Here is a 57,671-nt window from a genome sequence, read left to right as displayed (position 1 = left end):
GGTTGTATTTTATTACCTCTACTTCGTACGTTTTGGCGAAAAATCTGGTCGAGAGCATGAAAGTAAATGTCGTTGCAGAAAAGAATGATCTTGCCGAAAAACTGAATATCGATTTGCTTCCGTATCGGGACAGTTTAAGATTAAGTTTTGATAAGATTGAACAGAATGATGTTTCCTCTACATGGTATGATTCCTTTGGGAATTACAAATATTCAAAGAATGTGTGGAACTTTTTGGAAGTTCCTACTATGGGTGTATTTAAAGATAAGAAAACAAGAAAAATAAAAAACGAAGAGGCGACACTCGACAAGATTTTCGGTATTGGAGGAAAAAACGGTTGGTATCACGCCAATTATCTGTGGAGTCTCCGCGGAAGTATCGATAAACTTTTTGGCGGCGTAGGTTTGAAAAGAGGGCGCAAAAATTCCAAATCAATCAATGCAGGAGACAGTATTGATTTTTGGAGAGTGCTGTATGCGAGCAGGGACGAAAAACGACTTCTTCTTTTTGCTGAAATGAAAGTTCCGGGTGAAGCGTGGCTGGAATTTAAGATTACTGATGGCAAACTCATTCAGGAAGCAACGTTCCGACCTGTAGGGATTTTTGGCAGACTATACTGGTACGCAGTCCTGCCTTTCCATGGGTATATTTTTAACGGAATGATCAGCAAACTGAGTGAGGATACAAAATAAGTTATTATTCCAAACAAAATTGGCACAGAAATTGAAATTAAAGAAATAACTATTAAAAAAAATACCTGTTAAAGGAACTACAAATATTCCCGGTCTCGGCCGGGAATATTTTTTTGTTTTAAAATAGAATAGTCGGCGGTATCAATTTTGAGTTTATAAATAGATTCGAAACATCAAAAATTTACACTAAAAATTTCATCAGATGGATAATAAAGAAATTATAGAAAAAGCTAATACCGCAGTTTCAGCGGGAGATTATGAAACATTCTTATCTTTCTGTACCGATCATACAAAATGGACTTTTGTGGGCGATAAGGAATTGCATGGAAAAGAGCAAGTGCGTTCTTACATGAAAAACGCATATATTGAACCTCCAAAATTTATGGTTGAGAATATGATCGCAGAAGGAGATTTTGTAACTGCCGTAGGAAAAATAAGCATGAAAATGCAGGACGGACACTGGAAAGAATATTCATACTGTGATATCTGGAGATTCGCAGAAGGCAAAATGTCAGAATTAACGGCCTTTGTAATTGACTAGTTTTTTGATGATGATACTCGTATTTAGTAGTCACAGGGAATAGTATCTTCAGTATCTCTCGCTATCGGCACTCCATCTGGATCAAGAATCATCACTTCCTGAATTTGAGTTTTATGTAGAGTTGCCCCACTGGCAATCATTTTGTAACCGTTTTCGTACTCAGTGAAATAACCGCTAGGATAAGCATAATAGCCATTGGGTAGAAGAACTTTTACCTCGTGTTGAAATCCCCAGGCGATGACTTTCCGATTAAGTATATAGGTTTGAAAAGCTTGGTCGAAGGTTATTGAATTCATTGTATGGATATTTATGTTGATAATATATTCTTAAATTTATTAATTAAGATTTTAATTTCTTTCTTTACTTTTCCCACAGCTTTTATTCTTTCAGGATCAGGACCCGTACATCTGAAATTTTCTTCCAGAGTTTCTTCGTGCTTTTTTTATCAAGTTCTTCATCTAGTTCAAAATCTAACCTGTAAAATGGTCCGTCATTTCTTGAAATCAGCCAAATTGTTCATCTGCAAAAATCTCAATATCAATAATGAAAATTTTTCTATGAAATTACATAAACTGGATCATAGTAGAAATACTCCAAAGGATTATATTGAGCAAACTTGCGAAGATTCAGACTGGTTAGAATTAAGCACAAAAAATCCCCAAACTCCTTCGGGGATAAAAACTAATAACCATGAAAACTCAATTAAACATGAGTACTTTATTGTATCGAAATATTATGCCAAAATCCTGCATTAATCGGCTTTTAACTTTATTTAATACCTGAGTTTTTTTAATTATTTCGAATCCTTTGACGCTTAAATAATTATATTTTGATGTAGAATTATTCTGCATCTTTTTTATTTAAAATATGTTAAGATTTGATATAAATTTTGCTAAACTCTTCTTACAACTCATAATAGAAACAGAATAGCCAGCCTGTCTTCAAGTGACTATTCTGTAAAAAAGTGAGTTAACCAAAACTACATCTGATTTTTTATGCACCTGGCCAGATACCTTCGTACGCAGAATTTCCATAATTGATCTTTTCTGCACTTACTATAAAACTGATTAACATTGAATTTTCATCAACAGCATCAAAATCCACTTCATGCTGAATCACGTATCCGTTCTCCCAGTTCAAAGTAATGAGTGTCCCTTCTTCATGAGATTTGTTAAACGTGATTTCACCAGTCGTAGGTTTGTATTTACCGTTCAGTAAAGATTCAAGGATGTCAGATTTTTCTGTTGCCTCGATCGTCAGTTTGATCAATGCATTAGATGGATCTGAAGCTACTCTACCCGAAACGTCTGTAGATCTTGATACGCTGTAATTAAGCTTTAATAATTTCTGTCCTTCGCTTCCGTTGAATTTTAAGATTCCTCTTGAATTTGCTGCCATGATTTGTAAATTTTAAACAGTTAATATTTTGTAAATAATTGATTTATATATTTCAAAGATAGGAAGTCATTTTATAAGAGATGAAAACAAAACCCATTATTTTAAATTTTGTAGTAGAACTACGATTTTATGTAGTAGTTCTACGACTTTTATCTAAACGTAGAAATTATTTTATTCAAAACAAAAATTAAAATTACAAACCATTGATTTACAAATCAAATCGCAAATTCAGATTAAATTGAATAGAACTTTCTTCTAATAAAAAAAGTTTCGACGGTCGCAATTTATTTTTCCTCTAGTGACTGAAATCATATGCTGATAATTATTTTATTGATAAGTAAAATAGATTAAGGAACATATTTTGAATATAGACCACTATTAATCATATTAATTGCCATGTCACAAATCAACTCGAAGGTCATTGCGCTCATAGGAGGAGGCCCAGCAGCTTTATTTTTTCTTAAACATATCATTCTTAAAAAAATAAAACCCGAAACAATTTATATTTTTGAAAAAAATGAGCGCCTCGGTGTGGGTATGCCCTATGGTAAAGCAGGCTCGGGCTATGAGCATGTTGCCAATGTTTCAGCCAATGAGATTCCGAAACTGTCAGACGATATAGAACTTTTTATTCAGAAACATTCTGCAGATGGTTTTGATGAATATCTGACAGATGGAGCAATTAATCGCGATCAGGTAATTCCGAGGCTCTTGCTGGGAAATTATCTTGAAAATCAGTTTTTAGCATATATAAAGCTTGCGAAAAGTTCCGGAATTAAGGTTGAAACCTATACTAACACAGAAGTTAAAGATATAGTTCATTTTAATGACATTGAAACCTATTCAATCATTGCAGGAAATGAAAAATATCATGCAGATGTTGTGATTCTCTCTACGGGACATCAGTGGCCCAGATCTTATGAAGATACGCAGAAAGGATGGTATGATTCTCCTTATCCGCCATCGAAATTTAACTTTACAACCAATTATCCTGTAGCTGTGAAAGGCGCTTCACTAACGGCTGTAGATGTAATAAGAACTCTTTCTAGACAAAACGGAAACTTTATTAAAGATAAAAACCGTGTAGAATATATTTTAAAGCCAGAATCTGAAAATTTCAGAATCGATCTGTATTCTTTAAGTGGTTTCTTACCAGCTTTGCGGTTTCATTCTGAAGATGAAGCCTATTCTTCTGACTGGAAAATGTCATTAAACGAAATTTTTGAATACAAAAGGAAACACGGCGGATTTGTAGATCTCGATTATGTTTTTAACAAAAATTTCAAAATGCCGCTGCAGAAAAAAGATCCTGAGTTTTATAATGAAATTAAAAATTTAAGCATCGAAGAATTTGTGGAGAAAATGATGAAACTGCGAAAAGAATTAGACAGTTTCGAACTTTTCAAAGCAGAGTATGCAGAGGCAGAGAAATCAATTAAGAGACATCAGTCGATTTCCTGGAAGGAAGCTCTTACCGCATTCAGTTACACAATGAATTATCCGGCAAAACATTTTTCAGCGGAAGATATGATCCGACTCAACAAAGTGCTGATGCCACTGATATCAATTATCATTGCTGCTCTTCCGCAGTCTTCTTACAGAGAAGTGATTGCATTGTATGATGCAGGTATCATCCGTTTAAATAATGTAGATCCGGAAAGTAAGGTAAAGCCACAGGATTCTGAGGGCGCGGTGTATGAATTTAAAGATGATACAGGTAATTCACATGAAATTCCCTATCAAATGTATGTTGATGCAACCGGGCAGAGGGCTATGAATTTTAACGATCTGCCCTTTGATGGATTGAAAAATCAAGGTACAGTGAGCACCGGTTATCTTAGTTTTAAAGATGAAAATGAGGCTGAAAAACAGTTGGAAAACGGAAATAAAATGGTGAAAAGCGGAGCAAACAATAATTTCTACCTGCAGGTAAAAGGACTCAGTATCAATGATTATTTTCAGGCACTGGATTCTTACGGAAATGTGAGGAAAAATCTATACATCATGTCAGTGGCTTATATCGGCGGACTAAATCCTGATTATTCAGGACTGGATTTTTGCGATACTGCCGGTGAAATCATCGTAAATTCTATGGTCGGATAAATCATTAAGAGCTAATTATTTAATTTGAAAATGATTGCACAAGAAAAAAGCATCCCAATTGAGATGACTGAATTCTGTTTATATTAAAAAATTTTACTCAGTAAATATTTTTCATTGGCAATCAACTATTTCAATTAAATAATTGGCTCAAAAACCCGGTCTACATTTCCGGTGTTTGAAAGCAAACCTTTTATTTTTATAATAAGATCATCCATATCAAAAGGCTTAGGAACGAAATCGGTTGCTCCTGCTCCATTCGCTATGCTGCTGCCATCAACACTCGCTGAAAGTACAATCACCGGAAGATTCTCGTACTCTGGTGACGTTCTGAGTGTTTTTAAAACCTGATCGCCAGATAGTACAGGCATCCAAAGGTCAAGCAACAAAAGATCCGGAGAATTGTTATTCATCTCCCTTATAAGATTGGTGCTGTTTATTTCGGTAACTACATCGAAGCCTTCCGACTCCAACAACATTTGTAATACATCAAGAATGCCCTGGTCGTCATCACAGACCATTATTTTTTTATTTTGATTTTTCATTATTTATCAACTTTCATTATTGGTAATGTGAAACTAAAGGTTGATCCTTTACCTATTTCACTCTCTACCCAAAGTGTTCCTTTGTGATTGGCTACAATCTCGTGTGAGATGTATAAACCAATCCCTAATCCAGGGAATTTTTTCTGAATATCTCTGGCTCTGAAGAATCTTTCGAAAATCTTCTTTTTATCCTGTGGGCTTATGCCCATTCCGTAATCAATTACGGAAACTTTCACAAAATCTCCTACCCGGCTTACATGCACATCTACTTTTTCTGCACCGGGAGAATATTTAATTGCGTTTGAAATCAAATTGTTGATCACTTGTGAAATTTGCAATTCATCTCCCAAAATAACCGCCTCGGTAGCTCCAGATAACACGATATTATAATTAGGAGTAGCCAAAGACAGGCTTTCTACGGTATCCCGTATGGTTTTATCTATAGCAAAAGGCTCGTTGTGCACTTCTATATTTCCGGATCTGATTTTTGAAGTATCCAGAAGTTCTGTAATTAAATTATTGAGTCTGTCAACGTAAGTCCCGACCTTATCCAAAGTAGTCAGGTATTTCTCTGATGCCGATTCAGGAGGCATCCTTTGAAGAAGCTGAACCAAACCTTTAATAGTTGTTAAAGGAGTTTTCAGCTCATGACTTGCGATGGATAAAAAATCATCTTTACGTCTGTCAATCTCAGTTTTATCAGTAATATCTTCGATGGCAATCAAGATTCTGTCTTTATACTGACCTTCAAACTCTACACGGTAAGCGTTGAGAAGCATCACCTTTTTTCCTATGTGGGGAAAATCATGCTCAACTTCAAAATCGATTACAGGATTATTGGTTGGTAATATTTTTATAAGAAGTTCTTTCAGTGCCTCTATGTCCCACTGATGATTTCCCAGTTCGAACAGCAAAGTCCCCACTGTATCTTCCTGTGAAACTTTAAATGTATTTAAAAAATGAGTATTGGCACTTATTACAACGTAATTTGCATCCAGCACCAATAAACTTTCTCTCACTGTATGAATAATACTTGAAAGAAATGCCTGATTATCGATAAGCTCCTGCGTGCGGGTCTGAATTTTTTTCTCTACAGAAAGTTTTTCTTCTCTGAGATCATTTTCTGCCCTTTTTCGGTCAGTAATATCATTTTGAACGCCTATGAAATGAGTAACTTCTCCTTTATCATTCTGTACGGGAGAAACATAGAGTTCATTCCAAAAAAGAGTTCCGTTTTTTCTGTAGTTTCTGATTTCAACTCTGCATTCTTTACCTTCTTCGATACACGCTTTAAGAATTGATCTCTCTGGCTGCGATCTGTCCTGTGACTGTAAAAAACGGCAGTTGTGACCTATGATTTCATTATGTTCATATCCAGTAATTGTTTCAAATGCTTTATTACAATAAATGATAGGGTTATCCGGCTGAGTATTGTCAGTGATTATAATTCCTGAATTCGCTGAGTTAAGTGCTTTGAGATAAATGTCTAAATTATTCTCCAATTTGCTGTCAGACCTGTGATAGGCGTCATTTGATGTTTCCAAATCTCATTGGTTTTATTAACATAAGTTTGCAAAAATAGTAGAAAATAAAAACAATCTACTATTTTACAATACAGATATTGGTGTAAACCAAATATTATGCCCAGAATATGAACAAAATCATAATTTTTTAAATATTATTTTTTGAACTATTCTTGATGAGAAAATTTAAATTTTTTAGACGGGCGACAGTTAAACTAAAAACTAATCATTCAAATACTTAGACCATTAAAATAAAAATTTATGCTTCCTGACAAGAATCTTGTTTTGTAGTAACTAATCGTCTACCTTTACAAAAACTGTTTAATACGGTCAGTATGATTGAAAATACATTTGGCATAAATATTCTGCCTGAAAATGAGACTGCGCGTCTCGAAGCTTTACAGCGCTACAGAATCACTGACACTCCTTCAGAAGACAGTTTTGATGGGATCGCCAGACTCGCAACACAGATATTCAATGTTCCCATTTCTCTTCTTTCTCTCGTAGATGCAGAATCTGTTTTCTTTAAAGCCAATATTGGTATGGGTAAAGCAAAAGAGGCAAACCGAGGTAAAAGTCTGTGCGCCTTGGCAGTACTTGACCATGAAGTTACCGTATTTGAAGATGCACTGAAAGAGCCTTGCCTGATGGCTAATCCGAATGTGATTGGTGATTTCGGTTTAAGATTTTACGCAGGTGCACCACTGATAACGCACGATGGATTTCTGATCGGAACACTTTGCATCATCGACCAAAAAACCAGAGATTTCAGTCAGTCAGACAGAAAGATACTAGAAGGTCTTGCAGCCACTGCAATGGAGCAGATAGAACTCAGACGTTCTTCAATTGATACCATAGATGAACTTAAAAAAGCAAATCTTCAGTTATCTCATATTGAACTTGACCTGAAATCTGCCATAGAAGAACTTGCAACCATCAACGAAGAGATGGAAGCAACCAATGAAGAACTGAATGCGGCCAACGAAAATGTAAGCAGATCTTACGACCTTACCGTGACCCTCAATAAAAATCTTCAGAACAGCGAACTCCGTTTAAAATCATTTATCAGTAAAGCACCGATAGCATTTGGTATTTTGACAGGAAAAGACCTGAATATCGAAGTCGCCAATGATATGATTCTTAAAGTTTGGGGTAAGGAAAAAAAAGTAATCGGGAAACCTTTAGCCGAAGCTTTACCTGAATTGATAGGTCAGCCCTACATTCCTATTTTAGAAAATGTCTTCGAAACTGGAGAAACTTATCTGGGAGATACGGCGAATGTAAAAATAGAAACTGACGGTATTTTAAAAGACTGTTATTTTGATTTTATATATGAACCTTTAAAAAGTGAAGAAGGCCGTACTGTTGCCATCATTGTTATTGCCAATGAGGTTACAGACAGAATCTTTAAGAAAAACGAATTAGAGAATTTCAACCAGCAGATGGAAATTGCCTTGCATGCTGGTCAGCTGGGATCATATAATTTAGACCTTACTACTGGGGAGATCAATTCTTCTGCACAGTGTAAAGCAAATTACGGATTGCCCAATGATTTTAAATTTACTTTTGATAAACTCATGCAGATTGTTGTTCCTGAATACCGAGATTCAATTAAGGAAAAAATAAATCAGTCTGTAGAGAATCATTCGGCCTTTCATGCAGAATATTTGGTAAAGTGGCCGGATGAATCTTTACACTGGATCAACGCATCAGGTCTTCCAAGCTTTAATGCTGAAGGTATTGCCACCCATATGATCGGCGTAACCGTTGATATTACTAAAAGAAAAAACTACGAAACCCAGAAAGATGATTTTCTAAGTATTGCAAGTCATGAGCTTAAAACCCCTATTACAAGCCTTAAAGCAAGTATACAGCTTTTAACGCGACTGAAAGACAGGCCCACGCATGAGATGATTCCCAAACTTATTGATCAATCAGCAAAAAGTCTTGAGAAACTGAGCGCACTTGTTGACGAATTATTAAATTTAAACCGACTGAGCGGAGGCCAGTTAGAACTAACTAAAGAAACATTTACCGTTTCAGAGATGCTTGATACGTGTTGTAACGATATCAGAATTGCCGGCAAACATCAGTTAATCCTGAAAGGAGATTTGGAAGCGGCAGTATTTGCAGATATCCAGCGTATTGATCAGGTGGTGGTCAATTTTGTCAACAATGCTGTAAAGTATGCACCCACTTCAGAAGAAATTCATCTGATCGTAGAGAAACTGGATGACAGGATAAAAGTCACCGTCAGAGATTTTGGTGAAGGCATCGATCCAGAAATACAGCCTTTTTTGTTTGACAGATATTACCGCGCCAATCACAACGGGAAAAAATATTCCGGATTAGGACTTGGCCTTTATATCTCATCTGAAATTATTAAAAGACACGAAGGCGAAATAGGTGTTGAAAGTACCGTAGGTGAAGGAAGCAGCTTTTGGTTTTCTCTGCCTTTTCAGGATAAAGCATTGCTTAATTAGGAAAAAACTTGAAGTTAAAACAGGATTTAAAAGATCATACTCAGCATCAACTTTTGTAATTACTCTGTCAATTATGCTGATTTTCAAAACAGTAGCTACAGAAAGAATTGTATTCTCTCTGTAATCGCGTATACCAAATATAAAGCAAAAATTTTCTGCAAATTTGAAAACTTTTCATGACTCTAAAAATGTATATTTGCGAAAATAATTTTCATCACAAGATATAGCGATATCACTATGCAGAACTACGATTTCCCAAAACTGATACCGATGACCAGCTTTGTTATCGATTATTATTCCCACGAGGGATATGCAGATCTGCAGACTTTACAGCTGATGAAAAATTATGCTAACTTTCTCAAGCAGCCTTTATCATTGTGGATGTTTATTCCGATGGATTCTGAAGGTGAACTTCTTAAAGAACCTGAAGACTATGAATTCTGGAAACATGCAAACTCAAAAATAAAGAAAGATCTCAATATTTCTGAAGCCGGAAAAATAATTCAATACAAAGCGTACGAAAAGGCGCGAAAAAAAATCCTTTTTGAAGGTTTTAAGGTTGCATACAACGGCTATTCTGTGGTAAGAATTGTAGCATCTTACGATGATTCTATTGAGCTGTCTTTCAAAAAAGACAATTCAAGTACACTTCCTGATGATGTAGAATCTCTTACCAAATATGATAAGATTTATTTAAGTCCGTTATCTTTAAAATCAATAGGTATCAGTAAATAAATCCTGCCCAAAAATTCCAAACCATTTCTAAAACTGACGTACAGAATTTCCGGAATGTTTCATCGAAGCATTTTGCGCATGGAAATTATAGTACGTATGATACAAATCTGTGAAATATAAATCAGATTCAATTTCGTTCATTTCAGAAGCAGACTGCGCATACTCAATTTTGGATGACTGTGTAACAGAAGTAGATTTTGCAGTTTTTTTATTTTTTTTACAGTGACAATATTGATGGTCATCAGTTTTGTGAACAGATAAATCCATCGTTTTAATTTCAATATCCTGAAACTGCGTTTTCCTTTCAAAAGTTTTATGATCTAAGGTAAACCACGGTTCGCCGTGATAGAAGAAATGATCAATAATATCGGGATGATTTAAGAGTTTTTTATCTGAAGGTGTTGCAGAGCAATACCCTTTACAATTTGTGCAAAAAGCCACATTTATAGAAATCGACAGCATAATTTTTTGTTTTTGGATTGTACCCTTATATATCAGAATTTATGCCATTGAAGTGTTATTATGAGAGAAATTGACAAGATTGTATCTTTTAAATTATCAGTGTTTTTGCTGTTTGCAATTTATAAGAAACCTGATTCAGAACTGGCCTGAATAAATTCTATTCACTATTGTAGCTGGTGGAATAATCTTTGTCTAAATTAGTACAACCCTATATCACAAAAAAATATGAAGATCGCAACCTACAACGTCAACGGAATCAACGGAAGACTGCCGGTTTTACTCCGGTGGTTAGCAGAGGCTCAACCTGACATTGTCTGCCTGCAGGAATTGAAATGTCCTCAGGAAAAATTTCCCATTGAGGAAATCAACGGAGCCGGTTATCAGGCGATTTGGAAAGGTCAAAAAAGCTGGAATGGTGTTGCAATTCTATCTAAAGGATACGAGATTAAAGAAGTTCAGAATTCCTTACCTGGAGATCCTGATGATGTTCAGAGCCGTTATATTGAAGCGATCATAAATCAGACGGTTATTTGCTGTTTATATTTACCCAACGGCAATCCTTATCCCGGTGAAAAGTTCGAATATAAGCTGTCATGGATAAAACGTTTTAAAAGAAGGACCAACCAGCTCATTAAAATGGAACTTCCTGCGATTTTGATTGGTGATTTTAATATTATTCCTACTGAAAAAGATGTGCACAAACCTGAAAAATGGGAAGACGATGCGCTTTTCAGAACAGAAGTGAGAAAAGCATACAAGGATTTAGAGAAGAAAGGCTGGCTCGATTCAATCCGCAAAATATATCCTGATGAAACCGTTTACACTTTTTGGGACTACATGTACAAATCTTATGAGCGTAATGCGGGAATTCGTTTAGATCACATCCTTCTAAGTCCGTACCTTTCGCCGAAACTCAGTAAAGCTGGTGTTGATGAACACGTTCGCGGATGGGAAAAGAGCAGCGATCATGCGCCTGTATGGATTGAGCTTAAGAAATAATGTATAAATGAAGCAGTCTATTAGATTTTCAAACACAAAAAAAGTCATGCATAGCGCATGACTTTTTTTTATGAAGTGATTTGTCGGCAATTATTTTGCTTCGAAATAAACTCTTCTGTTTGCTCTGTTTTTCCATTCAGGACATTTTGTAGCAGGATCACATTCTGGATATTTAAGGTCTTTTTTACCTTTTCCGATTGCATCAAGCTTAGTAGATTCTACACCGTTTTTGATTAAATAATCTTTCACGCTGTTTGCTCTTTTTTCAGATAAATTCTGGTTATAAGTTTCAGAACCTCTAGTATCAGTTGTACCAACTACTGTGTAAGCACCGTTTGAAGAATTGATGTAATTTACAGCATTGTTCAAGATAGGTGTGTTTGAAGGCAAAATTCTGTCAGAATTCAAATCAAATTCAATTCCGTCTAATTTTGTTTCAGCTTCTGTTACTGTACCTGAGTTAGTAGGTGTTGTAGGACATCCGTTATTTTCTACAGGTCCCGGAACAGTTACACATTTATCATAAAGATCAATCACACCGTCCATATCAACGTCTAAAGCTACCCCAGAACCATCAACTCTTGCACCTGCAGGAGTATCAAGCTGTCTGTCCCAGTCGTCACATACACCGTCGTTATCAGCATCTCCGCTTTTACAAACTTCAATATCCTGATTTTTCTCAGCCAATACATCTAATTTATAATAGATTTCCTGCAAAGGATCATGCCACATCAAGTGAGAGTCATGCTTACCTAATTTTAAAGATAAACCTACAGTAGCGTTGAAGAAATTGTCTGAAACCTGATCTTCTCTTCTGTTAATCGCGCTATATGGCTCACCACCACCATCAAACTGGTCGTCTGTAGTTACCACATACATTACTCTACCTTCAAGATCAAGTCTGTTGTTGATCTTATATTTTAAACCTGCACCAGCCTGTCCAAAGAAATTTAATGTTTTAAATGGTTTAATTTCAGTCATTAATCTTTGTCCGGTGTCATCTTTCAGATATGCTCTGTAAGCGATACTACCAATACCTGCGTAACCGTGTAATGCCCATCTGTAAGGAGATTTGTTGTCTACACGTCTCATTAGATTTGAGAAATTAATATCTCCTAAGATTGAGATTGCATCATACTGTGTTCTTGCACCGTATTGTCCGTTAGCTGCTGCATTGGCAGGAGCTGCATCTTTGGTGTTAAACCATCCCTGTCTTGTTTCTCCACGGTCATATTGAAGGTTAATTCCAAAAGCGTGTGTAATTGCTTTATCAACACTTACGTAAGCTGAATAACCAATAAGGTTTTTACCGTTACCGTTTTTGATAGATGTCAAATCTGCAGACTGCAGTAAAGGCACACCGCCCCCGAATGATACTGACCAGTCATTGAATCTTTTAGAAGACTGTGTAAACTTGCTAACATTAGCAGAACCCGAACTGAAAGTATTTGGGTATTCTCCGCTAGACACAACTTGTAAACTGTCTTGAGCGAATGCCGTTGCTGGCAATGATAATGCTAATGAGAAAATTGCTAAACTTAATTTCATGCTAAATTTTTAATAATTATTTATTTGATCGATAATAAATCAATACTCTATGATTTACTTTTTATGCTCTCTCCTGAACCGATGTGTTCAGCGAGCGCCTGCTGCAGGGGATTTTTCGTACGTGCAGTGAGACTCGCAATTTCTGTACCAAAAAAGGAGTTACGCAGATACTTATTATAAATTGTAGATGAGAAAGGGTCAGTTATGTATTACCTAAGAGGCGCATAACTGTCTAACTGTAAGAAACTTTTAATGAGAATAAAGTCATCATTAGAGCTGTATCAGCAGATGAAAATTCTTTGTTAAATAAAATTAATATAGATTGATTTTAAACAAGATTCGCACTATTCTATCACATTCTTGATTTTCATTTTAGCAAAATTGTAAGCATTTTTAGCTTCGTCATGAGTAATCTTAAGCGAAATCTCGAAGCCATTGTTTAGAAAAAAGGTAACGTAACCTTCATTATTGAACGCAAGGAAACATATATTTTCAGAGTCAACAATTACAGGAGCTCCCAAAGCTTTAGCTCCTTCTGCAGTATTTGGTCTACGCATGGACTGCAAAACTGATGGGTGAATAATAATCAGCCCCTCAACCGTTGTTTCGAGTTTAATTTTCATAATAGCTACTTTGATGTAAATCCTGAATAAATTTGATTTACACATGAAATTACTTTGCTAAGGTAAGTTTTTTCATCTATCATAAGTTTTAAAGCATTCCTAAAAATATATAAATTGTATTAAGATTTATGAGAATTCATGTAGGAAGACAATAAAAAGTCATTAATGTTTTTTAATAACAGTAATGAAAGTAAGAAATGATTATATCAAAATAGACATGAAAATTTCTTTCTGACCATTTTAAACAAAAAAAGCTGCTTCTCTCGAAACAGCTTTCTTCAACGATATATATCGATTATGCAAGTCTTACATTAACTGCATTTAATCCTTTTTCGCTTTTTTCTACGTCAAAAACTACTTTATCATTCTCACGAATCATTTTAGTGTTTAAGCCTGAAGAATGTACAAAAATGTCTTGTCCTCCTTCTGCTGGAGAGATAAATCCGAAACCTTTTGTTTCGTTAAAAAATTTTACTGTGCCTTGTTGCATTGTATTGGTATTAAAAATTGTTTTATTATTGATAGGTCTAATTCTAAATTAAACTTTTTTTCTTTTTAGGGTTCATTGGTCATGAGACCGCTGAATAAGCCGTGGTTTTCTTTATTTCTATTCCACTGTCGGATATCTTACTGACGAAATTGCTGACGTCTTTTGATATTACTGAGGTAAAAAATATATTCTGTCTTTTCAGAGGAAGTTTAGCAATAAGCCTTTTAAGGTCGATGGCATTTTTTTCCAATAAAATTTCGATGTCATCCACAATCAAAACTTCTATTTTCGAAAGACTGATATGTCTCTGATCATCCAGCTCAAGTAATTTATCAGGTGTTGCAATCAGCACATCCAGTCTCCTTCTCAACGAAGAAAGTTGTGTTCCGTTTGAAATCCCTTCATATACTGACAGCTGAGACAAAGGCAGATACTTGGTATAGAGTTTAAAGTTCTCTTCTATTTCTAGAGCGGTGTCTTTGGTAGGAGTCAAAACTAAAACCCTGATATCATTGTGATCCGGATTATTCTTTTTAAGCGCCTGTATGATGGGCATTGTGAAAGAAGTCATCCTTTCTGTACCTCGTGCAATCTGACAGAGAATATCTTTGCCGTTCAGGATCTGCGGAATGATTTGTGTCTGCAGTTCTGTTGGCATCGGACATCCTGCTTCTGTAGCAGCGCGAATGATGGGATTGATTAAGTTTAGATTCTTAAAACTCATAGTATTTGTTTGCCGAGTTACGGCTTTCCTCTTCAAAACTGAGTTGGAAACTTGATTAATAATTGTGACCTGGTGAGATCGTTTTTTTATCAGAATTTAATATTCTCTGTTTATTATTTGTTTACCTTTATATAACATCATAATCATCCGAGGGATAATAAAAATAATGTTCTATAGTTTCTTTTGCCGATCCGCAAAGCTTAGACAGCTTATCTAAAGGCTCCTGATGTGCAGAAAAACTGTCTGGAACATCTATCAGAAATTCTGAAAGCACCTCAATATTCATAAAACTCATCATCATAAAATCGTTGAGCGAACTGAGTTTGTAGTTCTCATAGAATGAAGGCTTGTTCAGACTAACCGCATCATTGTATTTAAAAAGGTGAATCGTCTTCATAGCAGCTGTTTCAAAATATACAGTTCAGAACCCGTTCTGAATTTAAATCAAGATGCTGTGATGATAAATATTCTGTTTTTTACACAAATTTAATCTACAATAGCTCCTGTTCATTTGTTCTAGGGAATTATTATTTTGGAACTCAATAAAGAAAAAGGAATTTTCTCAGAAGAATTTTTTTTAAATACTCTCAGGAAGAGATTTAATGCAAACGTATAACTCTTATATTTTAAAATACTCTCTGAAGCGTTCTGTTTTTAAGAACAAGACAGTCTTCAGGTATTTATTTCACATTACAAAGATGAGCAAAAATCAAACGGCGCGTTTACATAAATAAAAATTCAATTTACATAAATCACACATTCTATAAATCTTCAAGATTCTTTTGACGTTTATGTTTGAGCTGTTTATAAAAAGACGGAGCCAAACCTGTAATTTTTTTAAACTGATAAGAAAGATGTCCTACACTGCTATAGTTGAGTTTGTAAGCAATTTCAGTCATATTGAGTTCATTATACAGTAAAAGTTCTTTTACCTTTTCGATTTTATTTAAAATTATAAAATTCTGTATGGTATACCCGTTGACTTCGGAAAAGACATTCGACAGATAAGTATAATCGTATTCTAGTTTTTCGCTTAGGTATTCTGAAAAATTTTCTTTCGGCTGCTCATCAGCATTATGAATCATCTCTGTAATGGTATTTTTAATTTTTTCAATTAAAATACTTTTTTTGTCATCCAATAATTCCAGCCCCAAAATCGTCAATCTCTGCCTGAAAATCTCCAGTTTTTCGTTTGAAACAGCTTCAGGAATATCCACTGTTCCCAACTGAACGACTGCATGAAGGATTCCCAGTTTTTCAATTTCTTCCTGCACCATCATCTTACACCGCAGACTGACCATATATTTAATGTATATTCTCATGCTAACTTTTGTAGAGGCAATCTGAATTTTTTTTAAAATAAATAACGACGGCCAATATGAAAAGTAAGATACATATAATATATTAAATGTGTAAAAAATATTGTTCAGGATTGAAATCTCTTTCTATGTTCCAGGCGCGAGCTTAAGATTCATTTCACTCTAATCGTAATAAAATCAAATATTTACAAATAACTTCTCTTTGCATTAAAACTATACCTACCTTTATCTGAAACTTGTTTGCCTCCGCATATGATTTAATGATAAAGCCATGCATCCAACATCCATACAACCGCTTCCAAAGACTCAGAAAACAGGTCTGAAACCTTTTGCATCAGTGCGAATTGCCTATTTTATCATGGTACACAACGAACCGGAACAGTTTATCAGAATGTTTCAGAAAATTTATACACGGGATCAGTTTTACCTTATTCATATTGACAGAAAAGCGAGCGCTGAAATAACGGACATCATTCAGGGATTCCTGATTCATTATCCAAATGCCTATATTTTGGAGAGTATGAATATTACTTCCGGAGGTTTTAATATGGTTCAGATTGAACTGAACGCTATGGAATTTCTTCTAAATGTGAGTAATGACTGGGAATATTTTATCAATCTCAGCGGTGAAGATTATCCTTTGAAATCCCAAACCATCATACGGAAATTTTTAACGGAACAAAACGGTAAAAATTATCTCTTTTACTATGATCAGAAATTTTACAGACCTGATACTTTAAAAAGAATTCAGAATCATTTCACAGAACTCGCATTCAGGATTTCATCTTTTATCTACAAGAGAGAATTTATGAAGGATGTAACCCCATTCATTGGCGGAAAATGGATGATTCTTACCCGGGATACCTGCTGTTTTTTATCCAACAGCAAACGCGTCATGAGATTTGAAGACTATTATCTTCACACCTTTCTGCCGGCAGAATCTTTCTTTCAGACCGTCTTGATGAATACCTCTTTTCATGACATTATCGTGAATGATGATAAACGTGCCATCATAGATCTCAGTGTTTTAGAAATCAATTCGTCAACATCAATTTTTGAAACTTATCTGAAATCAAATACCCATCTTTTTATCAGAAAGCTGAATTACAAAAACCATCAGGAACTGCTAAGTTACATTGCAGAAAATTTTAACGAGCCGCTACCGGAAGTCAATGATTTGGATAAAGAACTCAGAAATAATTCCAATCAGGATAACTGACAGAGACAAAAAATTTTACAAAAAAAATCTCCACAGAAAATTCTGCGGAGAAATATTTATGTTGAAATGTTTTCAGGTTATACCAAAGACATCCAGTTGCTGTTTTCTGAGTAATCATCCAACGGTTTAAGATCCTGGTGGTGATTCATTGAAGCAAGGAGCGAAACGATTTCCTGTCTTGTCATCTCCACAGAATTATCAACCAGTTTCTGATTAAATCCTGCATTGCTCAACTCCAAAAGATCATTTACTGTGATGATTCTTGCAACCACTTTTCCTAAATCAATCATTTTTCTCTGAGAAATTGCTGTATTAATTGTGAAATCCAGGTTTTGAGTATATAGTTTAGCAGCATTTCCGCTTAATACGTTCTGCTGAAGATACTCACCCACATTGTCGAGTTTCTTTTTCTTCATATCTTTCAAAATTCCTTCTGAAATCTGTGTGTACAACATTTCATTAGAACCTTCAAAGATTTGGAACGGACGGCTGTCCATAATTCCTCTTCCACCGATGTGGCTCATTCTGTAACCTTTTCCACCTGAAAGCTGTACCAAAATCTGTGCAGCCTCCTGCATCATATCGGTTACCAAAGCTTTCATTGAATTGGCATGAACACCTTCTGATGAAAGGTTGTGATCAATTCCGCTTATTTTAGAACTTTTTGCACACATTGCTGAACAAAGCGTGAAGAACGATTCTAATCTTGTCAGCTGATACTGTACCTGATCTAAGGCATAAAGGTTTGAATTTCCTACAATTCTTGTTCTTGTATGATCCAAAGCTTCATCAAGCATTCTTTTCAGGAATCCCATTCCCATTCCCGGGAACTGAAATCTACTTCTGTGAAGAATATCAAGCATCATTTTCAGACCTGTAGATTCAGGAATCAGTTTATTGGCTTGAGGAACTGTAATATCTATTTTATTAAGACCGTAAGGAATCATGTATAATCCTGGATTATCATAATATTCCAATACTTCAATATTCTGGTGAGGCTTGTGCGTATCGGCGATGAAGAAATCTACATCTCTTGATAAACTTCCTTCTGCATTGGCACTTCTTGAGGTGATTAGCCAGTAATTGGCCAAACCTGTAAGACCCTGCCAGTGTTTTGTACCTTTTACTTCATAAGAATCTCCTTTCAACTCGTTTTGAGTCTTCATATTTAATGCATCACTTCCAAAATCCGGCTCCGTGATCATCAAACCACCCATCGCACCATAATCTAAGAAATGCTTAAAAATATCTCCTTTGATAGATTCATTTCCATATTTGGCTAATGGCTCAAGAAAAAGAGCAATATTAATCCCAAAAGTCAATGATAAAGGAAGCGATTCGTAAGATGCAGCAGATAAAATCCCAAGACATTCTTTCACTTTCAGTCCACGACCTCCGAATTCAGTGGGCACAGCCACCGAGAGCGGTTTAAGATTCATGATTTCTTTCCATACACTTGGCGGAAGACCTCTTGATTGGCTTAGCTGGTCGATGTTTTCTCTCTGAAAAAGATGATGGAGTGAAGTTTTAAAATGATCAAGAAATTCAGGATAATTTTCCCCGGATAACCTGTTTGAAGATTCAGTCATACAAAATAAAAAATATGTGCTGGATGCCATTGATACAGCGGGATTACAAGATGAAGCGTATGGCGCGATTTAAACTCTAAATCAGTAGCCTCATAAAATCTGCGACCAAGATACAAATTTTCAGTCAGCTATTAAACTAGATGTACAAAAATTGATGTATTATTAACGTAAGATTATGATTTTTAAATAAATCTCAAACAATAGCTGATATTTATCAGTTATATTTAACCTTAATCAGATTAATTAGAATAATTCTTGCTAGTGGGTAATAAGTCTAAATTTTGGTTTTTAAGACTTTTTTCTGAACATTAAATAGCATATAAATAAAGTTACATTTACCAGAACAGCGAAAGCATTTGATAGAATAATGGGCAGTTCATTTTGAATAATTCCGTACCAAACCCATAGAGAAAGTCCACAGATCAATACCAAGATCATCATCCATGAAAGGTCTTCCACATTTTTTTCTTTAATGACTTTGATAAGTTGCGGAATCATTGCTATGGAAGTGAGAAATCCTGCTACTATACCTAATATATTTACATCCATAATTCAATACACTTGTTAAGTTAATGAGCAGTTATGAACCTAATCATAACTGCTCACCTTTATTTGTTTACAACAGATTAACGATGTCTTTTTCCTCTCTGGTGGTAATCCACATTCTGAGGTTTTGCCTGATAGTTTTTTGAAAACTTATCATCATGTTGATGATTGAAAGGATTTGTTGTATGCGTATCTTCGAATTCTAAATGATCAAAATGAACCACTTTACCATTTCTGTAAGATTTCCCTTCAGCTGAAGTGTAGATCTCATTTTCTTTATAAGTATTTCCTTCTGGAGTTGTAAAGGTCTTTATCTTCTGACTGAGCCTTTTTCTTCTTTGGTTGAGAAGGAGAAGAGTTCCTCCGGCTACGAATGCTAATGCGACTTTTATTTTATTGTTCATAAGATTTATTTTGTTATTGAATTAACAAAACACCTGCCAATAGAATCATTGTAAAAACTTTTATTTTTAAAATGGAATTACCGTGTTTTGGTCTTAAAATTGAATAATAAGACTCAACATAAAAATCACTAAAATAAAACATTATGGCAACTAAAACAGCAACAGCTAAGAAAGCTACAGCACCTAAGAAAACTGCAGCGCCAAAAAAATCAACAGCTTCGAAAAGTTCAACCTCAAAATCATCAAAGGCACCTGCAAAAAGTGATGCAGCCTCTGACTTGAAAGACTTTTTTGAAGATGCATTAAAAGATATCTATTGGGCTGAAAAAGCTTTAACAAAAGCACTTCCGAAGATGGAGAAAAATGCAACACATCCAGATTTGAAAAAGGCAATCTCTTCACATTTAGCTGAAACTGAAGTTCAGATTTCCAGATTGGAAGAATGTTTCAAAGCATTAGGATTAAAACCCGAAGCAAAAAAATGTGACGCAATGCAGGGTTTGCTTGACGAAGGCAAAGGTATCATGGAAGAAACGAAAGCAGGAGCTATCCGTGATGTAGGAATTATTGCTGCTTCTCAGAAGATCGAGCATTACGAGATCGCTACCTATGGAAGTTTGGCAGCTTATGCGAAAGTACTAGGTGAGAAAAAATGTTTAAGCAATCTTTTGGCTACTTTAAAAGAAGAAAAAAACTGTGATAAATTATTAAGCACAATCGCTGATACGGCATTGAACAGTAAAGCAAAATAATTCACAAAATTATTTACATAAAGAAATCCTCAATTTTCATTGAGGATTTTCTATTTTATTGAAACTGATTTCTGCCTATTTAATTCTAAATATTGATTATTAATTATTTAAAATCAAAAGATTATTCAGTTCACTTTTGAAGCAGCCCAAAATAAATTCGGCGTAGTATAGCTGTGCATTCAGCGCCTGAGTTTTTGGATGCAGTTCAAGTTTTTTAGAAACGATGATTTCACCTTTATAAGAAATCGCATAATGTGCAAAAACGCTGTAGGTAGAATGTCTTACCGGCGTACAGTATCCGGTTGTCGCAATCGACCAGTCTGTATCAAAAAGTCTGGCTACATTTAAAGCCATTGTCTCAGCAACATTTTCTGATACGCAATCGCAGTTTTCAGCTTCTTTCTTGTCTACATTTAACAATCTGACTTTCTCAGGCAGTGAATAAGCTGTCATTCCGCCTTTATAAAACATGGATGCATTTGGCATTTGTGAAAAGGCTAACTGCAACATTCCGGAAGTCACACTTTCAGCAATAGAAATGGTTTCGCCGGTGGTAATCATACATTCGCTGATGTATTCGAGTATCTTTTTTTGAAATTCCATAATAGTAAAATTTTAGTCTGATTAAATTTTATCTTTTACAAAAAGTATTATTTCCACGGATCTAATACAACCTTTACACAGCCATCTTCTTTTTTATCAAAAATTTCATAACCTTTTGAAACGTCATCCAAAGAAAGTCGGTGAGTAATAATATCATCCAGTTTCACCTGTCCGGTTTCAACATATTTTATCAGCTTGTCAATGATCGCATGTACCGGTGACTGACCTGCTTTTAATGTAATTCCTTTATCAAACATTTGTCCCACTCTGAAATTATCATAATTCATCGGATAAACACCAAGAATCGATACAAAGCCTCCACGCTTCACTCCGCTCATGCACGCATCCAAAACTTTTATCGAACCTTTTTCAAAATTAACAACCGCTTTTGCTTTATCCAATAAATTTCTTTCAGGCTCAAACCCAACAGCTTCGATACAGACATCAGCGCCTCGGCCATCCGTCATATCTCTTATCTGTTCAACGGTCTGTTCTGCATCTTTCCAAAGGATAGTTTCGCAACCTGTCAATTTTTTAATCTGATCCAGTCTATACTGAAGCGTGTCGATCACGATTACCTTTTTAGCATTGTGAAGAACTGCACTTTTGGCAGCCATTGAACCAACAGGTCCTGCCCCAAATATTGCAACTGTCTCACCACCTTTTAAATCTGCCCACATCACGCCGGTATATCCAGTCGGGAAAATATCTGTGAGGAATAAGGCCTGATCATCAGTAAGACTGTCTGCAATTTTTCTAGGTCCGAAATTAGCGTACGGAACTCTTACGTACTGCGCCTGCCCACCATTGTAACCTCCGTAAAGATCACTGTAGCCAAACATTCCACCTCCTTTTTCTGTAAAATTCCACCTTCAGGACCATAATGATCAGGGTTTGAATTTTCGCAGGCTCCGGGAAGATCATGGTTGCAGAAATAGCAGCCACCACAGGCAATCGGAAAAGGTACTACGACTCTGTCGCCAACTTTCAGATGGGTAATATTTCTACCCACATCTTCGATGATTCCCATAAATTCGTGACCCATCACCATCGGACGTGCCTGCGGAATTCCACCGGAATACATATGAAGGTCACTCCCACAGATTGCTGTGGAAGTGACTTTTAAAATAATATCGTTTTGATCTTCAATCTTGGGATCATCTATCGTGTCGCAAGTAATCTTGCCGGGTGCGTGAAAAACAGCTGCTTTCATAAATATAGTTTGGTTTGGTGTGTTAAAATCTTATCTAAACTTATGCCATTGAGTTACGTTCTTTCTCAAGATCCCAAACTCTGTGACCGGCAATTGCTTTGATAAATTTCTCATCAGAATCGTCTCCTGAAGCAGTGATAATTGCAGGGTCTTCATGTTTTTTAGCACTAATTCTGGTCGCATTATAAATATCATCGGTATCTTTTCCGAAATAAATTGCTTTACAGTGCTTGTAAGCTTCATTAATAAATTCTGTTATGATTGGTTTTCTCTCCGGGTACATCAACTCTCTAGCAGATTTCTCTCCTGCACAGATATACAATGCATCAAAACTTACACTTGCTGTACTGGTTATAGAATGTTTCGGTTCAAATTTAGTTCCGTCATCAGCTTTTACGGGTGCAACGCTTGGCGCTATCACCTGAACCACTGCACCCTCTGTTTCCAGTTTATTTTTTAGGGTTTTTACAGCCTGAGTGTTTACTCCGTCTGCCATAATGAAACCAATTACGCGACTTTCAATAGTATCTTTCACTGTATTTTTCATACTCAATGCTTCAGAACTTTTAGTTTCAGGTTCTCTTTCTTCACTTTGCAAACTTGCAGCATCTGCATCTGCAGGAATACTTTGGTTCGGCATTTCTAATTTTGTCACTTCTACACCTACTTTTGCAGCAACATTTGCAGCCAGTTCAGCATCAATAAATGCTAACTGTCCCACTACTCTTTCTCTGATAGGTAAAATCGTCACTTTAGATAATTCAAAAATCAATGCATCCTGTAGGTGAGTTTTTTCCGGTGCTGACTGACTGTTTAAGAACATTTTTGCCTGAGAATAATGATCAACAAAACTGTCGCTTCTCGCTCTGATCTTATGGCCATCTACTCTTTCATTATTTGAGCTGAACCCACCATCTTTCATCATTGCCTGGAACGGGCAACCTCCACCAATAGAATTAGGTTCATAACTTACTTTACCTTTTACAATCTGCTGTCTCATATGACCGTCACGCTGATTGTTGTGAACTGTATTAATCGATCTGTTGATTGGAATTTCATGGAAATTAGGCGATCCTAATCGTGAAAGCTGTGTATCTGTGTAAGAAAATAATCTTCCCTGCAACAGCGGATCATTGGAGAAATCGATTCCCGGAACCAAATGTCCCGGATGGAAGGCCACCTGCTCTGTTTCTGCAAAAAAGTTATCTGGATTTCTATTTAAAGTTAAAGTTCCGACAAGCTGAACAGGTACTAATTCTTCAGGAACTACTTTTGTAGGATCGAGAAGATCAAAATCAAAATCATGCTCATTTTCTTCCGGAATAATCTGTACACCGAAATCCCATTCAGGGAAAGCTCCATTTTCAATAGATTCCCAAAGATCTCTTCTGTGGAAGTCAGGATCTGTACCGGAAATTTTCTGCGCTTCACTCCAAGCTACTGAGTGAACTCCCAATTTTGGTTTGAAATGAAACTTAACAAAATGTACAGCACCTTCGCTGTTGATAAATTTAAATGAATGCACTCCGAAACCTTCCATCATCCTGTAGCTTCTGGGAATTGCACGGTCGCTCATTGCCCACATAATCATGTGCATACTTTCCGGCATTAATGAAATGAAATCCCAAAATGTATCGTGCGCAGAAGCTGCCTGTGGAATTGCATTATCCGGTTCCGGTTTAACTGCATGTACCAAGTCAGGAAATTTCATTGCATCCTGAATAAAGAATACGGGAATATTATTTCCTACCAAGTCGTAATTTCCTTCTTCAGTATAAAATTTAACGGCAAAACCTCTTACGTCTCTTGCTAAGTCTGTACTTCCGGCACTTCCTGCAACGGTAGAGAATCTTACGAAAACCGGAGTTTCTTTACCAACCTCATTCAGGAATTTTGCCTTTGTATATTTTTCTAAACTTTTATTCAGTTTAAAAACTCCGTGAGCTCCAGATCCTCTCGCATGAACAATTCTTTCCGGAATTCTTTCGTGGTCAAAATGCGTAATTTTTTCTCTAAGTATAAAGTCCTCAAGCAAAGTTGCGCCTCTCTGATCAGTCTTCAGCGAATCCTGATTGTTGTTGATCTTCAAACCTTGATTAGTAGTGAGTTTTGTATCGTTATTGTCTGTAGTGTGATCTTGAAGCTGATCAATCTTGTCATTTGTTTTAAAGTTCTTGTTGTCCATATTTTTATAGTTTATTTAAATTGATTTTTTATTATTGTTTTATGAATTCATCTGCAAATTCCTGCCATTGAACTTTGCTTCCTCCGAAAATTCCGCCGTTTGCGACAAAAAAATTTCTGCAGGAATTTATAAATCCTACTTTTTTCGTATTTGGAATTTCATTTCTTCCATGTATACTGAATTGTATCGTATTATCCTGTTTAGCCAAAATGAAATTGTTCGTAGCATCTCCTTTGAAAAAATGAGCAACATCACCTTTACCACTTTCCGGACATGAATGAGGTTTCATCTGCAGAATAAAAGCCTTCATCTGCGCTTGATCTACAGGTTCAATCTTATGTACATTTACCCAGTCGAAACCGTTTCCCAGTTTATTTTCAGGAGCCGGCATTTTTATTTTAACCAAATCATTTACTTGGGCCCTAGCCGATTTTTCTCCTTCCTTATTATATAGATAGAAGTCTGTTGGATTTTTTTTTGCATACCTATTCCAATTATTAATCTGCAGGAGCTTTTCTGAAAGTTTTTTGAATCTGTCAGAAGCTTCAGTTTCAGACTGACATGACAGAGATGCAGCAGCATCACTTTCAGAACCGTGACTGTTTAATGGCAGCAAGTGCTGAACATCTATTTTGTATTTCATAATTAAAAATATCGGAACATGTGTATGTGTTCATTATACCACTCAAATACGTTATCTGAGTTTTAACACGTCTATTAAATTAAGATCAAAATGACTTAACATAAATTTCTTAATACATCAAAATAATGAAAGAGGTTATTTCTAATGAAATTGAAACCCTGAAAAAATGAATACTTGTAATCACATCTTTTTACCTGATGGACGTATAAAACTGAAAGTGATTTAAGGAAATAAATGCTGAAAAATTTAGCCAAATTTTACCGAAACCAGATTATCACCTATTTAATTATAATACTATGATAACCGCTGGATATAAATCTGTCAGATTTTTGACTGTCTTACTTTCGCATTGTTGCTGAATCCTGTTTTGTAGATGCTGTGTCAGATTTTGGCGCTGCCACTAAAGTATCTATTTTCGCAGGGACGGGTATAGAAGTTTCAGTTTCCGGAGTAGTGATGGTATCCGATCCTGAAGAGCGAGCCTGTGATTCTTTTTTGCAGCTCACAGTGACCAGCCCCATGACGACAATCAAGGTGATGAGTGCTTTCATATTTTTATTTTTGGTGTTATATCAAATGTACTAAAAATGAGATTAATGCTTTATGATTTGAATCACAAACTAATTATTTGCTTAATAATCAAACCATTAACCCATTAAACATACAACTACTCTGTCAGAATTTTAATACGAAAAAGCTGCTTTACTTTATCAATAAAACAGCTTATTCCTTTTCGTTTTCTTTTACGAGCGTAGATGCTCAAGATTTTCAAACTTCTGGTATGATGATTTTAAATGATGAAGCTGATCCTGAACCTTTCTAGAGCTTTCAGCACAAAGATCACCGCTGTCTAAAGCATCCTGATAAGCCTTAATAGCAGCATCTTCACCGAAAACTACATTCTCCAGTGTTGCCTCGTCTTTATTTCCTGAGAAAGAATTTTTCACATCAATCCATGCTCTATGAATGGCTCCTGCAGTTGTTGTGGTATTATCAGGCTGTCCTCCTCTTTCAGTAATTAATCCTACCAATTCAGATTTCATGTTCTGAGAGTTCGAAACCATTTCATCGTAGTCTGCTTTTAATCCGGAATAGTTATCCCAAACTTTGTCTTCAACTTTTGAAAATCCTTCAATTCTGTCGTTTGTAATTTGCAGCAGATCATTAAGAACTGATACTGTCTTTTCTTGACTCATAATATTATTTGTTTGATTAGTGTACTATTCACTTGGCAATATCTGTGCCCAGAATTCTCAAAAAAAAATTATTTTAAATTATTTAACATAATAAAATTTTAGGCACGAAATTTGAAACATATTGAGTAAGAATTAAATTTACCAACACCACATTTACATCATATTAATAATGACAAAATCCCTAAACTTTACGTTTGGGGATTTTTGATGAATGACATTTTTATTTTTAATGAGTAAACAACAGATATATTTCTTAAATTAGTTATAAACAAAAACCAAAATATATGGCACATAAAGAATTCACAAAAGAAGATTTTAAAAAAACCGATGACGGGAATTACCAATTAGAATATTCAAAATCAGAAATCGGAGAAGGTAGCAATCTCATCGTTGAAGAGAAAACTGCAGACGGAACTTACTCTGTCATTCAAATCCCGATCAAACGACATAATGAGAGCATTTTTATTGTCGTTGATCAGCCGATTGAAGGAAGACTCATTCTGGATTAAATTTAAAAAGTCCCCATTTTAAAAGAAAATGGGGACTTTTTAAATTAATTATTTTCTAAATGATCGGCGTCTTATCTTTGAGAAGCGAGGTTTCGTATAAATCTTTTCGTCGGTCATTGAGAATTTGAACTGAACCGTGATAATGTAGGTCTTTCAGCAAATTTAAATCGACATCTACAATCAGGGTCATCTCAGTATTCGGCGTAGCTTCACCTTTCACAGCATTAGACGGAAATGCAAAATCTGACGGGGTAAATACTGCAGCCTGACCAAACTGTATATCCATATTATTAACACCCGGTAAATTTCCTACACAACCGGCAATCGCTACATAACATTCATTTTCTATTGCTCTTGCTGCCGCACAGTGGCGCACTCTCATGTAAGCATTCTGAGTATCTGTGAGGTACGGTACAAAAAGAATTTTCATTCCCTGATCAGCCAACAGCCTTGGTAATTCCGGAAATTCTACATCATAACAGATGACCAAACCGATTTTACCGCAATCAGTATCGAAAACTTTGATCTCATTCCCTCCCTTCATTCCATAATACTTCCTTTCATTTGGTGTAATATGGATTTTTCTGTACTCATCTATACGGCCGTCGCGGTGTAATAGATAACTTACATTATACAAATCATTGTTTTCGAAAACTGGCATACTCCCAGAAATAATATTGACATTGTAGCTGATTGCCAATTCTGAAATTTTAGCTTTAATCTGATCTGTAATCTTCGCAAGCTCGATCATACTGTCCCGCTCCGAAAGATTATTGAACGGCGCAAGCAATGGTGTATTAAATAATTCAGGGAACAGTACAAAGTCTGACTTATAGTCTCCCATTACATTGACAAAAAACTCTACCTGCTCATAAAAAGCATTGATATCTTTGAAATGCCTCATCTGCCACTGTACCAAACCTAAACGGATCGTGCTGTCCTGCATGGTATTTGGCTTTTTACTGTAATAAATATTATTCCACTGAAGTAACACTGCATTCTCGCGCGATGCTTCATCTTCAGGAAGATATTTTTTAAGAACCCTAATCGGTAAAAAATTATTGGAAAGCTGAAACGAAAGAACCGGATCATAAATTTCCTTGTCTCTTACTCTTCTGATATATTCTCTTGGAGAAATTTCATGACTGTATTTGTGATAATCAGGAATTCTTCCACCGAGGATAATCGATTTTAAATTTAACTGCTCGCACAATTCCTTTCTTGCATCATATAATCTTCTTCCCAGTCTTAATTCGCGGTACACAGGATCGACAAATATTTCGATACCGTATAACACATTTCCGGTGGAGGAATGCGTATTGAAAGTGTAATTCCCAGTAATATCGCTGTACGTGTGCTCATCATCAAATTCTTCATAATTGACAACGATTGAAAGAGCAACCGCAGCAATCTTTCCATCTACTGTTATACAGATCTGCCCTGCTTCAAAAATTTTTGTAAGTTTTAAAATACTTTTCTTAGACCAAACATATTCTGACATTTTAGGATAAGCTCTGCGCATCGCCGAAACTAGTTCATCATAATCATTAATATTCAGTGTGCGTGTATCTATCTGCATAAATTTATTTTTACTAAAGTTAAGGAAAATAATAGGAATTCGGAGATTAAGGCGCTTATTTAAAAAAATATCCGGCCTTTTTATCGTTAAAAAACATCTTATTTTTATAAAAGAACAAGATTAATTTTTTGATGTTTAGAATATGAAGTGTGTGCTAATTAAATAAAAATAATAATTCTATAAACAATTGAAAAATAACTATTTATCATTAAAAACTTCAGTTAAAATTTATAAATTGTTACGTAAATATTTATAAATGTCTCCCACGATGCTTTGTGAATGAATTATAAAGTCTATACTTTAGTATCATAATAATTGAGAAACATTGTAACAATTCACTTTTCAATTATCATTAATACAAACATTCATCATTATCACAAAATATATTGTTTCATCACTTAGTTTCTATTAGTAGTATGCCAGGATTGTTCAATCCTGGCATCTACTTTTTTAAGGCATATTAATTGACTAAAACAAAATCTATTCTTCACCGGTCTCTAACTCCTTGATTCTTTTTTTGATGAAATCTACCGGACGAATTCCGTTTATTTCTAAGAAAATATTTGAAAAACTCTGTCTGTTGCTAAATCCTGACGCAGACGCAATGTGCTCTATTGAATATTTCCTCCACTCTTTATCATGATAAATTTTCTGTGTCGCATAATTGATTCTTAAAACATTAATGTACACACTGAAGTTAGTTCCTTTATACTCGTTAATCACCTGAGACAGATAAGAGGTATTGGTTTTAAAATGTTCTGCGAGTTTTTTAAGCGTAAGACCTTTCTCAAGAAACTTTTCTTTTGCTTCAAAATTGCTGATATCCTTCAGCAGTTTTTCAATAATATTCTGATCAAGTTTTATATTTTTAGTAAGATCGAATTTCAGGGTTTCAATTTCGGGATCCGGGAATTTTTCATCTTCAATCTTGACTAAAAGTTCATTATATTTTTGCTGAATCTGTTTCTGCTTTTTAATTCTGTAAAACATCATACAGCCGAGCAGAATAATAACAATCGCTGAAATAATCAGCAGTGCAATACCAAAAGAATTGGTTTTCTGAAGGTTTTCTTTAACTTCCAAAAGTTGCTTTGTATCATAATCTTTATAAATACGTGTAGAAAGATATTTAAAATCTGACGAGATCACACTGTCAACCTTTAACAGCTGATTGGTGTAGTACAACTCATTTTCCGGACTTTTCTTCTTTTTATAATAGGTGATCAGTTCTTCGTAGTTTGCACGCAATTCAGGAAGAATAAACTGGTGTTTCTTAAAGATAGAATCAACTTTTTTATAATTTTCTACACCCAACTCTTCCTTGCCAAGATTAGCGTAACTCTTACCCTTGTAGTAATAGACATATGAAGCCCACGTAAAATCATTGACTTTAAGAAGTGCCGGTAAAGACTGATCAAAATCTTTGATCGCGTCTGCATACATTTTATTCGAAAAATCTGAAACACCCAAGCTTTTTTTATAATAGCTGTGTTCTAAACTGAAATCCTTTGTCTTTGGTATGGAAGGCCCTAAAACTGCCAGAAGTTTTTTCACCTCATCATATTTGCCCATCGCCTGATAGCAGATAATGGCCTGATGCATAGAATTGAGGTATCCTTTTCTATTGTTGTAGATAACGTTTTCATGCAGATCACTCTTTGTTTTAGATTCAAAAAAAGCAATACACTGTTTGAAGATCTCCAGAGCTTCCTCATAGTATCCTAAATAGCTTTTGATGACGCCAATGTGATATAAATTCTGATATTTTAGAAATTCATCTTTAGAATCTTTCAGATATTCGTACGCCGTTAAATATTCGTTTAATGCAAGCTGGAATTTTCGGTGATTAAAATAATAAATTGCACCCTTACTTAGATAGCCATCCCCTATAAGATCTCTGTTTGCTGATTTTTTTGCAGTAGATATTGCACTGTCAGCAAACTTTAATTTTTCATCTTTTGAGAATAAGATCGCATCTTTGTATGCCTGAAATAATTCTGAATTATTGTTTTCTGATTTAGCGAGATTAATGTATTGATTAATATAAACAAATGCCCGCTGATCATTTTCATCGTAGCCCCAATATTTCTTTCGATACCCGGCATAAGAATCCTGTGAAAATAAGAATGACACAAAGATACAGCAGCATAATGTCAGCAACCTTTTTATCAATGGATATCTATCGTTAAAAATCATAGTCAAAAATAAGCAAATTCCGTCATTGTTACAATGCTCTCTAATAAATAAAAAGTTATAATCGCACAAATTGATATTGCACTAATAATCAAAATATTACAGCCTTAAATTACGTAAAAATTTATAAATTATTACGGCAATATTTATAAATTAGCACCCCATATGCTTGCATTGTGAACACCACATGAATATCTTTGTAAAAAAATCGAGTCAGTAACATTTTAATATTTCATCATGATACAAAAATATTTTTTTATCGTATTTATATTAATGGGTATTGCAGTGATATCTTGCCGGCAGGATGATGACTTGAGCAGCGAGAAAAACACAAAAGATTTTTTTGAGAAAAAAACTTTAAAGGAGGATGAAATTCAAAACGCAGCAAATCGCGACTCTACCAATATAGATCCGAAGGAACCGCCAAAAAATGGAACACACTGGAAGATCGGAGACAGTATCAATGTTTCTGAAGATCCTACAGAACCGCCTAAAAGTGGAACTCACTGGAAAATTGGAGACACTATTGAGATTTCTACTGATCCTACCGAACCTCCAAAGAGTGGAACTCACTGGAAAATCGGTAAATAAAACACGACACCAAACATTCATTTATAATTAAAAAGCAGGACTAATATTTAGTTCTGCTTTTTTGCTTTAATTGATTCCTAAATATCACTTAAAGAATACTGGTCATTCACAATGATTGGTCATGCGACAGCAATTATGAGTATGTGATTACTTTAGAAATGCGAGACCTTTATCTACGGACAATACATCTAGCAAATAGAATACAGAACCAAATAACCTTGACATAATGATAGAAAAGCATAGGAAGCAATTATATAATCGTAATTTAAGTATTTATGTAAAGCTAAAATTCCTCTACTCAAAACCGTTTAATCATTACGTTTGAGACTATAGGGAAGACTTATAAATTTTTAAATCGTTTATAATTCTAAACCATCCATGTTCTGATAAAAAAAATAAGCTCTCATAACTGAGAGCTTATGTCATAATCTGATGAAGTTATTCTAATTTTTATTCTTTAATAAACTTCTTTTGCACATGTCCCTGTACATCATCGATGTCTATAATATACAATCCGTTGATCAGACTGCTTACATCAATTGCATTGTTCACGATCAATCCGGTCGACACAAGGCGCCCTGAAGCTGTGTAAATCTTGTAATTTGCCTTTGCACTGATGTTTTTTACATTCAGTATCGTCGTCACAGGATTTGGATAAATCAGGATGTCATTTTGGTTTACAGAATTTGGAACAGGAACTTTTGAAATTCTTATGGTATAATCTTCAACTTCGCCACTGTCGAAGTTCACGCAGTTTACCGGAATTCCATCTTTCTGCATGGCAACTCTCATCACAACATATTTGTAATCGGTCATGCTTACAAACGCATCTGCCGGAACATTGAAAGTCGCAGTAGCTGTAGGGTTTGTGTTCGGACCGTCAGCAAGTACTCTTTCATCAATATCGAAATATCCGTTTCTGTTAAAATCAATCCAGATTGCAACACCGGCAGTCGCTCCGCCAGTTAAAGTTTTGTCAACAATTATCTGATTACCAGACGATCCCTGAACCATTTCGATATATTTCGTTTGATCTCCTGTAAAATCTGAGTAATTAGACGCTGGAGTCTCGTTAACCATCTCAGGTTTACCAGTAGGCTTTGCCGTAACTTTCGAAATGAATTCTGTTGCAGAATTGGCTGAAGACATCTGGCAGTATACAACGGTAGGTGTTGTAAAGTAATACAGCGGTGTTAAGTTACCGGTAGTTCCATTGCAGACATTTGCCACCTGCATTTCATATTTAGTCAATTCTAATAATCCGGTTATCGTATACGTATTCGTGCTGACAGGAATACTTGTCCAGCTAGGAATACCAACCTTTCTGTATCTCAGGATATACGTTGCTCCCGGAAATGAATCCCAAATTATTTCTGCTGTCGTTGGCGTCAGTGCCGTAATCGTTAATCCCGGAGGAGCAATATCACAAACTCTTACTGTTGTGAACACCTGAGGGTTTGACCATTGATTTGGAGTTGTTTCCCCAACACACTGATTGGCTACCTGCACTTCATAAGTTACGTATGAATTTAATCCGGTAATGGTGTAGGAATTTAAAGGTGGTTGAGGGACTGTAGGAGTATTCCATGTGGTTGTTCCTTCTATTCTCCATCTCAGAATATAATTTGCATTAGGTACAACAGGATTCCATGTTACGACCGCTGAATTTGCGGTAACATTAGTAATCGTAACATTGGGTGGTGTAGGATCACATCTTGTAGTAAATGTGCTGACAGGTGTATATACACCCGCACCTCCTGTACCACAGACCGCAGCAATTCTTACTTCATATGTTGTCGCCGGCGTCAGACCATTGATGATCACAGGTGGATTTCCTGCCAGGACTGAAGCATTTATTACAGTCCACGGTGAAGCCGGCGTAGTTACCGCTCTATATTCTAAAACAAATGAATTATTATTAAGAGCAGATGTCCAGCTTACTGTTGCCGAATTATGAGTAACAGGAGTAATGGCTACATTGGTTGGCGTTGCATTACTGCAAGGTCTTAATTTGACTGCGTAATCTTCTACTTCACCGTTTACAGGATCAACACATATTACAGAAGCACTTCCTCTTTTAAGAATAACTCTCATCGTAGTTGTGTAAGCTCCTGTGTAAACTCCTGTCGCCGGAACATTAAAGGTAGCTGTAACAGGAGTTGTTGTGCTTGATGCCGAAGTCATGATTTTTTCACCGGCAGTGAAAACCCCGTCTCTGTTCCAGTCTATATATGCATCTACAGCATCACCATAGGTGGTTCCTATCCATGCTTTCGAAACTGACAGCTGATTGCCTGTAGATCCGACTTCTAAATTGATTAATGTTGCGGGACTTGTATAACTGATATAATTCGTTTGAAGCGAAGTATTATCCATTAGAGGAAAATTCACAGGTGTTACTTTTACATTTGAAATATAATCGTTGGTACCTGTTCCTGTCATATTGCAGTAGGTCAATGAAGGAGTTGTGAAGTTTACTGAGGCTCCAAAGTTCCCCCAAGTCGTTCCACATTTTGCCTGAATTTGAACCTCATATCCAGTTTGTTCCAAAAGCCCCGTAATTGTGTAGTAACTTTGCCCTGCCGGCAATTCTACATACCCTAAAGGAGCTAGAGGCTGTACCCAGGATGTTGTACCCTGCTGTCTCCATCTTATTCTGTAGGTTGCATTGGCGGTAGGAACCCATGAAACATATGCTGTAGACGATGTCATATTAGATACTACTGGCACCGGAGCAATTGTGCTACATGGCAGTAGATCAATAAACTTCACGGCATAATCTTCTACTTCACCATAGGTATTTCCAGAACAGGCCCCGGCAGCGGCAGCGTAAGAAACTACAACTCTCATTCTTGTAGCATTAGGACCGTTATACGTAACAGCAGGAACATTAAAGGTTCCGGAAACTGGTGACGTAGCATTGGAACCGCTTGTATAGATCAGTTCATTGGTATCGAAAATACCATTTCTGTCATAGTCAATCCAAACATTTGTGTAATTAGCATATTGAGTACCAGACCATGTCTTTCCTACCGAAATAGAATTATTCTGAGTTCCTCTCGCAAGAGTTAGCTCCAATGCAGGGTTGGCTGTGTAATCCGTATACTGAGACTGTGGTGATGTGTTATTTAATATTGGTGAACCTACAGGAGTTACGGTTACATTGGATATCCATCCATAGATCGCACTTGTATATTGCGCAGCATGAGGACACCACGAAACGGCCGGCGTAGTAAACTGTATAGGTGCTGAATACGTACCCTGTACTCCACCGCAAATGTAAGCCACTCTAAATTCATACTGAACCTGTTCACTTAAACCTGTAAGTGTATATGTACTCACTGTCGGGTTAGGAGTAATGGTAGTCCAGGGTGTGGTACCTACCTGTCTCCACTGTACAATGTAAGTTGCACCCTGAGCAGGCATCCATGATAACACAGCACTCACCGGCGTAAGGTTCGTCGCCGTTAAATTCGTAGGAGCAGCCGTCGTACACGGTACAGGATTAATAAATCGTACAGCATAATCTTCAACTTCGCCATATGTATTTCCGGAGCACGCACCTGCCGCCAAAGCGTAGGACACCACGACTCTCATTCTCGTTGCGTTAGGACCATTGTAAGTTACTGCCGGAACATTGAAAGTTCCGGACACAGGTGATGCAGTGCTGGATCCACTGGTGTAGATCAGCTCACTTGCATCAAAAATACCATCTCTGTCAAAATCAATCCAGACATTGGTATAATTCGCATACTGAGTACCTGGCCAGGTTTTCCCAACAGAGATTGAGTTATTCTGAGTACCTCTTACAAGAATCAAATCTAAAGCAGGATTGGTAGAGAAGTTAGTATATTGAGACTGTGTTGACGTATTATTCAATACTGCAGATCCTACAGGATTTACAGTTACATTTGAAATCCATCCATAAGTTGCACTGGTATACTGTGCAGCATGAGGACACCACGAAACTCCCGGTGTTGTAAAAGTTACCGGAGTAGAATATGCTCCTGCCGGACTCGCATTACAGACAGTGGCTATTTCAACTTCATACTGAGTAAATTCCAAAAGACCATCAATAGTATAGGTATTGGTAAGTGGTTGTGTAAGATTTATCGTATTCCAGGTTCCGCCAGGAAGTGATCTATATCTTAAGACATATGTCGCTCCCGCAGTTGGTGTCCACGAAACATTTGCAGAAGTAGCCGAGATATTACTCACCGCAATATTTGTCGGTGGCGTTGCGGAACACGGAACTAGAGCTGTACCTACCATCTGAATGATTGGGATTACAGAATATCTGCTCGTAGCCGTTGGTGGATTTGCAGGATCAGGATTTGTCGTGGTGTTATAGTACAGCATTCCTTTATTGGTTCCTGCTGCATAGCTTCCCCAATTAGCAGTACATGAGGTCCCTGTAGAATTTTCATCAACTGCTATCACTACATTATCAACACTATTCCAGAGGAAAGGAGTGCTCAGCGGAATCGTAACCCAGGTTCCTGCAGTCATTGCAGGTAAAGTAGCATTGTAAACCTGCGATAATGACGATGACGGGACCCAGCTGGTAGTTGTCGCAAAATCACTTTGGGATGTATTCCCCATGTAAATTACCCATTGATTATAATTAGCCGGAGTAGCAGCCGTTGTAGATACATAAAATTTAATCGAGGTGATATAATTGTTGGCACCCACAGCACCCGCAACTTCTGAGGCAGTATAAATCTGCTGAGAATAATTAAATCCTGAGCACGAGTATACAGGTAAATATGCGTGTGTAGCCGTTCCACCACCTATCTGTCCTGGCGTAAACGGAGTTCCCGATACCCAGGGTGATTTGTCGGTTGCCGAGCAAACAGATCTCACCCACCAATAGTAAGTAGTTCCCGGAACTAATGGCGTTAAATTAGCCGTTGTTCCTGCACTTGCCGTTCCCGGAGTAGCAGCAACCGGTGGCGTATTGGTGGTATTATAATAATATTCGTAACCGTTGGCTGGAGCTGGTGCGGGAGCCACTGGAGGCGTCCAGTTAATTGTTCCAGAGGTAGGCGTGACATTGGTTACCGGAAGAGTGGTCGGTTCAAAACAGGTTGGAGCCTGTATCACCTGCACCTCATCTAGTAAAACATCATCGTAAAAATACCCATTGCCGGCCACATCTTTATCAACAGTAAACTTGAGCTGAATTGTCGCGCCCACATAGGATGCAGCTATCGGAACTCCTACCGTTCTCCATTCAGGATCATTGGTATTGCTTGCCCAGATTTGCACCCAACCTGCGCCGCTGTTTACTTCAAGTTTCAGTTGATTATGTTCGTAATTGGGAACGGTTCCGTTCAATGCTGTTAAATGATTTTTAAACCATTCAAATTTCACATAAGGATTGGTCAGTCCCGTTAAATTAATCTGAGGCGTAAGCAATTCTACGGTGTGCTCAGCCGTGTAAGGTGTACTTGCATCCACCCAGGCAAAAGTACCCGCAGGTTTACCGCCGTTATTGGTGGCACCATATCCTGCAGCGCCGGTAAATTTCCATTTCACGTTGGCATTGGTGGATGTTGATGTTGGGTTTTGATTAACCCAACAGTTCGGCAGAACGCCTGTGGAAAATGATTGTAAAAAAGGTGCCGGTACAGCAGTACACTGTGCCGATATTTCAGCTACAAAAGCCAGAAAAAATGTTATGGTGAGTAGAAATTTATTCATATTTTAATATTCTGTGTTATACATCGTCTAAAATGAAGGTGATGAATGTTGATAAGAAAATATTGCTAGGGAAACTCATGATCCGAGAATGGACAACAAAGTAAAAATGGAGAGATTTCACTCATAGAATTAATATTTTTTGGTGTTCACAAATTTAATTATTTTTATCAACTTCGCAATATTTTTATAGTGAAATAAAATATTTATGATTTTTATTTGATTATTAAATATAAAATTACAATTAATATAATGATAAGATATTTTAAGTCTAAATAATTGAATTCTACTAAATGCCTTACAGGAAAGGAATTCGATGCAATGCATTATTTCATTATCATTTGTGATTTGCATACGAAATTCCTCGTTTTGCTAACTTTTAAGATTTTAAATCGGTTGACCTTTGCTTATATAAAATCAACATTATGAATTTAGATCAAATACAATTAGGAAGTCAGGGTTTAATGATCCCTAATATTGGCTTAGGCTGCATGGGAATGACAGGTTTCGAAGATGCAAATATGTATGGAGAAGCAGACGAGAAAGAAGCAATTGCAACCATTCACCGTTCTTTAGAATTAGGCGGAAACTTTCTTGACACCGCAGATCTTTACGGTCCTTTTAAAAATGAGCAGCTCATCGCAAAAGCGATCGGGAAAAACCGTGATCAATACGTTATCGCTACCAAATTTGGCTGGGAAATCGATGATAACAACAAAGTGACTTGGGCCATTAACGGAAGCAGAGATTATGTAAAAAAGTCAGTCGAGCGATCGCTGAAAAATTTAAATACAGATTACATAGACCTCTACTACATGCACCGTTTAGATAAAAACACACCTATTGAAGAAACCGTAGAGGCAATGAGTGATCTGGTAAAGGAAGGAAAAATAGGATACATTGGTCTTTCTGAAGTTTCATCTGAGACTGTAAAAAGAGCGCACTCGGTTCATCCGATAACAGCAGTTCAAAGTGAGTTTTCACTATTTGAAAGAACAGCAGAAGAAAGAGGAGTTGTTAAAACTTTAAAAGATCTGGGAATCGGTTTTGTTGCATACTCTCCACTGGGACGTGGGTTTCTGTCAGGACAGATCCGTTCGATTGACGACTTGCCGGAAAATGATTTCAGAAGAGCCATTCCGCGCTTTCAGGAAAAATATTTCCATAAAAATATCGAATTGGTAGAAGCCATCGAAAATTTAGCTGAAGAAAAAGATATCACCTCATCGCAACTCGCTTTAGCATGGATTATCAATAAAGGAATTGTACCCATCCCGGGAACAAAACGCAGAAAGTATCTTGAGCAGAACATCAGTGCATCTACAATACAATTAAGTGAATCTGATGTTTTGAAACTGGAAAGTATTGTACCTTTGGGAACAGACACGGGAGCTCCGTACGATGAATTCAGTATGGGACTTTTAGATTAAATAATATTTCTGCCATGAATACCATAGCGTCAATTTCCGCATTTCACAAACTCCTTTCGTTACCGGAGCCGAAACATCCGTTGGTAAGTGTAATCAATTTATCTGAAAGCGTTTTTCTCGAAGATGAAGTCTGGAAAGGGTTCGTCAACAGATTTTATTGCGTCGCACTGAAAAGGGATGCCGTGGGAAAAATACGTTACGGCCAACAGCATTATGATTACGACAAAGGAGTGCTCAGTTTTACTGCTCCCAATCAGGTGCAGTATTTAGATTTACAGAATATGGAATGTGGAGCCGGTTTTCTCCTTATTTTTCATGAAGATTTTTTAATTAAACATCCGTTGGCACAGATTATCAACACCTATGGCTTTTTCTCATATGCCGTGAATGAAGCCTTACACCTTTCTGAAGATGAAGAAAATGATCTGATCGAAATTCTTCATAAAATCGACAGAGAATGTCAGCATATTGACAAACATACACAGGAAATTATTTTATCACAGATCGACCTGCTTCTGAATTATTCTAACCGTTTCTATGAAAGACAGTTCATCACCAGAAAAAACAGCAATCACCAGCTCCTAACAAAATTTGAAAGCTTTCTCAATGATTATTTTCAAAAAGATGAGTCATTAGAAAAAGGACTTTTAACTGTACAGAATGCAGCAAAAGAAATGAATCTTTCTCCAAGCTACCTCAGTGATCTTCTGAGAGTTCATACCGGCCAGAATACACAGCAACATATTCATGAGAAACTCATCAGTAAAGCCAAGGAGAAACTTTCTACCACTCAATTGTCGGTGAGTGAAATAGCCTATACGTTAGGTTTCGAACATCCACAGTCCTTCAGTACACTTTTCAAAACCAAAACGAAACAGACTCCCTTAGAATATAGAAAATCTTTTACTTAGTTTTAAATTTTTCTGTAAATTTCCATGGTCATATTTCAGATCTGAATAAAATTTTAGAATGTTTCAAAGCAGGACGATTTTATTAAACTAAAATATTCTGAAATTAGAATTACAGAATTTAATTCAAGCAGTAATAGACAGGAAAATATTAAATTAAAAACTTAAAATAAATTAATGGAATCTCAAAACGATAAGATGGAAGACATTGCAAACAGCGACATTCCCAAAGTAACAGGTGTTGGCGGTATTTTCTTTTTCACGGAAAACCCAAAAGAAACAAGAGACTGGTATGCTAAGAATTTAGGTATGGAAGTAAACGACTGGGGATCAACTTTCGAGTCGAGAAATATTGCAAATCCTGAGGAAATCAACAGCCTGCAGTGGAGCCCATTTAAAAACGGAAGCGAATATTTTGAACCATCCAAAAAAGAATTCATGATCAATTACAGAGTTCAGCACATCGAAAAACTTGTTGAGCAGCTAAAAGCGAATAACGTTACCGTTTTAGATGAGATTACAACCTACGATTACGGAAAATTTGTACACATTATGGATGCTGACGGAAATAAGATTGAACTTTGGGAACCAAAATAGTATAAGAAATCTCATTATAAGAAAGACTGCCTTTTTCAAGACAGTCTTTTTGTTATTTCTTTTTAAGATCTTTCGTGACCTGTTTCTCTGCGGTTTTCGCTTTAGCTTCCTGAGCCGCTTTCTCTTTACGCTGCTGACGGCGTGTTTTCTTTTCTGCACGTCTTTCTTCACGAATGACTTTATTTGATTTTTTGTTATACAGCGCATCAATAATTCCCTGTCCGGTCTTACTGAAGATTTTGATTTTCGGCTTTTCGTGAGTTCCGGTGACAACCACTGGAAAACCGATAATCCCTCCCGGAAGTATACCCACTCTGATTCGTAAGTCAAGCAAACCATTAAAACTTGTCGTTCCGCTGATGGTAGGTCTTAAAATGGATACTTTGAAAGTAAATTTATCAACGTGAATCAGATTATTCTTAATATGTGTTTCAATATTTACTCCTTTCATATCCGGATTATCGAAAGCTTTGGCACCGATATTATCTCCTACCGCAGAAAGCATTTTCAGATTCTTCACCTCAACATCTCTTAGATTTACGACGCCTCCACCTTCAAGTGACGGATAAATTGGCATCATGTTTTTATCAAAATCACCTTTCAGTTTATAGTCAACCGATACAATTCCTTTAACGTCTTTGGCAGCCGTAGCCATTTCACGCACCATGTCGATTTCTTTGTAGGCTCTCTGAACATCAAAATCCAGCACATTCAATGCAACATCATAATTGGCAGTCAGCGGAGATTCATCCTGATAACGGGCATCGATCTTCATACGGCTACCCACAATATCAAATGAAGTCTCTTTAAGATACACTTCACCTTTATTGACTGATGCCAGACCTCTCAGATTATTTAAACCTAAACCTTTAAATTCAACTTTTTTAGCATTAATTGCCAAAGAAACATCCAGATTTTTCGGAACGATTACAACACCACTGCTTTTAGGATTTTCAACTTTTGCGTATTCCACCTCAATAGATTTATCTGTATTGTCACCATTTTTCAACGCCATGAATTCATCAATCAGAATATATCTGGAATTCAGCACAAATTTTCCGTGGAGGGTACCTTTTCTTTCAATAAAATAATTAATTGTATTAAGCAGATGTCCGTTTAATGCAAAATCCGATTTTCCGTACGTAGCAAAAAACTTCCTGAACCACATTTTTTCATTTTCAAACTCGAAATTTCCTTCTTTAATGTAAAATGATTTTGGGAGATATTCTGTAGTGGCTTTTATATTTTTTAAAATTAAATTTCCTCTGTTATCCAGTTTACTGTACTGACCGGTTGTCGCATAACTTTGGCGGCCGTTGAGTGATAAATCAGCCATAATCAATCCGCTGACGTCTAATCCTTTTTTGGCAAAGACTTTATAAATTCTTCCGACATTCAAAACACCTTTTGCTTTTACCTTATACAGAAGATCTTCAAAATTCTGCAGATCAGCATTTACAAAAACGGGATTTCCTTCAAAATCAAATTTAAATGGATCGAGCTTTACTCCAAGACTTTTAAAAGTCCCATCGGTATTGGTAATATGTGTGGCAATATTAATATTCTGAATAGGGTTGGGATAATATTTGGTCTTCAGCCATCCGTTTTTCAAATTCAGATAACCATTGGTTTTTGGGAACAGTTTTTTATCCAAACTGAATAATCCATTTGCTTTAATATTGGTATCCAGCAATCCTCTCATGTCGATATCTTTTAAGCCCAGCGCGTTATCCAAAGTCTGAAGATTTACGGCTCCTTTTATATCAGCCTTTACCTGCATATCTTTCAGACCTTTTGTCTGTACAACAGCCCGAAAATTGTTGTTTGTCCCTAAATCAAAACTTAATTTCTTCAGATCAATTCCCAACTGATCCGTATTAAGATCAGGTAAATCTACATTCAGATCCATATTCAGATTATTCATCGGGACTGGCGCGTTGCCACTTGAGATAAAACCGTTTTGTACCAAAAGTCTGGCTTTTAACCTTGGTTTTAGGTTCTTAGATTCTATGAATTTTCCTTTTAAATTAAAAAACAGATCACTGTTCCCTTCAATTTTCGTGTCTTTAACCCACTCCAGATATTGTGGCGGTAAAACGGAAAGCATATCGCGAATCGTGGTTTTCTCAGACGCCGCTTTAATATCCAGATCATATCCATCTTTCAGAATACTCAGGAAACCTGTAAATTTAAGAGGAAGTTCATTGATTCTCAACTCATTTTTCCGCAAGACAAAAGTCAGCGCGTTGGTATTAATTCTTGTAATCAAATCTGCATGTAAAGTTTTCTCTTTTGCGTACCAGATTCTGTCGAGACTGAAATCCAATTTATTAATATCTAAATCAGTTTCAAGATCAAAAACATCTTCACTTAACCCGCCTTTTCCTGTATAGTTCAATCCTTTTGCATCGACCAAAACTCTTGCAGCGTGATCATTATACTTAATATTAAAGTTTCTGAACTTGATTAAATCCAATTTAATAGAAGCGCCGGCCTGGGTTGTATCTTTTGGAGTTTTAGACGGTTTCGAAACGTAGACATTGTAATTTGCCTCACCTTTGGTATTCACAAACACATTGGCATAGGCATCTGTAACGTATATCTCATCAATTTTCACCTCGCCATCAAAAATCAGATTTTTAAGGTTAATTCCCGCAGCAACCTCTCTCGCAGCAAGTAAAGTGTCTTTTTGAAATGGTTTTGAACCCTTCAATAACAAATCATCTACAGAAACGGTAAGTGACGGAAAATGTCTGAAAAATGTGAGATGTGTTTTTTTGTAATCGAGCTCGCCTGCCAGATGTTTATTGGCAAAGATTTTCACCTGCTTAGATATTGTTCCCGGAAATAATATCGGAATGATAAACATTAAAAACAGGATAGATGCAAGTGAAATTCCGATCCATTTTAATATTTTCAAAATTATTTTTGTAAACTTTTTCATAGGGTAATAATTTTGATCTTATTATGCTGAATGTACAAATAAGAGTGATTTATTATCTGTCATCTAAAATCAAGCCATTACAGGGAAATTTAACAGAACCAGAAATGAAAGAATTAGCAGTTGCTGTGAAGAAATTGTATTAATTTTTATAAATTCGTCTGCAGTATAAAAATCATCGATTCTATCATGAAAATCAAACCAACGTTCACCGCTCTCCTTACTTATTCACCTGCAAAGGATGGAGTGAAAACCACGCCCGTTTCTTCCGGTTACAGGTCATTGATTAAATTTCCATTCGATTTGGAATTATATATCGGAGTCCAGACATTTGGAGAAACTGATCTGGTATTTCCAGGAGATACCGTATCCGCAGAAATCGCTTTACTGAAAAGTGAGTACGTCACAGGAAAAATCTATGAAGGATTGGATTTTGATTTTTTTGAAGGAGAAAACCTGATTGGTCACGGCGTCGTTACCAAAGTTATTCACCCCGACGACATTGCCTATAATGAAGAGTAAATTTTAGACGATTCTACACTGGAATGGTGAACCAGAAAGTACTACCCTCTCCTATTTTACTCTCAGCGCCAATCTGACCGTCATGTCTTCTGATAATTTCAGAACAGATATACAGTCCCAAACCTAAACCTGTATAGGCTTTCCCTGAATGATCAACCCGGAAGTACCGGTCGAAAAGATTGGGTAAAATTTTCTCATCAATACCTTCTCCGAAATCCTGTACAGAGACCCGCACGTAGTTTTCTGAAGATTCAGTTTTAATATGTATTTTCTTGGACTGCGGTGCATATTTCACAGCATTATTAACGAAATTAATGATGACCTGATCGATCCTGTGCTCATCAGCGTAAATCTCCAGATTTTCATCTCCCTCCAGAATCAGCTGATGTTCCCCTTCCATCCTGATATGATTACAGCTCATAGAGAGCATGTTGTGAAGATTAAATTTCGTCTTTTCAAGTTTCAGCTGATCTTCACTAAGTCTTCTCACATTTAATAATTCATCAACGAGTACCACCATTTTTTCTACACTTTTCCCTGACTGTTCGATCAGTTTTACATGCATTTCAGAAAATGGTTTATTTTTCATTCTATCCAGAAGCTGAAGTGAAGCTTTCAGAGACGTAATGGGAGTTTTCAGCTCGTGACTCGCTATGCTCAGGAAGTCATCTTTGCGCTGTTCAAAAAGTTTTTTATCCGTAATATCAGCGGTCATTCCTACCATTCTGTCGGCATTTCCGTTCTCATCATATCTTGGCCGGCCGTGCGCCTGAATCCAGTGTAAAGATCCGTCACGCCATTTTACAGGATACTCGGTTTTATAGACACCATTATTTTTTATAGCTTCCTGCACCAGGCTTTTCACTTTATCACGATATTCGGGAAAGATTGCTTCAAATAAATCTGAATACGCAAAATCCTCTTCTGCAGAAAACCCGTAATTACGTTTAAACTGATCTGTGCTCTGCATTTTTCCGCTTGCAAGATGTACTTCTGTAGAGCCTAAATTTCCGGCATCCAAAGCAATTTGCAAACGGGTATTGATTTCTTTCACCTTTTCTCTGGAATATACCTGATCGGTGACATCTGTCGCCACGATGAGAATGGTACCTGTATTTCCGTCTGTTCCCGGTATTGGCTGATATACAAAATTGAGATAGCGATCCTTACGTTCTCCTTCTACAATTAATGAGGCCTTAAGTTCCTGCCCATAGAAAGATTTCCCTGTTGCGTATACTTCCTCAAGTATACCCATGAAGGGCTGATCTTCAAGTTCAGGAAGCGCGAGATGCAGCGGAAGACCCAACACGGAACGGTCTTTGCCCCAAATCTCCAATACGGCATCATTAACCACATCAACCTGAAAGTTTTCCCCCTTTAAAGAAGCCATTGCCACAGGCGAATGTTCAATAAGAGATCTGAAACGGTTTTCACTTTCGTAGAGAGTTTTGTTCAGCTCCTGCATCTTATCTTTAAACTGTAGAAGTTCGCTGTTGGCAGTCTGCAGTTTATCATTGATAGAGACCAGCTGATCATTGGTAGCCAGATATTCCTCATTTAATGCCGCTAAATCTTTTGAAAGCCTTGCTTCAGAATTTGATTTTTCTTTGACAAGCATACGTGCATCCATTCTTTCTGAAACTTCAAATGCAGTATGCAGGATAAATGCAGTTTTCCCGTTTTGATCTAAAACAGCCTTGTATTCAAAATCAAAATAGAACGTTTTCACTACTCCTCCCTTTTCGATAACGGCAGGGTAATCTTTGGCCAAATAAGTCTCGCCAGATGTCCAAATTTTTTTTAAAATATCCAAAAAGGGCTGCCCCAGAAGTGCGGGAAGTGCGTCTTTAAATGACATTCCTATGATACTGATATCTTTGCCCCAAAAGCTCAGCATAGCCTGATTGGCACTGACAATTTCGATATCGGCACCTCGGTAAACAGCTGTTGCATTTGGTGATTGGAAAAGTACTGAAAGCAGTTGCTCTGGGTGGATGTATTCTTGAGCGTTCATTAAACGGGAAATATCCACAAATATAGTAGAATAAGTTGATATTTTAAGAGTATCTGAATTATGAAATATAATTTTTAATTATAATGAATTAATCTTTTTTGTTCTTTAATGATCAGTCTTCCAATCCTTTTTTATACGTTGCCAAAGCCCGCTCCCTTGCCGATTTATGTTCTACAATCGGCTGTATATCGTAGTCTTTCGGAAGCCACTGCTTAATGTATTTAGAATCCTTATCAAATTTTTCGGTTTGTGCATCCGGACTGAAAACCCTGAAGTAGGGAGCTGCATCACAGCCACATCCTGCTGCCCACTGCCAGTTTCCATTGTTGGATGAGAGTTCGTAATCTAAAAGTTTTTCGGCAAAATATGCTTCTCCCCATCGCCAGTCGACTAATAGATGTTTGGTAAGAAAACTTGCTGTAATCATTCTCACTCTGTTGTGCATAAATCCGGTTTCATTAAGCTGTCGCATTCCTGCATCCACGATCGGATAACCCGTTTCTCCTGAACACCAAAGTTTAAATTCTTTCTCGTCATTTCGCCATTTAATATTTTCATATTTTTTCTTGAAACAACCTTTAACGACGTAAGGAAAATGATACAGGATCTGCATAAAAAATTCCCGCCATATCAACTCATTCAGCCAAACCTCATTATGACTGACAGCAAATTTCACACATTCTCTGACGGAGATTGTCCCAAAGCGAAGCGCAATTCCCAAACGTGTTGTGTGATCCAAGGCTGGAAAATCTCTGTTCTTATCGTAAGAATCAATAATTTTCTTTTCTAAGACCGGCTTTTTAAATTCAAAATCTGTTTTTTCGAAACCAATTTCCTTCAGACTTTTGATGTCCTCGTTTTTTACATGAACAAAATTTGAAAATTCTCCATCAAATTTTTCAATTTTAATCTGATTAAAGTTCAGCTTCCATTTTTTTGAATAAGGTGTATAAACGGTGTAAGGTGAATTGTCTTCTTTCAGTACATCGTTTGTTTCAAAAATCACCTGATCTTTATAATCTTCAAATCTAATGTCATTTTTACTGAGGAATTTTTTTATAGCTTCATCTCTTTTAATGGCCTGTGGCTCATAATCCCGGTTACAGAAAACCGTATCAACCTCAAAATCTTTTATTAGTTTTTCAAAAATCTCGAGCGGCTTTCCGTAAAATGTTCTGACTGTTGTTTTGTGTTTTTTCAGTTCATCGTTGATCGAAGTAAGTGCCTGATGAATATAGTCGACTCTTTTATCTGATTTGTCAGAAAGCTGATCTAAAATTTCTTTATCAAAAATAAATATTGGCAAAACTTTTAAGTCAGATTTTAAAGCATGAAAGAGTGCTGTATTGTCCTCAAGTCTGAGATCTCTCCGGAACCAAAAAATATTAATTGTACTCATGTAATAATTTGAAAATAAAAAGCAGACACAAGAGTACAAATCTTAAACCATGAATCATCTTTTAAAGCTTTTACTAAGTTAAAAGAATGGAACATTCAAGGCATGCTTCTTGTAACCATCCAATTACACCAAAAAAATTAAATTATGAATAACGAAAGAATTGCAGTAGTACTGAATGATCTTCTGCACATCACCAACGACAGAATTGCAGGGTTTGAGAACGTGGAAGGCAAGGTGTGGGAATCTTACTCGCACTTGAAAGGAGAATATGATCATATGATTTCTGACTCAAAAATCATGAAAAACGAGCTGATCAATCTGATTCAGGACAGAGGTGGCAAAGCCGATGATTCTGCATCTACGGCAGGAGCGATTCACAGAGCGTGGATTGATTTGAAAAATTCATTTCCGATCGGGAACAAAGAAAACTCTACGTTAGAAAATGTAGTGTATGGCGAACAAAATGCGATTAATGCCTATCAGGAAGTTCTCACAAATGGAGAGCTCGACCCGGAAAGTACGAAAGTTGTTTCAGAACATCTGAGACAGTTAAGAGAATCGTACACAAAATTTAAAAAGATCGAAGAATACAAAAAGAATTCTTAATTTAAAGCCTCTTGAATACAAATTATCAACACATTGATAATCAATACGTTTTAAAATTACTATGCTCCGGATTTAAAATTATTTTATAATATTCGGCGGAAATTGGGAATAAGACAGGGAATTATCATAATTTTGAATATTACTCCGTAAAAAAAATACTTTCAGTGGGTATGTATTAATGACATTTATGATGAATATAATAATTAAAGGTTCCGGCAGCTATACCCCTGAAAATGTGATGAGAAATGCCGATTTTAAAGATCATGTATTTTTAAGCGAAGATGGTTTAGCAATTAAATTCCCGGAGTCCATCATTGGGAAATTTAAGGATATTACTGGAATTGAAGAGCGCAGATATGCAGATTCTCATCATGTAACATCTGACTTAGCTTACTTCGCAGCTGAAAAAGCCATTGAAGATGCAAATATTGATCGTGAATCCATTGATTATATTATTGTCGCACATAATTACGGGGATATTGAAAAAGGAAAAATTCAGTCTGATACTGTTCCCAGTATTGCGACTCGTGTAAAAAACAAACTGCGCATTAAAAATCCACGCTGTGTGGCTTACGATCTTCTGTTTGGATGTCCGGGCTGGAACGAAGCGATGATTCATGCAAGTTCATTCGTAAAAGCAGGAATTGCAAAACGATGTCTTGTGATCGGAGCTGAAACTTTATCGAGAGTTACAGATCCTTACGACCGCGATTCTATGATCTACGCAGATGGTGCTGGAGCGGTAATCGTGGAAGCAACAGATGAAGACCATGGTATTCTTTCTCATGAAAGCGCCACCTACTCATATGACGAAGCTAACTTTTTATTTTTCGGAAATTCGTACAATCAGGATGATGAATCGGATATCCGTTATATCAAAATGAAAGGTAGAAAAATCTATGAATTCGCTTTAACCAAAGTTCCTTTGGCCATGAAATCCTGTCTTGAAAACGCCGGAATTGATATCAAAGATCTGAAAAAAATCTTAATTCATCAGGCTAACGAAAAAATGGACGAAGCGATCATTGATAGGTTCTACAGTTTATATGATATGGCTGCGCCGGCAGACATTATGCCCATGTCTATTCATAAATTTGGGAACAGCAGTGTAGCAACGATTCCTACATTGTATGACTTAATCATGAAAGGTGAAATGGATGAACATTCTTTTTCGAAAGGCGACATCATACTTTTTGCGTCGGTCGGTGCCGGAATGAATATCAATGCTTTTACGTACCGAGTTTAATTAGAACATAACTTTTATAAAATACGGTCGCTGTCAAAGATTTTTGACGGCGATTTTTTATATATTATTTTTACTTCTGATGTAAATACTTCCTGTGATCATCACAAAAAGAACTCCTACAATAAAACCTCCGAGAACATCTGTAAACCAGTGTGCTCCTAAATAAATTCGGGAAACGGCGCCTAAAACAATCATTCCCAGACATACCAAACTGATAACAGCTTTCCATGATAGTTTCAGAATATTTGAATACAGAGCGATAACGATCAGTGAACCGAAAAATGCGGTGTAGAACAGAACATGTCCACTCGGAAAACTTTGGTAATGCGTTTCCTGCACAATTCTCACAAAATCTGTGGTAGGCCGAGGGCGGTCGATCAGCATTTTTAAAACATAACTGACTCCACCGGACAGCATAGAAGATAATATGTAAAATCCTTCTTTGAAATATTTAAAAATAAAAAAAACCAGTGCGAAAGTTGTCACCATACCTGCCGCCACATACACTGTTCCAAGCCAACTGAAACTTTTCATTAAAAGATCCAAAATTTCGCTCTGATCTTCCTGCAGTTCCTGTGATACCAGCAGATCCCACGTTTTGGGAGAAGAATCAACAACATAAAAGCACAGCATTAAAAAAACGATAACAAAAAAGATCGTGAAACAGAAAAACATTGTCTTCTTTCTGTCGGTGAAATACGTTGAGAAATTACTTATAATATTATTATTTCTGTCGTTCATTTTTATCGTTCATATAAATTAGATAACCTTTTCGCCTACAAATTTGATGCTAATCTCCCGAAGAGGGTCAAACTTAAATTTTTTCTTTATGATTGATGAAGCTCTGTCACTTAGGATTTTTTCTTACATAAAATAAATAAAGATTATAAAATCTGAAAATTTCTCCTAAATTCAGCTCATGTATTTACCATTCAAATCCTGTTTTCTTTTTCACAAAATTCCAGAGCTCATCATTATTTCCTTCGTACGCCAGCATTTCTACAATGATTTTTGAAGTTTCGCTTTCGGGATTTTCTTTGATGAACCTTTTGAATTCTTTCAGATTTTCAGGGAAAAACTTGCCCTGTTCATTGGTCTGTGTATTGTCGTAACCAACAAGGTAAGCGTAACGGTATTCTTTCAGCTCGTTTTCTATTCTTTTCTTTAAATTAGAAACGGGGAAAACAGAGAGGAATTCTTCACGGACTTCAATTCTTTTCGCAACATCTCGCCATGGAATAATAATTCCTGCATCGGCTGCGAAAAGTACCTGATCTTCTTCAGTAATGATTTCAAGATAGCGGTCATAATCCTTTGTAAGCTTTCCTTTAAATAATTTCATATAATAGTCTGGAAACATTCTCAACTCTGTCATCCCTTCACCAACTTCCCAAAACTCAATTCCGGTTTTCTCATAATATTCAATGGTCTTCTTCACGTCATCAGGAAACTTTTGTGTTGATATTTGTGTTTCATTATCGTACACATTGAATTCATAATATCTATCCAGCAGACTCGTTTGTTTTTTACTCAGGAGAACAAGCGCTGAATCGTTTTCTTTTTTAAGATTCTCATAGATCTCATCAGCATTTTCTGCTGATGAATTTTTCAGAAGCTCAGAGATTTCTGTTGTACGGTTTTGAATATGCAGTAGAATTTCACTCTCCGTTTTAAGCGAATCTAAATAAACAGGCGGCAGAGATATTTTTTGGATGAGAGTTTTATCCACCGGCTTTCGCTTCGGTAAACTTTGCTCAGTCTCCTTCCTGCATGAAATAAAAAAAAGAATACTTACTAAAAAGAAATAGGGTTTCTTAATCATGGCTAACCAATATTTTTTTGAATTTAATCATTTTTATGCAATCTTTCCGTATTTCTGCTGTGGCTTACATTTCAATATCGTTCATTCTTTGGTGATCAATAATATTCTTAATTTTGAAAAATGCTCAGTGATTTTAAAATCTTATGGATCTTTTACCGAAAACTGCTGATTCCTACAGTTTTGTTTTCAATACTACTTGATTTTCAATTAGGATTCAGTTTTGATAATTTCGGATTGTGCTTTGCTCTGCTCCTTCCCTGCTTTCATTATTTTATCTATGAATTACGGTTTAAAAGTGAATATTTTTTCTACAGCAATTTCGGTTACTCACGGTTATCTCTGTGGATTCTTACTTTTTGCTTAAGCTTCATAATCAAAATGATTACACGATTTCTATGAATACACTTCATATCGACAGCATCACAAAATCATTTGGTGAAAAGAAAATTCTGCAGGATATTTATCTAAGTTGCAATACCGGTAAAATCTTGGGAGTTCTCGGAAGAAACGGATGCGGAAAATCCACCCTGTTTCAGATTATTTTTGGAAGTCTGAAAGGCGACACTCAATACGTCAAAATAAATGATCGTATTCTTAAAAACCAGTTTGATCGTCGAAACAGAATTGCCTATCTGCCACAGCAATCATTTTTACCGAAAATGTAAATGTTGAAAATTTAATTAAATTATTCTGCCAGAATGAGAATGATCAGAAACTGAAAGATTCAAATTTAATAAAACCCTTAATTCATACAACGCCAAACAAATTGTCTGGCGGCGAAGTAAGAATTTTAGAAACTTTACTCATTATTTATTCATCTGCGGAATTTGTGTTACTTGATGAGCCATTTCACAGCCTTTCACCCAAAATGGTATCTGCTTTAAAAGATATAATTAAAGAACAGTCAAAGATCAAAGGGTTTATCATTTCTGACCATCTTTATCAGGATGTTCTGGAAGTTTCTGACGAAATTTATTTATTGTCTGATACTTATTTGAAACCTGTTAAAGATTTAACAGAATTGCAGAGGTTTAATTATCTTCCGAAAAATATTTAATTTATATCTTTGAACTATAAATATCTTTCAAATGACTTTCATCAATAAAGCGATTTCTCTCTCGGTATTCAGTATTTTTTCTCTTTCGTTACTTTCTGCACAGAATAAGGTTCCTTTCGGAGTGGTAAAAGCGACTGAAGGTTATGCAATGGTACGTGTACACAAGGAAGATTACCGAAAAATCGTAGACAAAATCCGGATGAAAAAAGGGGATGTTTTCGTTTACGTAAAACCCGCTCCCGGCGAAACTGACTGGATCTGGATCAAATATCCCGAAAAAGCTGAAATCGAAAAACCATTTGTAAGATATGACAGTCTCACCAAAGAAGGTATGGTGAATAAAGACCGTATTGCTTTTATTGATCAACTCCCACAGTTTACTCCATCAAAATCCAAAAATGGAAAATCTTTAATTTTCACCGATAACAGCAATCCTAAAATCCCGACAGCACAAAGAAGTAAAGTAGTCATTGACATTTATCCTTCCAACGCAAGCTTCAGAAAACAGGAAAAAGATGCAGATGGAACTATCAAGACCGTTGATAAAATAAAACCTTGGGGAATCGATAAGGAACTGCCTGAAGGAATGACGGAAATCAAATCGATCAGAGTACAGCAACCTGGAAGAGGTTCTGTGTTTGTGAGGGAAGCGATTAAAAATATGTTCCAGCCGACAATGGATTTTGAAAACATCGGAGTGACGTCTATCGATGAAGATCATATTTTTCTTTACATGATCAATGGTTCCGGAGCCAATAGATACACCACACTTTGGACGATTAAGGAAGGAAAAGTAATCAGTCAGATTATTTTTAAAAATCCTGAATAATTTATCTATTTATCATTATTTTTGCATCTGAAAAGAAATGAGCTATGGTTAACCTTATGCTTATCATTTTCAGGAAACTGGTTCTGCCTAAACGCAGATGAAAAGGGAATCGTGTGAAAATCACGAACTGTCGCGCAACTGTAAAGTAACTTCGGTCTTTATTAAAAATCCACTGTACCTAAGTATGGGAAGGAAATAAGGATGTTACAAGTCAGGAGACCTGCCATTTTCTTTAGACATAAACTTTCGCGATCTGAAGTTTGTTGATCTTATGGTTTTCAGGAATTTTCTTGTTCCTGATCTTTCTATTTGTTTCAATATATTTCATTTTCGCCTTAATTTAATAATGAAATATGACTACAGAAGAGAGAATTGAAACTTCCGAAACCCGAATTTTCAAAGCGGTTTTCCCCAACACGACCAATCATTACGACACACTTTTCGGAGGAACTGCCATGCAGCTGATGGATGAAGTCGCCTTTATTACTGCCACGAGATTTGCAAGAAAGCGTGTAGTAACCGTAAGCAGCGATAAAATTGATTTTAAAAAACCTATTCCTGCCGGAACTATTGTAGAACTTATCGGAAGAGTGGCATATGTCGGGAAAACAAGTATGAAAGTGAATGTAGAAATCTATACCGAACAAATGTATTCTTATGAAAGAGAAAAAGCCATTGTAGGTGATTTCACTTTTGTAGCAATTGATGAATTTAAGAAACCAATTCAAATTCTATAAATTTTAGACGAGTTTCGGCGGGCCTTTGGCCCGCCGAAACTATTTTCAAACTGTGATTTCTCGATTTTCAGGCCTCATCTAAGACCTCCAAACGAATATCTATCGGAACCGTGGTGATAATCAAAATACTGTTTTCCTCATCCCGTATTTCTACATTGGCATCAGAAAAACTTCCATCAGGATCTTTTTTCATCACTTTGACATCTTTTGCGCTAAGAAACTTTTTCGGGATCGAAAGCGTGTAGTTATTTTCACTTTGATGATAATCTAAATCTTCTCTGCTATAGTCTTTAGTCTGCATAATTTTTTTTTTAGCTATACAACAATCGCTACACCAAAGATTCAGGTTTAAAATAATTTATCTCAAAACTTTCTCGCTTTCCAGATTAAGATTCATTAGAAACTGAAAGGCCTCTCCCATTTCATCAGAAGCCCTGCTTATTGCATTTTCAAGCATATTTCTTACCTGCTTTTCGGTAACCGCAGCTTCTGTCCAGCTTTTTCCTGATGTATGAGAATTCAGAATAAAAGGCATAATTCTATCGATGGCGCATGCAAAAATAGCATTCGGAGTCTGCTCTTCTTCAAACTCAAGCCAAAGATCAAAAAATTCGGATCGGATCGGATCATCTAAGATTCCAAAAATATTCTGTGCGGAAAGTTTTTCTCTTTCAAATTTTCCGACCATTGCCGCTTCATCAAAAAGGAAGGTATCGCCTGCTTCTATTTCTACAAGATCGTGTATTGACAGCATTCTGATCACTCTCAATAAATCAATATCTGCCCTGTTTTTAGCGTATGGAAAAAGAATTTGAGCCAGAATTATAATCTGCCAAGAATGTTCTGCTGTATTCTCTCTTCGTGAGTCGTCTGCGTTATAATTTCTTCTCTGCACGTTTTTAAGTGCGTCGATGGCAACGATAAAATCAATTTCTTTCTGTATTTTCATGATCTGTTTCTTTATAATATACTTCCCTCGGATATTTTGTGGTCTTTGTGTACCATTTGTAATCTATAAACTCACTTTTCTTTGTGATGACAGTGTCCGGATTTCTGGTGTCTTCTTCAAACTCATACACTTTCAGAGGACTTCTTTACGGAAGAACTTGATACTCTTTGGTAATATTCAGACAACATCCAGATTTTAACTGCAAGATCAACCGTCTCTTTTCAGAATCTACTGTAAACATGGTCGAATTTTCTTTTACTAAACCGGTCATTCCTTCATTGATTACAAACTGTTTTTGAATAGAATCAAAAATGTAAATATCATAAATAACATTTTCAGAAGACCTGTTAACCAAAGCCACATCTTCAAAACTGTCAAAATTAAAATCTTCAAATATTAAAGAACGGGGTTTGTTGTCAAAATTAGCTTTTTTTAATTGTAATGAATCGGTTGCAAGATCAAAAGTAAAATTATCGGAGATCACCGCTGGATATTTCTCTGATGTACTCCTATTCATTAAAATCACAGAAGATTTTCCAAAGCATTCTTCTTCATTGCATGTTGCAATATCTATGGTGACATGATATTGTTTGGAAAGATCATTTATTTTAAAATGATTTTGGGCCATAAAAAAAGTTCCAAAAAGATTCAGCAGATGTAAAAATTTAAATTTCATGGTAGTAAGTTTTTAGTTTTTTCAAATATTATTTAACATAATATAAACAAAAATATAAAATTTTTGGCTTTAAAAGAGCCATTTTGGATATTAATTATTAAGACGTTACATTTTAATTAAAAATTAATTATTTAATTATCAATTAGTTATATAAATAATTGAATTAATTTCACTACTTTGTATTGCATATTACCATTTTAATTACATATCTTTGTAATGTAAAATCGGAGAAGGTTCAACTAGCTAGGAACTGAAAATGATTTTATATAACTCAATAACAAAAACTTATTAAAGATGAATACTGAAAATACCAAAGCGCAAATGCGAAAAGGGATTCTGGAATTCTGTATTTTAAGTCTTATCAACAATCGCGAAATGTATGTTTCAGATTTAATAGATGAACTGAAAAAAGGAAAACTGGATGTTGTGGAAGGAACCCTCTACCCTCTTTTAACAAGATTGAAAAACGGAGAATTTCTCTCTTACAGATGGGAAGAATCTACAGGAGGCCCACCAAGAAAATACTACCAGATTACAGAAAAAGGTGAAACTTTCTTAGCCGAACTGCAAAATACATGGAAAGAACTGACAGATTCTGTTAACCAAATCACTCAAAAAATTTAAAAAAACAAAGCTATGAACAAGACACTCTCAATAGGACTCGCAGGTTTTTCTTTCACAATAGAAGAACACGCATATATAAAGCTCAGCGATTATCTTAACGCATTGAGAAGCTCATTAGAAGCTTCTGAAGCAGACGAGGTAATGCACGACATAGAAATCAGAATGGTTGAAATCTTCAGAGATACTTTAGGAAAACGTGAAGTAATCAATGATGGTGATGTAGAAAGAGTAATCGCTCAAATCGGTTCTCCGGAAAAAATCGAAGAACAGGAAGAAGCTTATTATTCTGAGAAAAATACAAATTCAAACAGAAATAATTTTTCCGGAACAACTCAGACAGATAAAAGACAGCTCTTCCGTGATCCTGAAAGACAAAAAATCGCAGGAGTATGCGCAGGTTTAGCTCATTACGTAGGAATGGATATTACAGCAATGAGAGCTATTTGGTTAGGAATTTTCGTTCTTGGAATTTTCACAGCAGCTATTTCTTCCACATTGATCGGGCTACTGTACATTATTCTTTGGATTGTATTACCAAAAGCAGAAACTGCAGCAGATTTTTTGAAAATGAAAGGTAAACCAATGAATTTCGATAATCTAAAGAGTGAATCTAACAAGCTGGTACAGTTTGCTAATGAATCTACACAGAGAGTTGGTGAAATCTATATCGAAAACAAACCTCATATCAACAGCGCAGGAAGCGGACTTTGGAACGTAATCCGTTATGTTCTAGGAGGATTATTCGCCCTGATATCATTTGGATGTCTGATTGGTGTATTCGTAGTTTTCGGTTTCATGGGGAACGACAGCTTCCCACCAATTAATGAAATGGATTTCTACTTCGATGGCGACGGAATGAAGTACATCATTATGATTATGATTGTTTTAGGAAGTTTAATTCCTGCACTTCTATTCGGACTGTTGAGCATGAAATTGATTTCACCTAAGACAAAACTGAGAAATACAGGTTGGGTAATCGGAGCTCTGATTCTCTCTTTAATTGCCGTTTCTATCTACTTCGGAATCAGCATGGCAAAAAGAGATATGTTCTTTAAAGGTCACAAAGAAGATACCGAAGAGATTGCGATCCCAACAGAATCTGACAGTATTTATGTTGACATCAAGCAAATTACAATCCCTCAGAACTTCATTGGTTACGACGATGATATTTATTCAGATAAAATCTCTGTTTACGAGAAAGACTGGGTACATGTAGAAGTTACAAGAAAAGAGAATATTACTACACCTTATCTAATCATTAAAAAAGATGCGAAGGGTTACAATGTTCCGCTTAATGCAAGCGTACCTGTAGAAATCGTTGGTAATAAAGTGATTCTTCCGAATTACATTAAATATCCTTACGATCACCGATTCAGAGATTACAGCATTGATTACGAATTGGTCGTTCCTCAGAATACAGTGGTTATTCCTTTAAAGAAAGATGGGATCGATTTTGACGGAGACACAGACGGAAACGGTATCAATGATGACGATGAAGATAACAACGATGAGAACGGAAATATTTCAATTGAGAAAAACAAAATCTCCATCAACGGTTCAACTATCGAATACAGTGATAACGACAAAGACAGCGTAATCATCAACGGCAAGAAGTATCAAAAAAATGAAGCCAAAAAGATTATGGATACGATGAAGATGAATATCGATAAAATGAAAGACGTAGACATCAAAATCAAAGACGGTAAAAAGGAATTTTCTATCAAAACCAAATAATTAAACTTGAGAGAGTGGCGGAAGGTGTGGATGAATAGCAACAGTTTGAAACCCACACTCTTCTACTCTCAATAAAATCACAAAAATTTTCCTTAATTAGTGGTTTATATGCCAAAATAGTCTTATATTCGTAAAAAATTTAACCAACAAAAAAACATCAAATCATGGTACAAGTCGTTTTAGAAATTGCAGTAAAAATCGCAGATTTAATCAGCCGATTATTTTAAGAGCCATAATATTTCAATATATTTGTAGAGTATAACCATTGTTTGGTTATACTTTTTTGTTTTAAAATTAAATTCATGAAAAAGCTGGTAGGCAAATTACTTTTAAAAATGCTGGGTTGGAAAGTCGTTTTACAAGGCGATGTCAACAGTCTCAACCGTTGTATTCTGGTTGTAGCTCCTCACACCCACAACATGGAATATCTGTTGGGAAACCTCGCTTATTGGACTTTAGGAAAACCTTTAAAAATC

The 57,671-nt window shown here is 36.1% G+C and carries 55 protein-coding genes and 1 riboswitch (2 of these 56 running past the window's edge); of the genes, 23 read left to right on the top strand and 32 right to left on the bottom strand.

What is annotated here, in order from left to right; genetic code table 11:
* Positions 1-692: the 3' end of an SDR family oxidoreductase gene (locus OMO38_RS06595; protein ID WP_264749413.1), read on the top strand. Its footprint begins 739 nt before the window's first position; only the last 692 of its 1,431 coding nucleotides appear in the window; its start codon lies off the left edge, out of view; the stop codon is at positions 690-692.
* Between the two features lie 202 nt (positions 693-894).
* Positions 895-1,233 carry a nuclear transport factor 2 family protein gene (locus OMO38_RS06590; RefSeq protein ID WP_264749412.1) on the top strand — a complete coding sequence of 113 codons (339 nt, stop codon included), beginning with the start codon at positions 895-897 and terminating at the stop codon, positions 1,231-1,233.
* Between the two features lie 23 nt (positions 1,234-1,256).
* Here OMO38_RS06590 and OMO38_RS06585 read toward each other — a convergent pair whose 3' ends face one another.
* Both OMO38_RS06585 and tssD read right to left on the bottom strand, forming a co-directional pair.
* Positions 1,257-1,529: a hypothetical protein gene (locus tag OMO38_RS06585; protein WP_264749411.1), complete on the bottom strand. Its 273-nt coding sequence runs from the start codon at positions 1,527-1,529 to the stop codon at positions 1,257-1,259.
* Positions 1,530-2,226: 697 nt separating this feature from the next.
* Complete coding sequence (gene tssD / locus OMO38_RS06580) at positions 2,227-2,631, bottom strand: type VI secretion system tube protein TssD (protein ID WP_264749410.1); 405 nt, start codon at positions 2,629-2,631, stop codon at positions 2,227-2,229.
* 396 nt (positions 2,632-3,027) lie between these two features.
* On the opposite strand from tssD, the gene OMO38_RS06575 reads away from it, so the two are divergent.
* Positions 3,028-4,734 (top strand): FAD/NAD(P)-binding protein, encoded by a 1,707-nt coding sequence (locus OMO38_RS06575; RefSeq protein WP_264749409.1) that lies wholly within the window; start codon positions 3,028-3,030, stop codon positions 4,732-4,734.
* A 134-nt stretch (positions 4,735-4,868) separates the two neighbouring features.
* Here the strand turns inward: OMO38_RS06575 and OMO38_RS06570 are convergent, their stop codons facing one another.
* Together OMO38_RS06570 and OMO38_RS06565 are read right to left on the bottom strand one after the other, a co-directional pair.
* Positions 4,869-5,276: a response regulator transcription factor gene (locus tag OMO38_RS06570; protein ID WP_264749408.1), complete on the bottom strand. Its 408-nt coding sequence runs from the start codon at positions 5,274-5,276 to the stop codon at positions 4,869-4,871.
* The gene (locus tag OMO38_RS06565) at positions 5,276-6,820 is read right to left on the bottom strand and encodes a PAS domain-containing protein (RefSeq protein ID WP_264749407.1); all 1,545 of its coding nucleotides are present in this window, start codon (positions 6,818-6,820) and stop codon (positions 5,276-5,278) included. The genes OMO38_RS06570 and OMO38_RS06565 overlap by 1 nt, the downstream gene beginning before the upstream one ends.
* A 314-nt stretch (positions 6,821-7,134) precedes the next feature.
* Here OMO38_RS06565 and OMO38_RS06560 point away from each other — a divergent pair, with 314 nt between their 5' ends.
* Together OMO38_RS06560 and OMO38_RS06555 are read left to right on the top strand one after the other, a co-directional pair.
* Entirely contained in the window at positions 7,135-9,282 is a 2,148-nt protein-coding gene (locus tag OMO38_RS06560; protein ID WP_264749406.1) for an ATP-binding protein, read from the top strand.
* A gap of 237 nt (positions 9,283-9,519) precedes the next feature.
* On the top strand, positions 9,520-10,017 hold the full coding sequence (locus OMO38_RS06555) for a hypothetical protein (protein WP_264749405.1): 498 nt from the start codon (positions 9,520-9,522) through the stop codon (positions 10,015-10,017).
* A gap of 27 nt (positions 10,018-10,044) precedes the next feature.
* On the opposite strand, the gene OMO38_RS06550 is transcribed toward OMO38_RS06555, so the two are convergent.
* Positions 10,045-10,479 carry a hypothetical protein gene (locus tag OMO38_RS06550; RefSeq protein ID WP_264749404.1) on the bottom strand — a complete coding sequence of 145 codons (435 nt, stop codon included), beginning with the start codon at positions 10,477-10,479 and terminating at the stop codon, positions 10,045-10,047.
* A gap of 225 nt (positions 10,480-10,704) precedes the next feature.
* Between OMO38_RS06550 and xth the strand changes: the two genes are divergently transcribed.
* Positions 10,705-11,478, top strand: a complete 774-nt coding sequence (gene xth / locus OMO38_RS06545) for an exodeoxyribonuclease III (RefSeq protein ID WP_264749403.1) — start codon at positions 10,705-10,707, stop codon at positions 11,476-11,478.
* Between the two features lie 90 nt (positions 11,479-11,568).
* Here the strand turns inward: xth and OMO38_RS06540 are convergent, their stop codons facing one another.
* The 6 genes from OMO38_RS06540 to OMO38_RS06515 all read right to left on the bottom strand — a co-directional run bounded on the left by OMO38_RS06540 (position 11,569) and on the right by OMO38_RS06515 (position 16,185).
* Positions 11,569-13,026, bottom strand: coding sequence for an OmpA family protein (locus OMO38_RS06540; RefSeq protein WP_264749402.1), 1,458 nt, complete (start codon positions 13,024-13,026; stop codon positions 11,569-11,571).
* A gap of 344 nt (positions 13,027-13,370) precedes the next feature.
* The gene (locus OMO38_RS06535; protein WP_264749401.1) at positions 13,371-13,649 is read right to left on the bottom strand and encodes a hypothetical protein; all 279 of its coding nucleotides are present in this window, start codon (positions 13,647-13,649) and stop codon (positions 13,371-13,373) included.
* A 295-nt stretch (positions 13,650-13,944) separates the two neighbouring features.
* Positions 13,945-14,139, bottom strand: a complete 195-nt coding sequence (locus OMO38_RS06530; protein WP_047445827.1) for a cold-shock protein — start codon at positions 14,137-14,139, stop codon at positions 13,945-13,947.
* Between the two features lie 79 nt (positions 14,140-14,218).
* A complete protein-coding gene (locus OMO38_RS06525) occupies positions 14,219-14,863 on the bottom strand; it encodes a DEAD/DEAH box helicase (protein WP_264749400.1) in 645 nt (214 codons plus the stop codon).
* Between the two features lie 127 nt (positions 14,864-14,990).
* The gene (locus OMO38_RS06520; RefSeq protein WP_264749399.1) at positions 14,991-15,260 is read right to left on the bottom strand and encodes a heme oxygenase; all 270 of its coding nucleotides are present in this window, start codon (positions 15,258-15,260) and stop codon (positions 14,991-14,993) included.
* A gap of 364 nt (positions 15,261-15,624) precedes the next feature.
* Entirely contained in the window at positions 15,625-16,185 is a 561-nt protein-coding gene (locus tag OMO38_RS06515) for a helix-turn-helix domain-containing protein (RefSeq protein ID WP_264749398.1), read from the bottom strand.
* Positions 16,186-16,453: 268 nt separating this feature from the next.
* On the opposite strand from OMO38_RS06515, the gene OMO38_RS06510 reads away from it, so the two are divergent.
* Complete coding sequence (locus OMO38_RS06510; protein WP_264749397.1) at positions 16,454-17,401, top strand: beta-1,6-N-acetylglucosaminyltransferase; 948 nt, start codon at positions 16,454-16,456, stop codon at positions 17,399-17,401.
* Positions 17,402-17,478: 77 nt separating this feature from the next.
* On the opposite strand, the gene OMO38_RS06505 is transcribed toward OMO38_RS06510, so the two are convergent.
* From OMO38_RS06505 to OMO38_RS06495, 3 genes are all read right to left on the bottom strand, one after another.
* Positions 17,479-18,990, bottom strand: coding sequence for an acyl-CoA dehydrogenase family protein (locus OMO38_RS06505; protein ID WP_264749396.1), 1,512 nt, complete (start codon positions 18,988-18,990; stop codon positions 17,479-17,481).
* Positions 18,991-19,278: 288 nt separating this feature from the next.
* Positions 19,279-19,539, bottom strand: a complete 261-nt coding sequence (locus OMO38_RS06500; protein ID WP_264749395.1) for a SemiSWEET transporter — start codon at positions 19,537-19,539, stop codon at positions 19,279-19,281.
* Positions 19,540-19,616: 77 nt separating this feature from the next.
* Positions 19,617-19,940 carry a hypothetical protein gene (locus OMO38_RS06495; RefSeq protein WP_264749394.1) on the bottom strand — a complete coding sequence of 108 codons (324 nt, stop codon included), beginning with the start codon at positions 19,938-19,940 and terminating at the stop codon, positions 19,617-19,619.
* Positions 19,941-20,083: 143 nt separating this feature from the next.
* On the opposite strand from OMO38_RS06495, the gene OMO38_RS06490 reads away from it, so the two are divergent.
* Complete coding sequence (locus OMO38_RS06490) at positions 20,084-20,692, top strand: YciE/YciF ferroxidase family protein (protein WP_264749393.1); 609 nt, start codon at positions 20,084-20,086, stop codon at positions 20,690-20,692.
* Between the two features lie 99 nt (positions 20,693-20,791).
* Here the strand turns inward: OMO38_RS06490 and OMO38_RS06485 are convergent, their stop codons facing one another.
* The 7 genes from OMO38_RS06485 to OMO38_RS06455 form a co-directional block, all read right to left on the bottom strand.
* Positions 20,792-21,295, bottom strand: a complete 504-nt coding sequence (locus OMO38_RS06485; protein ID WP_264749392.1) for a CinA family protein — start codon at positions 21,293-21,295, stop codon at positions 20,792-20,794.
* Between the two features lie 47 nt (positions 21,296-21,342).
* The gene (locus OMO38_RS06480) at positions 21,343-22,137 is read right to left on the bottom strand and encodes a zinc-binding dehydrogenase (RefSeq protein WP_264749391.1); all 795 of its coding nucleotides are present in this window, start codon (positions 22,135-22,137) and stop codon (positions 21,343-21,345) included.
* Positions 22,080-22,508, bottom strand: coding sequence for an alcohol dehydrogenase catalytic domain-containing protein (locus OMO38_RS06475; RefSeq protein ID WP_264749390.1), 429 nt, complete (start codon positions 22,506-22,508; stop codon positions 22,080-22,082). Before OMO38_RS06475 ends, OMO38_RS06480 begins: the two co-directional genes overlap by 58 nt.
* Before the next feature lie 40 nt (positions 22,509-22,548).
* On the bottom strand, positions 22,549-24,693 hold the full coding sequence (locus OMO38_RS06470) for a catalase (RefSeq protein ID WP_264749389.1): 2,145 nt from the start codon (positions 24,691-24,693) through the stop codon (positions 22,549-22,551).
* A gap of 31 nt (positions 24,694-24,724) precedes the next feature.
* Complete coding sequence (locus OMO38_RS06465; protein WP_264749388.1) at positions 24,725-25,336, bottom strand: hypothetical protein; 612 nt, start codon at positions 25,334-25,336, stop codon at positions 24,725-24,727.
* 338 nt (positions 25,337-25,674) lie between these two features.
* Positions 25,675-25,887, bottom strand: a complete 213-nt coding sequence (locus OMO38_RS06460) for a hypothetical protein (protein ID WP_264749387.1) — start codon at positions 25,885-25,887, stop codon at positions 25,675-25,677.
* Positions 25,888-26,079: 192 nt separating this feature from the next.
* Positions 26,080-26,532 (bottom strand): ferritin-like domain-containing protein, encoded by a 453-nt coding sequence (locus OMO38_RS06455; RefSeq protein WP_264749386.1) that lies wholly within the window; start codon positions 26,530-26,532, stop codon positions 26,080-26,082.
* A gap of 284 nt (positions 26,533-26,816) precedes the next feature.
* Here OMO38_RS06455 and OMO38_RS06450 point away from each other — a divergent pair, with 284 nt between their 5' ends.
* On the top strand, positions 26,817-27,041 hold the full coding sequence (locus OMO38_RS06450) for a glutathione synthase (protein WP_264749385.1): 225 nt from the start codon (positions 26,817-26,819) through the stop codon (positions 27,039-27,041).
* A gap of 55 nt (positions 27,042-27,096) precedes the next feature.
* Here the strand turns inward: OMO38_RS06450 and OMO38_RS06445 are convergent, their stop codons facing one another.
* Positions 27,097-28,620, bottom strand: a complete 1,524-nt coding sequence (locus OMO38_RS06445; protein WP_264749384.1) for a carbon-nitrogen hydrolase family protein — start codon at positions 28,618-28,620, stop codon at positions 27,097-27,099.
* Positions 28,621-29,100: 480 nt separating this feature from the next.
* A complete protein-coding gene (locus tag OMO38_RS06440; protein ID WP_264749383.1) occupies positions 29,101-30,753 on the bottom strand; it encodes a helix-turn-helix domain-containing protein in 1,653 nt (550 codons plus the stop codon).
* Between the two features lie 297 nt (positions 30,754-31,050).
* On the opposite strand from OMO38_RS06440, the gene OMO38_RS06435 reads away from it, so the two are divergent.
* Entirely contained in the window at positions 31,051-31,404 is a 354-nt protein-coding gene (locus tag OMO38_RS06435) for a hypothetical protein (RefSeq protein ID WP_264749382.1), read from the top strand.
* 450 nt (positions 31,405-31,854) lie between these two features.
* On the opposite strand, the gene OMO38_RS06430 is transcribed toward OMO38_RS06435, so the two are convergent.
* Positions 31,855-37,107 carry a GEVED domain-containing protein gene (locus OMO38_RS06430; RefSeq protein ID WP_264749381.1) on the bottom strand — a complete coding sequence of 1,751 codons (5,253 nt, stop codon included), beginning with the start codon at positions 37,105-37,107 and terminating at the stop codon, positions 31,855-31,857.
* A gap of 422 nt (positions 37,108-37,529) precedes the next feature.
* On the opposite strand from OMO38_RS06430, the gene OMO38_RS06425 reads away from it, so the two are divergent.
* From OMO38_RS06425 to OMO38_RS06415, 3 genes are all read left to right on the top strand, one after another.
* Positions 37,530-38,534 carry an aldo/keto reductase gene (locus tag OMO38_RS06425; RefSeq protein ID WP_264749380.1) on the top strand — a complete coding sequence of 335 codons (1,005 nt, stop codon included), beginning with the start codon at positions 37,530-37,532 and terminating at the stop codon, positions 38,532-38,534.
* Positions 38,535-38,548: 14 nt separating this feature from the next.
* Positions 38,549-39,445, top strand: coding sequence for a helix-turn-helix domain-containing protein (locus OMO38_RS06420; RefSeq protein WP_264749379.1), 897 nt, complete (start codon positions 38,549-38,551; stop codon positions 39,443-39,445).
* 174 nt (positions 39,446-39,619) lie between these two features.
* Complete coding sequence (locus OMO38_RS06415; RefSeq protein ID WP_264749378.1) at positions 39,620-40,039, top strand: VOC family protein; 420 nt, start codon at positions 39,620-39,622, stop codon at positions 40,037-40,039.
* Between the two features lie 52 nt (positions 40,040-40,091).
* On the opposite strand, the gene OMO38_RS06410 is transcribed toward OMO38_RS06415, so the two are convergent.
* Complete coding sequence (locus OMO38_RS06410; protein WP_264749377.1) at positions 40,092-42,983, bottom strand: AsmA-like C-terminal region-containing protein; 2,892 nt, start codon at positions 42,981-42,983, stop codon at positions 40,092-40,094.
* A 186-nt stretch (positions 42,984-43,169) separates the two neighbouring features.
* On the opposite strand from OMO38_RS06410, the gene OMO38_RS06405 reads away from it, so the two are divergent.
* Entirely contained in the window at positions 43,170-43,502 is a 333-nt protein-coding gene (locus OMO38_RS06405) for a hypothetical protein (RefSeq protein WP_264749376.1), read from the top strand.
* Between the two features lie 13 nt (positions 43,503-43,515).
* Here the strand turns inward: OMO38_RS06405 and OMO38_RS06400 are convergent, their stop codons facing one another.
* Positions 43,516-45,516, bottom strand: a complete 2,001-nt coding sequence (locus OMO38_RS06400; RefSeq protein WP_264749375.1) for an ATP-binding protein — start codon at positions 45,514-45,516, stop codon at positions 43,516-43,518.
* A 112-nt stretch (positions 45,517-45,628) separates the two neighbouring features.
* The gene (locus OMO38_RS06395; RefSeq protein WP_264749374.1) at positions 45,629-46,915 is read right to left on the bottom strand and encodes a cryptochrome/photolyase family protein; all 1,287 of its coding nucleotides are present in this window, start codon (positions 46,913-46,915) and stop codon (positions 45,629-45,631) included.
* 144 nt (positions 46,916-47,059) lie between these two features.
* On the opposite strand from OMO38_RS06395, the gene OMO38_RS06390 reads away from it, so the two are divergent.
* Both OMO38_RS06390 and OMO38_RS06385 read left to right on the top strand, forming a co-directional pair.
* Entirely contained in the window at positions 47,060-47,521 is a 462-nt protein-coding gene (locus OMO38_RS06390) for a PA2169 family four-helix-bundle protein (protein WP_264749373.1), read from the top strand.
* 190 nt (positions 47,522-47,711) lie between these two features.
* Entirely contained in the window at positions 47,712-48,767 is a 1,056-nt protein-coding gene (locus tag OMO38_RS06385; RefSeq protein ID WP_264749427.1) for a 3-oxoacyl-ACP synthase III family protein, read from the top strand.
* 57 nt (positions 48,768-48,824) lie between these two features.
* Here the strand turns inward: OMO38_RS06385 and OMO38_RS06380 are convergent, their stop codons facing one another.
* Together OMO38_RS06380 and OMO38_RS06375 are read right to left on the bottom strand one after the other, a co-directional pair.
* Positions 48,825-49,508, bottom strand: coding sequence for a phosphatase PAP2 family protein (locus OMO38_RS06380; protein WP_264749372.1), 684 nt, complete (start codon positions 49,506-49,508; stop codon positions 48,825-48,827).
* Between the two features lie 184 nt (positions 49,509-49,692).
* Positions 49,693-50,589, bottom strand: a complete 897-nt coding sequence (locus OMO38_RS06375; protein WP_264749371.1) for a hypothetical protein — start codon at positions 50,587-50,589, stop codon at positions 49,693-49,695.
* Positions 50,590-50,984: 395 nt separating this feature from the next.
* Between OMO38_RS06375 and OMO38_RS06370 the strand changes: the two genes are divergently transcribed.
* The 4 genes from OMO38_RS06370 (at position 50,985) to OMO38_RS06355 (ending at position 53,212) form a co-directional block, all read left to right on the top strand.
* Positions 50,985-51,254: an ATP-binding cassette domain-containing protein gene (locus OMO38_RS06370; protein ID WP_264749370.1), complete on the top strand. Its 270-nt coding sequence runs from the start codon at positions 50,985-50,987 to the stop codon at positions 51,252-51,254.
* Positions 51,255-51,355: 101 nt separating this feature from the next.
* A complete protein-coding gene (locus OMO38_RS06365; protein ID WP_264749369.1) occupies positions 51,356-51,646 on the top strand; it encodes a P-loop NTPase family protein in 291 nt (96 codons plus the stop codon).
* Between the two features lie 31 nt (positions 51,647-51,677).
* On the top strand, positions 51,678-52,475 hold the full coding sequence (locus tag OMO38_RS06360; protein WP_264749368.1) for a hypothetical protein: 798 nt from the start codon (positions 51,678-51,680) through the stop codon (positions 52,473-52,475).
* A 61-nt stretch (positions 52,476-52,536) separates the two neighbouring features.
* A riboswitch (cobalamin riboswitch) is annotated at positions 52,537-52,717 on the top strand.
* 111 nt (positions 52,718-52,828) lie between these two features.
* On the top strand, positions 52,829-53,212 hold the full coding sequence (locus tag OMO38_RS06355) for an acyl-CoA thioesterase (protein ID WP_264749367.1): 384 nt from the start codon (positions 52,829-52,831) through the stop codon (positions 53,210-53,212).
* Between the two features lie 67 nt (positions 53,213-53,279).
* Here OMO38_RS06355 and OMO38_RS06350 read toward each other — a convergent pair whose 3' ends face one another.
* The 3 genes from OMO38_RS06350 to OMO38_RS06340 all read right to left on the bottom strand — a co-directional run bounded on the left by OMO38_RS06350 (position 53,280) and on the right by OMO38_RS06340 (position 54,837).
* On the bottom strand, positions 53,280-53,513 hold the full coding sequence (locus tag OMO38_RS06350) for a hypothetical protein (protein WP_264749366.1): 234 nt from the start codon (positions 53,511-53,513) through the stop codon (positions 53,280-53,282).
* A gap of 57 nt (positions 53,514-53,570) precedes the next feature.
* Positions 53,571-54,161 (bottom strand): HD domain-containing protein, encoded by a 591-nt coding sequence (locus tag OMO38_RS06345; protein WP_264749365.1) that lies wholly within the window; start codon positions 54,159-54,161, stop codon positions 53,571-53,573.
* 145 nt (positions 54,162-54,306) lie between these two features.
* A complete protein-coding gene (locus OMO38_RS06340; protein ID WP_264749364.1) occupies positions 54,307-54,837 on the bottom strand; it encodes an XAC2610-related protein in 531 nt (176 codons plus the stop codon).
* Positions 54,838-55,131: 294 nt separating this feature from the next.
* Between OMO38_RS06340 and OMO38_RS06335 the strand changes: the two genes are divergently transcribed.
* The 3 genes from OMO38_RS06335 to OMO38_RS06325 form a co-directional block, all read left to right on the top strand.
* Complete coding sequence (locus OMO38_RS06335) at positions 55,132-55,461, top strand: PadR family transcriptional regulator (RefSeq protein WP_129534492.1); 330 nt, start codon at positions 55,132-55,134, stop codon at positions 55,459-55,461.
* 12 nt (positions 55,462-55,473) lie between these two features.
* Positions 55,474-57,195 carry a PspC domain-containing protein gene (locus OMO38_RS06330; RefSeq protein ID WP_264749363.1) on the top strand — a complete coding sequence of 574 codons (1,722 nt, stop codon included), beginning with the start codon at positions 55,474-55,476 and terminating at the stop codon, positions 57,193-57,195.
* Positions 57,196-57,497: 302 nt separating this feature from the next.
* Positions 57,498-57,671 carry the start of a 1-acyl-sn-glycerol-3-phosphate acyltransferase gene (locus tag OMO38_RS06325; protein ID WP_264749362.1) on the top strand. It continues 417 nt past the right edge of the window, so only the first 174 of its 591 coding nucleotides appear in the window; its start codon is at positions 57,498-57,500; its stop codon lies beyond the right edge, outside the window.

It is taken from the genome of Chryseobacterium kimseyorum (assembly GCF_025971945.1).
In the GTDB taxonomy this organism is placed as follows: Bacteria; Bacteroidota; Bacteroidia; order Flavobacteriales; family Weeksellaceae; genus Chryseobacterium; species Chryseobacterium kimseyorum.
The sequence above is the reverse complement of the archived record's forward strand: the minus strand, read 5'-3'. Positions and strand labels throughout refer to the sequence as shown.

What these genes read in the sequence shown, in the direction of transcription:
- OMO38_RS06590 (WP_264749412.1), top strand. Translation starts at nt 895, where the DNA reads ATGGATAATAAAGAAATTATAGAAAAAGCTAATACCGCAGTTTCAGCG.
- OMO38_RS06585 (WP_264749411.1), bottom strand. Translation starts at nt 1,529, where the DNA reads ATGAATTCAATAACCTTCGACCAAGCTTTTCAAACCTATATACTTAAT.
- tssD (WP_264749410.1), bottom strand. Translation starts at nt 2,631, where the DNA reads ATGGCAGCAAATTCAAGAGGAATCTTAAAATTCAACGGAAGCGAAGGA.
- OMO38_RS06575 (WP_264749409.1), top strand. Translation starts at nt 3,028, where the DNA reads ATGTCACAAATCAACTCGAAGGTCATTGCGCTCATAGGAGGAGGCCCA.
- OMO38_RS06570 (WP_264749408.1), bottom strand. Translation starts at nt 5,276, where the DNA reads ATGAAAAATCAAAATAAAAAAATAATGGTCTGTGATGACGACCAGGGC.
- OMO38_RS06560 (WP_264749406.1), top strand. Translation starts at nt 7,135, where the DNA reads ATGATTGAAAATACATTTGGCATAAATATTCTGCCTGAAAATGAGACT.
- OMO38_RS06555 (WP_264749405.1), top strand. Translation starts at nt 9,520, where the DNA reads ATGCAGAACTACGATTTCCCAAAACTGATACCGATGACCAGCTTTGTT.
- OMO38_RS06550 (WP_264749404.1), bottom strand. Translation starts at nt 10,479, where the DNA reads ATGCTGTCGATTTCTATAAATGTGGCTTTTTGCACAAATTGTAAAGGG.
- xth (WP_264749403.1), top strand. Translation starts at nt 10,705, where the DNA reads ATGAAGATCGCAACCTACAACGTCAACGGAATCAACGGAAGACTGCCG.
- OMO38_RS06540 (WP_264749402.1), bottom strand. Translation starts at nt 13,026, where the DNA reads ATGAAATTAAGTTTAGCAATTTTCTCATTAGCATTATCATTGCCAGCA.
- OMO38_RS06535 (WP_264749401.1), bottom strand. Translation starts at nt 13,649, where the DNA reads ATGAAAATTAAACTCGAAACAACGGTTGAGGGGCTGATTATTATTCAC.
- OMO38_RS06530 (WP_047445827.1), bottom strand. Translation starts at nt 14,139, where the DNA reads ATGCAACAAGGCACAGTAAAATTTTTTAACGAAACAAAAGGTTTCGGA.
- OMO38_RS06525 (WP_264749400.1), bottom strand. Translation starts at nt 14,863, where the DNA reads ATGAGTTTTAAGAATCTAAACTTAATCAATCCCATCATTCGCGCTGCT.
- OMO38_RS06520 (WP_264749399.1), bottom strand. Translation starts at nt 15,260, where the DNA reads ATGAAGACGATTCACCTTTTTAAATACAATGATGCGGTTAGTCTGAAC.
- OMO38_RS06515 (WP_264749398.1), bottom strand. Translation starts at nt 16,185, where the DNA reads ATGAGAATATACATTAAATATATGGTCAGTCTGCGGTGTAAGATGATG.
- OMO38_RS06510 (WP_264749397.1), top strand. Translation starts at nt 16,454, where the DNA reads ATGCATCCAACATCCATACAACCGCTTCCAAAGACTCAGAAAACAGGT.
- OMO38_RS06505 (WP_264749396.1), bottom strand. Translation starts at nt 18,990, where the DNA reads ATGACTGAATCTTCAAACAGGTTATCCGGGGAAAATTATCCTGAATTT.
- OMO38_RS06500 (WP_264749395.1), bottom strand. Translation starts at nt 19,539, where the DNA reads ATGGATGTAAATATATTAGGTATAGTAGCAGGATTTCTCACTTCCATA.
- OMO38_RS06495 (WP_264749394.1), bottom strand. Translation starts at nt 19,940, where the DNA reads ATGAACAATAAAATAAAAGTCGCATTAGCATTCGTAGCCGGAGGAACT.
- OMO38_RS06490 (WP_264749393.1), top strand. Translation starts at nt 20,084, where the DNA reads ATGGCAACTAAAACAGCAACAGCTAAGAAAGCTACAGCACCTAAGAAA.
- OMO38_RS06485 (WP_264749392.1), bottom strand. Translation starts at nt 21,295, where the DNA reads ATGGAATTTCAAAAAAAGATACTCGAATACATCAGCGAATGTATGATT.
- OMO38_RS06480 (WP_264749391.1), bottom strand. Translation starts at nt 22,137, where the DNA reads ATGTTTGGCTACAGTGATCTTTACGGAGGTTACAATGGTGGGCAGGCG.
- OMO38_RS06475 (WP_264749390.1), bottom strand. Translation starts at nt 22,508, where the DNA reads ATGAAAGCAGCTGTTTTTCACGCACCCGGCAAGATTACTTGCGACACG.
- OMO38_RS06470 (WP_264749389.1), bottom strand. Translation starts at nt 24,693, where the DNA reads ATGGACAACAAGAACTTTAAAACAAATGACAAGATTGATCAGCTTCAA.
- OMO38_RS06465 (WP_264749388.1), bottom strand. Translation starts at nt 25,336, where the DNA reads ATGAAATACAAAATAGATGTTCAGCACTTGCTGCCATTAAACAGTCAC.
- OMO38_RS06460 (WP_264749387.1), bottom strand. Translation starts at nt 25,887, where the DNA reads ATGAAAGCACTCATCACCTTGATTGTCGTCATGGGGCTGGTCACTGTG.
- OMO38_RS06455 (WP_264749386.1), bottom strand. Translation starts at nt 26,532, where the DNA reads ATGAGTCAAGAAAAGACAGTATCAGTTCTTAATGATCTGCTGCAAATT.
- OMO38_RS06450 (WP_264749385.1), top strand. Translation starts at nt 26,817, where the DNA reads ATGGCACATAAAGAATTCACAAAAGAAGATTTTAAAAAAACCGATGAC.
- OMO38_RS06445 (WP_264749384.1), bottom strand. Translation starts at nt 28,620, where the DNA reads ATGCAGATAGATACACGCACACTGAATATTAATGATTATGATGAACTA.
- OMO38_RS06435 (WP_264749382.1), top strand. Translation starts at nt 31,051, where the DNA reads ATGATACAAAAATATTTTTTTATCGTATTTATATTAATGGGTATTGCA.
- OMO38_RS06430 (WP_264749381.1), bottom strand. Translation starts at nt 37,107, where the DNA reads ATGAATAAATTTCTACTCACCATAACATTTTTTCTGGCTTTTGTAGCT.
- OMO38_RS06425 (WP_264749380.1), top strand. Translation starts at nt 37,530, where the DNA reads ATGAATTTAGATCAAATACAATTAGGAAGTCAGGGTTTAATGATCCCT.
- OMO38_RS06420 (WP_264749379.1), top strand. Translation starts at nt 38,549, where the DNA reads ATGAATACCATAGCGTCAATTTCCGCATTTCACAAACTCCTTTCGTTA.
- OMO38_RS06415 (WP_264749378.1), top strand. Translation starts at nt 39,620, where the DNA reads ATGGAATCTCAAAACGATAAGATGGAAGACATTGCAAACAGCGACATT.
- OMO38_RS06410 (WP_264749377.1), bottom strand. Translation starts at nt 42,983, where the DNA reads ATGAAAAAGTTTACAAAAATAATTTTGAAAATATTAAAATGGATCGGA.
- OMO38_RS06405 (WP_264749376.1), top strand. Translation starts at nt 43,170, where the DNA reads ATGAAAATCAAACCAACGTTCACCGCTCTCCTTACTTATTCACCTGCA.
- OMO38_RS06400 (WP_264749375.1), bottom strand. Translation starts at nt 45,516, where the DNA reads ATGAACGCTCAAGAATACATCCACCCAGAGCAACTGCTTTCAGTACTT.
- OMO38_RS06395 (WP_264749374.1), bottom strand. Translation starts at nt 46,915, where the DNA reads ATGAGTACAATTAATATTTTTTGGTTCCGGAGAGATCTCAGACTTGAG.
- OMO38_RS06390 (WP_264749373.1), top strand. Translation starts at nt 47,060, where the DNA reads ATGAATAACGAAAGAATTGCAGTAGTACTGAATGATCTTCTGCACATC.
- OMO38_RS06385 (WP_264749427.1), top strand. Translation starts at nt 47,712, where the DNA reads ATGAATATAATAATTAAAGGTTCCGGCAGCTATACCCCTGAAAATGTG.
- OMO38_RS06380 (WP_264749372.1), bottom strand. Translation starts at nt 49,508, where the DNA reads ATGAACGACAGAAATAATAATATTATAAGTAATTTCTCAACGTATTTC.
- OMO38_RS06375 (WP_264749371.1), bottom strand. Translation starts at nt 50,589, where the DNA reads ATGATTAAGAAACCCTATTTCTTTTTAGTAAGTATTCTTTTTTTTATT.
- OMO38_RS06370 (WP_264749370.1), top strand. Translation starts at nt 50,985, where the DNA reads ATGAATACACTTCATATCGACAGCATCACAAAATCATTTGGTGAAAAG.
- OMO38_RS06360 (WP_264749368.1), top strand. Translation starts at nt 51,678, where the DNA reads ATGACTTTCATCAATAAAGCGATTTCTCTCTCGGTATTCAGTATTTTT.
- OMO38_RS06355 (WP_264749367.1), top strand. Translation starts at nt 52,829, where the DNA reads ATGACTACAGAAGAGAGAATTGAAACTTCCGAAACCCGAATTTTCAAA.
- OMO38_RS06350 (WP_264749366.1), bottom strand. Translation starts at nt 53,513, where the DNA reads ATGCAGACTAAAGACTATAGCAGAGAAGATTTAGATTATCATCAAAGT.
- OMO38_RS06345 (WP_264749365.1), bottom strand. Translation starts at nt 54,161, where the DNA reads ATGAAAATACAGAAAGAAATTGATTTTATCGTTGCCATCGACGCACTT.
- OMO38_RS06340 (WP_264749364.1), bottom strand. Translation starts at nt 54,837, where the DNA reads ATGAAATTTAAATTTTTACATCTGCTGAATCTTTTTGGAACTTTTTTT.
- OMO38_RS06335 (WP_129534492.1), top strand. Translation starts at nt 55,132, where the DNA reads ATGAATACTGAAAATACCAAAGCGCAAATGCGAAAAGGGATTCTGGAA.
- OMO38_RS06330 (WP_264749363.1), top strand. Translation starts at nt 55,474, where the DNA reads ATGAACAAGACACTCTCAATAGGACTCGCAGGTTTTTCTTTCACAATA.